The sequence below is a fragment of the Serratia sp. CoH_134_PS_4 genome, from assembly GCF_058190535.1.
Genome location: NZ_JBXWKI010000010.1, coordinates 115,344 through 173,014 on the forward strand (window position 1 = coordinate 115,344; position 57,671 = coordinate 173,014).

A 57,671-nucleotide genomic window follows, 5' to 3' on the forward strand; every position below is an offset into this window, starting at 1 on the left:
CATTACCGAGCGCCTTAAAGATCTGATGAAAACCTCTGGCGGTAAGTATATTGCGCCGCAGATGCTGGAAGGCACGTTGGCACAGGATCGTTTTATCGAACAGGTGGCTATCATCGCCGATGCGCGTAAATTTGTTTCTGCTTTGATTGTGCCCAGCTTTGAGTCTCTGGAAGAGTACGCCAAGTCCATCAACCTGAAGTATCAGGATCGTATCGAGCTGTTGCGCAATAGCCATATCCTGGACATGTTTGAAAGCCGCCTGCGTGAGATGCAAAAAGAGCTGGCGCGTTTTGAACAGGTAAAAAGGTTTACCTTGTTGCCTGCCGCTTTCTCTATGGAGTTGGGCGAATTGACGCCAACGCTGAAACTGCGCCGCAAGGTCATTTCACAGCGCTATCAGCGTGAAATCGATTCTATGTACCAGGAGTAGATCCGCTATTGTCGCCGGGCGGATTGTTCGGCGAAAAAAACAGCATAATCCTTGCCTGATATAGTTCTGTAATTCCTCGCCTGACTGAAACAATGCCTAGCTTGATTTGCCCGTGGCTAGTGCATTGTTTCTGTAAATTCCCCGATCCCCAGCCTGTAGCAGTAACCCTTCACTCGTTGCGTCATTTTGCCGTTTGCCTGCCTCATATTCTGACGTTATGTTAATGGGTTATAGTCAATCCATAAAAATTTTGGGGTATTGCCCCACAGCAGGCGTCACGTTCCGGCGCCAGATAAGAATAAGTTAGCCTGGAGGCAAACCCATGGAGATGTTGTCAGGAGCCGAGATGGTCGTCCGATCGTTGATTGATCAGGGCGTTAAGCATGTATTCGGTTATCCCGGCGGGGCGGTGCTCGATATTTACGACGCCCTGCATACGGTTGGAGGAATCGATCATATATTGGTTCGTCATGAGCAAGGTGCCGTGCATATGGCCGATGGCTATGCACGTGCGACCGGTGAAGTGGGGGTGGTGTTGGTGACGTCCGGCCCCGGGGCAACCAATGCGATCACGGGTATTGCGACTGCCTATATGGACTCTATCCCTATGGTGGTGCTTTCCGGCCAGGTTCCCAGCTCACTGATTGGTTACGATGCTTTCCAAGAATGTGACATGGTCGGGATTTCCCGTCCGGTGGTAAAGCACAGCTTCTTGGTGAAACGCACCGAAGATATTCCCGGCGTACTGAAGAAAGCTTTTTATCTGGCTTCTACGGGCCGTCCTGGTCCCGTCGTGATTGACCTGCCGAAGGACATCGTGGGCCCTGCGGTGAGAATGCCTTATGCTTACCCGGATGAAGTGAGTATGCGTTCCTATAATCCAACGGTGCAGGGGCATCGTGGGCAGATCAAACGCGCATTGCACACCATTTTGTCGGCCAAAAAACCCGTCATGTATGTCGGTGGTGGCGCGATCAACTCCGCCTGCGACGCAGAACTGTTGGAACTGGCAGAAAAACTGAGTCTGCCGGTCACCTGTACCCTGATGGGGTTGGGCGCGTTTCCTGGTACGCATCGCCAGAGCGTTGGCATGCTCGGTATGCACGGGACTTATGAAGCCAACAAAACCATGCACAATTCCGACGTGATCTTTGCCGTCGGCGTGCGTTTTGACGATCGTACTACCAATAATCTGGCCAAATACTGTCCGGACGCAACCGTACTGCACATCGACATCGACCCTACGTCAATATCCAAGACGGTTGACGCCGATATTCCCATTGTCGGCGATGCCAAACAGGTGTTGACCCAGATGTTGGAGCTGTTGGCGCAGGAAGACAAAGCGCAGGATCACGACGCGTTGCGTGATTGGTGGCAGTCAATTGAGCAGTGGCGTGCGCGCGACTGTCTGGGCTACGACAAAAACAGCGGTACCATTAAACCGCAGGCAGTGATCGAAACCCTGCACCGGCTGACGAAAGGGGACGCTTATGTGACCTCCGATGTCGGTCAGCACCAGATGTTCGCCGCACTTTACTACCCATTCGATAAGCCGCGTCGTTGGATCAACTCCGGTGGGCTTGGCACCATGGGCTTTGGTCTGCCGGCGGCACTGGGCGTAAAGCTGGCGTTGCCTGACGAAACTGTGGTGTGCGTGACCGGCGACGGCAGCATCCAGATGAACATTCAGGAACTGTCCACCGCACTGCAATACAACCTGCCGGTGATCGTAGTGAACCTGAACAACCGTTATCTGGGCATGGTGAAACAGTGGCAAGACATGATTTACTCCGGCCGCCACTCCCAATCTTATATGGATTCCCTGCCGGACTTTGTCAAGCTGGCAGAGGCGTACGGCCACGTAGGCATTGCCATTCGTACGCCGGATGAGCTGGAAAGCAAGCTGGCGCAGGCGCTGGCCGAAAAAGAACGCCTGGTATTTGTCGATGTGACCGTCGATGAAACCGAACATGTCTATCCAATGCAGATTCGTGGTGGAAGCATGGACGAAATGTGGTTAAGCAAAACGGAGAGGACCTGATCATGCGCCGTATTTTATCTGTATTGCTGGAAAACGAGTCTGGTGCGTTATCGCGTGTGGTGGGGTTGTTTTCTCAGCGTGGTTACAACATCGAAAGCCTGACGGTTGCACCGACTGACGATCCCACGCTCTCACGCATGACGATTCAAACCGTCGGTGATGAGAAAGTGCTAGAGCAGATCGAAAAGCAACTGCATAAGCTGGTCGACGTGCTGCGCGTTAGCGAACTGGTGCAGGGTGCACACGTTGAACGTGAAATCATGTTGGTGAAGTTACAAGCCAGCGGTTATGGCCGTGAAGAAGTGAAGCGCTGCGCTGATATTTTCCGCGGCCAAATCGTTGATGTCACCGCCACGCTTTACACCGTTCAGTTGGCCGGTACCAGCGATAAGCTGGATGCTTTCCTTAACGCGGTGCGTGAGGTGGCCGAGATCGTTGAGGTGGCGCGCTCCGGTGTGGTTGGCGTGTCGCGTGGCGACAAAATCATGCGTTGAAGTTCGACGTAGTAGGATTTAGGGGCGCGGCACGGGCTGCGCCCTTTGTTTTTCGGTGTTTTTTGCCTGTTTGCTGGCACCTTTCGGCAAAAGCGGTTGCTCAGCAGTGTTTTCTGCTGTTAGATCGCAGAGGCTGGATTGAATACCCGCACAGGATGCGATGGTTAATCCAAGTATATACTCAAGATAATTGGAGCTGCATCAAGGCGGCAAGGGAACGCATCCCGATGAGCTTACTGTGGTAAGTGATTCGGATAAGTGAGCGTAGTCAACGCAGGGGCAGTTTCAAGTATGACGGGTATCGCTTTCACTTCTATTTTTAGCGTCAAAAGGGGTTAACGTGAAACTGGATGAAATCGCGCGTCTCGCAGGCGTTTCGCGCACCACGGCCAGTTATGTCATCAACGGCAAGGCGAAGCAGTATCGTGTCAGCGATAAAACCGTCGAAAAAGTGATGGCCGTGGTCAGGGAGCACAACTATCACCCAAATGCCGTCGCGGCAGGATTACGCGCTGGGCGGACCCGTTCAATCGGTTTGGTGATACCGGATCTGGAAAATACCAGCTATACCCGGATTGCCAACTATCTGGAGCGCCAGGCGCGTCAACGCGGCTACCAGTTGCTGATTGCCTGTTCGGAAGATCAGCCGGATAACGAAATGCGCTGTATTGAGCACCTGCTGCAACGTCAGGTCGATGCGCTTATCGTTTCCACCGCCTTGCCACCGGAGCATCCGTTCTATCAGCGTTGGGCTAACGATCCCTTGCCGATTATCGCTTTGGACCGAGCGTTGGATCGCGAACACTTCATTAGCGTCGTCGGGGCTGACCAAGAAGATTCTTTCGCGTTGGCGCAGGAACTGCGTACCTTCCCGGCAGAGTCCGTTCTGTATTTGGGGGCGCTGCCGGAGCTTTCCGTTAGCTTCCTGCGTGAACAAGGCTTCCGCCAGGCCTGGCAGGATGACGAACGGCATGTTGATTATCTGTATGCCAACAGCTATGAACGTGAAGCTGCGGGGGTATTGTTTGCCGAATGGCTGAAAACGCATCCAATGCCACAAGCATTGTTCACCACTTCATTCTCTTTGTTGCAAGGGGTGATGGACGTCACGCTGAAACAACGTGGCCGCTTGCCGACCGATCTGGCCATCGCCACCTTTGGCGATCATGAGCTGTTGGACTTCCTTGAATGCCCTGTTTTGGCGGTTGCGCAGCGGCACCGGGATGTGGCCGAACGCGTGCTGGAGCTGGTCTTGGCCAGCCTGGATGAACCACGTAAACCTAAACCAGGTCTGACGCGAATTCGTCGTAATCTTTTCCGCCGCGGTAGCCTGAGCCGGAAATAATCTTCAGGCAGGAGTGCTGTTTCGCACTCCTGCTGAATCCCTTTATACGTACCCCGCCACTCTGAACAACTTTCTGCAATATTCGAGAAAGTAGCCATACACCACGCCCATCGCCATTGAAACCACCGCGTTGCTGGCTACTGCCGTCATGATTTGCTGTCCGTCGGCACCCACACTCCACAATATGGCCGCGTAAACCGGCGATTGGAAACTGACATAGGCCAGCAAGTCGGCAAGGTTGCGCAGTAAAAAAGGATGGCCGCGAAGGCGTTTGGCGACGCCGATAAAGGCATCACGATAGCGGCCATAAGGCCAGGCGATCAGGATATTGACGGGGATCGACAGCAAACGAGATGAAAGCGACTGCTGGAAACTCATGCCGGATACCAGAATTTCTATTGCCATACCGGCAATGAAACAGTACACCACCAGTGCAAAGGTATCGGCGGCGGCGCTACGCCAATGTGGGACAGGCGAAAGCATAATGCACTCTCCGTGATTATTGGTTAATGTTCTGTTAATTATTTAATTTTTAGTTGTTAAATCTGGTTTTTAATTCTTTATGTAGTTTACGCTTTCGTCATGCGTTGATTAAGTAGTCGAATATTTTTATTTGAGTGCCTTGTGTGGTTTTTGTGCTGAGAGAATGGAGAAGAATATGGCGCGAAGGGATTAAAAAGGGATGCATTCTAACTATTCAATAAAAAACAATGAGTTGTGTTGGTTTTGGTCACGAAGCAATTATTCTCACTAAAAATTGTGGGAATAAATGATGTAAGGAAATGAAACCATAATTGTAAACAGGTGTTTTGAGAATAATCTTACTAAATTGATTTAAATCGAAATTGGCTCGCCTCGTAATATCCGAGTGATTTATTTTCCTGCCGGACTGATCACTGGCGCATTAATTGAAGTAAAATAGCGCCCGTCTTGGAGTGAAATAACCATTGAGCGTTATTAACTCAATAGCTTATGACATATTTTACCTTTAGGGTGAGGTGACGCTGGGCCTTGCCCGCTGCGGCTCGCGCGGGGTTACAGGGTTGTGATTGCCGAGCTGAAAAATGAGACATCGATTGCAGAAGGAAGTATTGAGTTAATTAATCGCCGATTTGTCAGGTTTTTAATCACGTTCTTTCCGCTTAGAAAATTCTCCCCGTTTATCATGATGTTAATTTTTAATCATCTAATAAATCGCGTTCCTTTCGCGAGCTAGCTCCCAAAATGACCGAAGAAATATTGCCAAAGCGCTGGCGCTCTGGCTTGACAAGGTTTTCATACCCTCCGTAAACTCCATTATGTGGGAATTTGTGGGGTAAAGTGGTGAAAACGGTCGTGAAGGGGTAACTCAGGAATGTTCCGTGGAGCAACGATGGTTAACCTCGACAGCAAAGGGCGGCTTGCCGTACCGACCCGTTATCGGGATTTGCTGAACGAGCAATCGCAAGGCCAAATGGTCTGTACCATTGACCTCCACCAGCCCTGCCTGCTGCTTTATCCACTGCCCGAATGGGAAATTATTGAACAAAAGTTATCCCGTCTGTCGAGTATGAATCCCGCCGAGCGCCGCGTTCAGCGCCTGTTGTTGGGACATGCCAGTGAGTGTCAGATGGACAGTGCCGGTCGGTTGTTGTTAGCCACTACGCTACGTCAGCACGCCGGGCTTACAAAAGAAGTGATGCTGGTCGGGCAGTTCAACAAGTTTGAGCTGTGGGATGAACAGACCTGGTATCAACAAGTCAAGGATGATATTGACGCAGAACAGTCGACTCAGGAACCGTTGTCTGAGCGGCTACAGGACTTGTCGCTATAAGCATGTTGGAAAATTACAAACACACTACCGTACTGTTGGATGAGGCGGTTAACGGCCTCAATATTCGCAGTAACGGCATATATATCGACGGTACTTTTGGCCGCGGTGGTCATTCGCGTCTGATTCTGTCCCAGCTAGGGCCGGAAGGACGTTTGCTGGCAATTGACCGCGACCCACAGGCGATTGCAGCCGCCAAGTCTATTGAAGATCCTCGTTTTAGCATCGTACACGGCCCCTTCTCCGATTTGTCACACTATGTGCGGGAACGCGAATTAGTGGGGCAGATTGACGGTATTTTGCTCGACCTGGGCGTTTCTTCCCCACAGCTTGATGACGCAGAACGCGGATTTTCCTTCATGCGTGACGGTCCGCTGGATATGCGCATGGACTCATCGAGCGGCCAGTCGGCTGCTGAATGGTTGATGAAAGCAGAAGCAGACGACATTGCCTGGGTGTTGAAAACCTTCGGTGAAGAGCGTTTCGCCAAGCGCATTGCTCGCGCCATCGTAGAAAGAAACCTCGTTGAGCCAATGACACGAACCAAAGAACTGGCTGATTTGATCGCCAATGCCAGCCCGTTCCGGGATAAGCATAAGCATCCGGCAACCCGCAGTTTCCAGGCGATCCGCATCTATATCAACAGTGAACTGGAAGAGATTGAACGTGCGCTGGACGGCGCGTTGGAAGTACTGGCACCACAGGGACGCCTGTCTGTCATCAGCTTCCACTCGTTAGAAGATCGCATTGTTAAACGCTTCATGCGCCATCATAGCCGCGGTGCTCAGGTACCTGCGGGTATTCCGCTGACTGAAGAGCAGCTGCGCAGCATGGGCGGGCGCACGCTCAAGGCGCTGGGCAAGATGATGCCTGGCGATGCCGAAGTCGCAGAAAACCCACGTGCGCGCAGCTCGGTGCTGCGTATTGCCGAGAGGATGTCAGCGTGATTGGCAACGAGCGTCACGGTTTGGTCGGGGTCATTGGCGGTGATTTGCTGCGCAACGCCAAGATCCCATTGATTTTGCTGATTGCTTCGCTGGTATCTGCGGTGTTCGTGGTGACCACCGCGCACCGCACGCGTTTATTGACCGCCGAACGCGAACAGCTTGTTTTAGAGAGAGACGCTCTGGACATTGAGTGGCGCAACCTGATTCTGGAAGAGAATGCTCTTGGGGATCACAGTCGGGTAGAGCGTATCGCTACTGAAAAACTGCAGATGCAACATGTTGATCCATCGCAGGAAAATATCATCGTTAAACAATGAATGGTTTAACTGAAATCATTACACGGAGTAGAAAGGGAACGCATGAAAGCAGCACGGCCCGGTAAGTTGAAACGCCAGGAAGATCAAGCCAGCTTTGTAAGCTGGCGTTTTGCGTTGCTGTGCGGCTGTATTTTGCTGGCGTTGGTAGGGTTGATGCTGCGCGTGGCTTATTTGCAGGTGATTAACCCAGACCGCCTGGTGAAAGAAGGCGACATGCGTTCACTGCGCGTGCAGGAAGTCCCGACGTCACGCGGTATGATCAGCGATCGCTCAGGCCGTCCGTTGGCGGTGAGTGTCCCGGTAAATGCTATCTGGGCTGATCCGAAAGAACTGAATGAGCGCGGTGGCATTACGCTGGACAGCCGTTGGAAGGCGCTGTCTGATGCGCTGAATATCCCGCTGGATCAGCTTTCTACCCGCATTAATGCTAACCCCAAGGGGCGCTTTGTCTATCTGGCGCGCCAGGTAAACCCGGCGATCGGCGATTACATCCACAAACTGAAACTGCCGGGGATTTATCTGCGTCAGGAATCACGGCGCTACTATCCTTCCGGCCAGGTGACTTCGCATATTATCGGCGTAACCAACATTGACGGGCAGGGGATTGAAGGCGTTGAGAAGAGCTTCGATCGCTGGCTTACCGGGCAACCGGGCGAAAGGACCGTGCGTAAAGACCGTTATGGCCGAGTGATTGAAGACATCTCTTCAGTTGACAGCCAGGCCGCGCATAACCTGGTTCTGAGTGTTGATGAGCGCCTGCAAGCGCTGGTTTATCGTGAGCTGAACAACGCTGTGGCGTTCAACAAGGCTGAATCTGGTACCGCGGTACTGGTGGATGTGAACACCGGCGAAGTGTTGGCGATGGCCAACAGCCCCTCTTACAACCCGAACAATATGGCCGGTACGCCGAAAGAAACCATGCGTAACCGTGCTATCACCGATATTTTTGAGCCTGGATCCACCGTGAAACCCATGGTGGTCATGACGGCATTGCAGCACGGCATTGTGAAAGAAAACAGCGTGCTGAATACCGTCCCTTACCGTATCAACGGCAAGGAAATCAGGGACGTTGCGCGTTACGCGGAACTCTCCCTGACCGGGGTCTTGCAGAAGTCGAGTAACGTCGGCGTTTCACGGCTGGCGTTATCGATGCCGTCCTCAGCGTTAGTAGATACTTACTCTCGTTTTGGATTGGGAAAAGCGACCAATTTGGGGCTGGTCGGAGAAAGCAGTGGCATATACCCAAAAAAACAACGGTGGTCTGACATAGAGAGGGCCACCTTCTCTTTCGGCTATGGGCTAATGGTAACCCCGTTACAGTTAGCGCGAGTCTACGCAACGATCGGCAGTCTGGGCGTTTATCGTCCGCTGTCGATTACCAAAGTTGATCCACCGGTTGCCGGTGAGCGTGTCTTCCCTGAGCCTCTGGTGCGCACCGTCGTACACATGATGGAAAGCGTTGCCTTACCGGGCGGCGGTGGGGTGAAAGCCGCGATCAAGGGCTACCGTATCGCCATCAAAACCGGTACAGCCAAAAAGGTTGGCCCGGACGGTCAATACGTCAATAGATACATCGCTTATACCGCTGGCGTTGCGCCAGCCAGTAATCCCCGTTTCGCTCTGGTGGTGGTGATCAATGACCCGCAGGGTGGGAAATACTACGGTGGTGCGATCTCCGCACCGGTGTTTGGCGCGATCATGGGTGGCGTATTACGCACCATGAACGTTGAACCGGATGCGTTGCCCACCACAGAGAAAAGCGATTTTGTAATTAACAGAAAAGAGGGTTCAGGTGGCCGATCGTAATTTGCGCGACTTACTCGCTCCGTGGGTGCCGACGGCGCCCGGGCGCGCGCTGCGGGAAATGACATTAGACAGCCGTATTGCGGCTGCCGGGGATCTGTTTGTCGCCGTTGTCGGCCATCAGACGGATGGACGCCGCTATATTCCGCAGGCTATCGCGCAGGGTGTTGCCGCTGTGATTGCCGAAGCCGAAGGACAGGCAGAAGACGGCGCTATCACTGAAATGCATGGTGTGCCGGTGATTTATCTGAGCCAACTCAATCAACGTCTGTCCGCACTGGCCGGGCGTTTTTACCATGAACCGGCTGAGCGTCTGCGCTTGGTCGGCGTTACCGGTACCAACGGCAAGACCACCACGACTCAATTGCTGGCTCAGTGGGGCCAACTGCTGGGTGAAACCAGCGCCGTAATGGGTACCGTTGGTAATGGCTTGCTGGGCCAAGTGTGCCCAACTGAGAATACCACCGGCTCTGCGGTGGATGTTCAACACGTGCTAAACGAGCTGGTCGATCGCGGCGCCACCTTCGCCGCGATGGAAGTTTCTTCTCACGGGTTGGTGCAAAACCGCGTGGCGGCGCTGCCGTTTGCTGCTGCGGTATTCACCAACCTGAGCCGTGACCACCTGGATTACCACGGTGACATGGCCAATTACGAAGCGGCCAAGTGGTCGTTGTTCGCGAACCACGAAGTGGGCCAGGCGATTATTAATGCGGATGACGAAGTTGGTCAGCGCTGGCTGAGTAAGTTGCCGGACGCGGTCGCCGTGACCATGCAGGATAATCTGCAGCCAGGTTGCCATGGCCGTTGGTTGAAAACGACCTCCGTCAATTATCACGATAACGGTGCCACTATCCACTTCAGCTCAAGTTGGGGTGATGGTCAGATTGAAAGCCGTCTGATGGGCGCTTTCAACGTCAGTAACTTGTTGTTGGCATTGGCAACCCTGTTGTCGCTGGGTTATCCGCTGGACAAGTTAGTGGCAACCGGCCACGAGCTGCAACCGGTCTGTGGCCGTATGGAAGTGTTTAACGCACCGGGTAAACCGACAGTCGTGGTTGATTATGCCCACACTCCAGACGCGCTGGAAAAAGCGCTGGAAGCCGCACGTCTGCACTGCGCAGGGCAATTGTGGTGTGTCTTCGGCTGCGGCGGCGATCGCGACAAAGGCAAACGTCCGTTGATGGGCGGCATTGCTGAGCAATTTGCCGATCGTGTGGTCGTGACCGACGACAACCCGCGTACCGAAGAACCGCAAGCGATCATCAAAGATATTTTGACTGGACTGCTGGACGCAGGGAGCGCCTTGGTCATCCATGGCCGCGCTGAAGCGGTCACCAGCGCCATTATGCAAGCAAAAGAACACGATGTGGTGTTGGTGGCAGGCAAAGGCCACGAGGACTACCAACTGGTTGGAAATCGCCGTCTGGATTACTCCGATCGTACCACCGTCGCACGTCTTCTGGGGGTACTGGCATGATTCCTGTCTCCCTTCGGACACTGGCCGATGTATTGGACGCTGAGTTGATCGGCGCCGATTGCCAAATCGTTGAGGTGACGACAGATACCCGTCAGGTGACCGCTGGTTGCCTGTTTGTGGCATTGAAAGGTGAGCGTTTCGACGCGCATGATTTTGCTGTTGATGCGGTTGCCGCAGGTGCGGGCGCTTTGTTGGTCAGTAAGCGCTTAATGGTAGATGTTCCGCAACTGGTGGTGAAAGACACGCGTTTGGCATTGGGGCAGCTCGCAGCATGGGTACGCCAACAGGTGCCCACTCGCGTCGTGGCGTTAACCGGCTCATCGGGCAAGACCTCGGTGAAAGAAATGGCGGCGGCCATTTTGCGTGAGTGCGGTGAGGTGCTCTATACCGCCGGTAATTTCAACAATGACATTGGTGTGCCGTTGACGCTGCTGCGTTTGCAACCGCAGCATGACTTTGCCGTGATTGAGCTGGGCGCGAACCATATTGGCGAGATTGCTTACACCACGGCATTAACCTGTCCACAGACGGCTCTGGTGAATAACCTGGCAGCTGCGCACCTGGAAGGCTTCGGCTCTTTGGCCGGCGTCGCCCAGGCAAAAGGCGAAATCTTTGCCGGTTTGCCGGCTGACGGCGTGGGGATCATCAACGCCGACAATAACGACTGGCCACACTGGCAGAGCACGCTGAGCGGCAAAACCGTCTGGCGTTTCTCACCGCAGGCGGCGGAAGGTGTCGATTTCTTCGCCAGCGATGTGCAGGTGAATGGCAAGGGGACGCAGTTTACGCTGCACAGCCCATTCGGTACCGCGCCTATCGCGCTGCCGCTGCCGGGCCGTCATAACGTCGCCAATGCGTTGGCCGCAGCGGCGCTGGCCATGTCGGCAGGCGCATCGCTTGAGGCTGTGCGTCAAGGGTTAACAAATTTACAGGCAGTACCGGGGCGTTTGTTCCCGATTGCGCTTTCTGAACATCAACTGCTGCTCGATGACAGCTATAACGCCAACGTCGGTTCCATGACCGCTGCAGCGCAGGTACTGGCAGAAATGCCCGGCTACCGGGTGATGGTGGTTGGGGATATGGCAGAGTTAGGGGCGGAAGCTGAAGAATGTCACCGTCAGGTGGGCGAAGCTGCTCGGATGGCGGGAGTCGATAAAGTGCTGGGTGTGGGGCCGTTAAGCCAGGCGCTGATTGATGCCTCCGGTAACGGCGAACATTTTCAGGATAAGGCAGCAGTGATCGCGCGCGTGGCGGAATTACTGTCAGAACATGCGGTAATTACCGTGTTAATCAAGGGTTCACGTAGTGCCGCAATGGAGCAGGTAGTACGCGCGTTACAGGAGAAAGCACCATGTTAGTTTGGCTGGCCGAGCATTTGGTCAAATATTATTCCGGCTTCAACGTCTTTTCCTACCTGACGTTCCGAGCCATTGTCAGCCTGCTGACCGCGCTGTTCCTTTCCCTGTGGATGGGGCCGCGGGTGATTAAACGCCTGCAGGAAATGTCCTTTGGCCAGGTCGTGCGTAACGACGGCCCAGAGTCGCATTTCAGCAAACGTGGTACGCCGACCATGGGCGGCATCATGATTCTGACCTCCATCACTGTTTCAGTCTTGATGTGGGCTTACCCGTCCAACCCTTACGTGTGGTGCGTGCTGTTCGTACTGGTGGGGTATGGCATCGTTGGTTTTGTTGATGACTATCGCAAGGTAGTACGCAAAGACACCAAGGGGCTGATTGCACGTTGGAAATACTTCTGGCAATCGGTGATTGCGCTGGTGGTTGCTTTCGCCATGTATGCCGTAGGAAAAGACACGCCAGCCACCGAGCTGGTTGTGCCGTTCTTTAAGGACATCATGCCGCAACTCGGCCTGTTATACGTGTTGCTGGCGTACTTTGTGATTGTGGGGACCAGCAATGCGGTCAACCTGACCGATGGGCTGGATGGCTTGGCGATTATGCCAACGGTGTTCGTCGCCGCGGGCTTTGCGCTGGTGGCTTGGGCGACCGGTAACATGAACTTCGCCAACTACCTGCACATTCCGTATCTGCGCCACGCCGGTGAGCTTGTGATTGTCTGTACCGCCATTGTCGGTGCTGGCCTGGGCTTCTTGTGGTTCAACACCTACCCGGCTCAAGTCTTCATGGGCGATGTCGGTTCACTGGCATTGGGCGGCGCACTGGGCACCATTGCGGTGCTGCTGCGCCAGGAGTTCCTGTTACTGATTATGGGCGGCGTGTTCGTGGTTGAAACGCTGTCGGTCATTTTGCAGGTGGGATCGTTCAAGCTGCGCGGGCAACGTATTTTCCGTATGGCACCGATTCACCACCACTATGAATTGAAAGGCTGGCCGGAACCACGCGTGATCGTGCGCTTCTGGATTATTTCGCTGATGCTGGTGCTGATTGGCCTGGCGACGCTGAAGGTGCGGTAATCATGGCAGACTATCAGGGTAAAAAAGTTGTCATCATCGGGTTGGGCCTCACCGGCCTGTCCTGTGTTGATTTCTTTATGGCGCGCGGCGTGACGCCACGCGTTATGGATACCCGCGTATCACCGCCAGGGCTGGATAAGCTGCCCGACAGCGTAGAGCGCCATCTGGGCGATTTGCATCAGGACTGGCTGTTGGCGGCGGATTTGATCGTCGCCAGCCCGGGCATGGCGTTGGCGACCCCGGCGTTGAGCGCTGCGGTGGACGCTGGCGTTGAAGTCGTTGGCGATGTTGAGCTGTTTTGCCGCGAAGCCCAGGCACCGATCGTTGCCATCACGGGTTCCAACGGCAAAAGCACGGTTACCACCCTGGTGGGCGAGATGGCAAAAGCAGCCGGTTGGGCGGTGGGCGTCGGCGGCAATATCGGGCTGCCTGCACTGAGCCTGTTACGCCAAGAGTGCCAACTGTATGTGCTGGAGCTGTCGAGCTTCCAACTGGAAACCACGTCCAGCCTGCATGCGACTGCAGCGACCATTTTGAATGTCACCGAAGATCATATGGATCGCTACCCGTTTGGCCTGCAGCAGTACCGTGCCGCCAAGCTGCGTGTCTATGAAAATGCGGAAGTCTGCGTGGTGAACGCGGACGATGCGCTGACCATGCCTGTGCGCGGTGCTGATGAGCGCTGCGTTAGCTTTGGTGCGGATGTGGGTGATTATCACCTGAACCGTCAGCAGGGCGAGACTTGGCTACGGGTTCGCGGAGAGAAAATTTTAAACACGCGCGAGATGAAGCTGACCGGCCGTCATAACTATACCAATGCGCTGGCAGCGTTGGCATTGGCTGATGCGGTGAATATCCCACGGGCTTCCAGCCTGAAGGCGTTAACGACCTTTACCGGATTGGCGCACCGCTTCCAACTGGCATGGGAACATAACGGCGTACGCTGGATCAATGATTCTAAAGCAACCAACGTTGGCAGTACCGAAGCGGCGCTGAATGGTTTGCAGGTGGATGGGACACTTCACCTGTTGCTGGGTGGTGATGGTAAATCTGCCGATTTCTCCCCGTTGGCGCGGTACCTGCAAGGCGATAATGTCCGTCTGTACTGCTTTGGTCGTGACGGTGAGCAGTTAGCGCAACTGCGGCCGGAGGTCGCTACGCTGACCGATACCATGGAGCAGGCGATGCAGGCGATTGCCGGCCGGGTGCAATCTGGCGATATGGTGCTGTTGTCACCGGCGTGTGCCAGCCTGGACCAGTTCCGTAATTTTGAAGTGCGCGGTGACGAGTTCGCCCGCTTGGCACAGGAGCTCGGCGGATGAGACTACGCTTGCCGAACTTCGGGCTGACTGAGCTGTTTAAGAACTGGGTCGCGGGGTCGCGCGATAACGACTCGGTCAATATGGTGCTGTATGACCGTACCCTGTTATGGCTGACCTTCGGGTTAGCCATTGTCGGTTTTGTGATGGTGACGTCGGCGTCAATGCCGATCGGCCAACGTCTGGCGGACGATCCTTTCCTGTTCGCGAAGCGTGATGCCTTGTATCTCGGGTTGGCGTTTGGCTTGTCGATGGTGACGCTGCGTATTCCGATGGAAGTCTGGCAGCGCTACAGCAATGTCATGCTGTTGATGTCGATTGTGATGCTGTTGATCGTATTGGTGGTGGGTAGCTCGGTAAACGGGGCATCGCGTTGGATCGCGCTGGGACCGTTGCGTATTCAGCCGGCGGAGCTGTCCAAGCTGTCGCTGTTCTGTTATCTGGCGAGCTACCTGGTCCGTAAGGTTGAAGAGGTGCGTAGCAACTTCTGGGGCTTCTGCAAACCGATGGGCGTCATGGTCGTGTTGGCCGTGTTGCTGTTGGCACAGCCAGACCTCGGTACGGTGGTGGTGCTGTTTATCACTACGTTGGCGATGCTGTTCCTGGCCGGTGCCAAAATGTGGCAGTTCCTGGCGATTATCGGCTCCGGTGCTTTTGCGGTGGTGCTGCTGATCATTGCAGAACCTTACCGTATGCGTCGTGTGACGTCGTTCTGGAATCCCTGGGCCGATCCGTTCGGCAGCGGTTACCAGTTGACTCAGTCTCTGATGGCCTTTGGTCGCGGCGAATTCTGGGGGCAAGGGCTGGGCAATTCGGTGCAGAAACTTGAGTATTTGCCGGAAGCACACACCGACTTTATCTTCTCGATTTTAGGCGAAGAACTGGGCTATATCGGTGTGGTTTTCGCATTGTTAATGGTATTCTGCGTCGCTTTTCGTGCGATGTCGATTGGCCGCCGCGCGTTGGAGCTGGATCAGCGCTTTTCCGGCTTTTTGGCCTGTTCAATTGGCGTGTGGTTTAGCTTCCAGGCGTTAGTAAACGTTGGTGCCGCAGCCGGTATGTTGCCGACCAAAGGTCTGACGTTGCCGCTGATAAGCTACGGTGGTTCGAGCCTGTTAATTATGTCGACGGCAATCGTGCTGTTGTTGCGTATTGATTATGAAACGCGTCTGGCTAAAGCCCAGGCGTTTGTGAAGAGGTAAGGGATGAGCGGGAAACCTAAGCGTTTAATGGTGATGGCAGGCGGTACCGGCGGGCACGTGTTCCCGGGGCTGGCGGTCGCTCATCATCTGATGGCGCAAGGCTGGCAGGTGCGCTGGCTTGGAACCGCAGACCGAATGGAAGCCGATCTGGTGCCAAAGCACGGGATCGAGATTGATTTCATCCGTATTTCTGGCCTGCGCGGCAAAGGGCTGAAAGCCCAGCTGAGCGCACCACTGCGTATCTGGCATGCTGTACGCCAAGCGAAAGCGATTATGCGCAGTTACCAGCCGGACGTGGTGCTGGGCATGGGCGGTTATGTTTCTGGCCCCGGCGGTTTGGCTGCATGGATGTGCGGCATTCCGGTGGTGCTGCATGAGCAAAACGGCATTGCTGGCCTGACCAACCGCTGGTTGGCGCGCATTGCCAAAACCGTTTTGCAGGCGTTCCCTGGTGCGTTTCCGAACGCGGCGGTTGTGGGTAACCCAGTCCGTACCGATGTACTGGCATTGCCGCTACCGGCAGAGCGACTGAACGGGCGTGAAGGGCCGATTCGTGTGTTGGTGATTGGCGGAAGTCAGGGGGCTCGAGTGCTGAATCAGACAGTTCCTGAAGTCGCAGCGAGATTGGGCGATAAAATAACGCTCTGGCATCAGGTGGGCAAAGGGGCTCTGGAAACTGTGCTGCGCGACTACGAGAGGGTAGGGCAGACACAGCATAAGGTGACCGAGTTTATTGATGACATGGCCGCTGCTTACGCCTGGGCTGATGTTGTGGTGTGCCGTTCCGGTGCTCTGACCGTCAGTGAGATCGCAGCAGCAGGCCTGCCGGCGATCTTTGTGCCATTCCAGCATAAAGACCGTCAACAGTATTGGAATGCCCGTCCGCTGGAAGAAGCCGGTGCGGCGAAGATTATCGAGCAGCCGCAGTTCAACGCCGATGTGGTGGCGGAGCTGCTGGCAAGCTGGGATCGTCCGACGTTGCTGGCGATGGCCGAGAAGGCCCGCGCGGTAGCCATTCCTGACGCCACTGAACGCGTAGCGGCGGAGCTGGTGCGAGTCGCTAAATAATATGCAGGGGTTCGGTACACCGGGCCTGAATTAAAGAATGTCATGTAGGGGCCCGGTATGCCGGACCCGGATTAGAGAGAGTGATGAATACACAACAACTGGCGAAACTACGTACTATCGTGCCCGAGATGCGACGCGTCCGGCACATTCACTTTGTCGGCATCGGTGGCGCCGGCATGGGTGGTATCGCCGAAGTGTTGGCTAACGAAGGTTATCAAATCAGCGGTTCTGACCTGGCGCCAAACCCGGTAACCCAACAGTTGAGTGCGCTCGGGGCGACGATTTACTTCCATCACCGCCCGGAGAATGTGTTGGATGCCAGCGTAGTGGTGGTTTCTACCGCCATCTCTGCCGACAACCCGGAAATTGTTGCCGCGCGTGAGGCGCGTATTCCGGTGATCCGCCGCGCGGAAATGCTGGCCGAACTGATGCGTTTCCGCCACGGCATTGCCGTGGCCGGTACGCACGGCAAGACCACCACCACGGCAATGGTATCGAGCATTTATGCTGAAGCTGGCCTGGATCCGACCTTTGTCAACGGTGGGCTGGTGAAAGCGGCGGGTACCCATGCACGTCTGGGGTCCAGCCGTTATCTGATCGCGGAAGCGGATGAAAGCGACGCGTCGTTCCTGCATCTGCAGCCGATGGTGGCGATTGTCACCAATATCGAAGCCGACCATATGGAGACTTACCAAGGCGACTTCGAAAACTTGAAGCAGACGTTTATTAATTTCTTGCACAATCTGCCGTTCTACGGCCGTGCGGTGATGTGTGTTGATGACCCCGTAGTGCGTGAATTGCTGCCGCGTGTGGGTCGCCATATCACCACTTACGGTTTTAGCGAAGACGCTGATGTTCGCATCGAAAACTATCGCCAGGTTGGGCCACAGGGCCACTTTACGCTGAACCGTCAGGACAAGCCGTTGTTGACGGTGACCTTGAATGCACCGGGTCGCCACAATGCGTTGAATGCGGCAGCGGCAGTGGCGGTAGCGACAGAAGAAGGGATCGATGACGCAGATATCCTGCGTGCGCTGGCAGGTTTCCAGGGCACCGGTCGCCGCTTCGATTTCTTGGGCGAGTTCCCGCTGACGCCGGTTAACGGCAAAGAGGGTACCGCAATGCTGGTGGACGATTATGGCCACCACCCAACAGAAGTGGACGCTACGCTGAAAGCAGCGCGCGCGGGTTGGCCGGATAAACGATTGGTTATGATTTTCCAGCCGCATCGTTATACCCGTACCCGTGATTTGTACGACGACTTTGCTAACGTATTGTCGCAGGTGGATGTGCTGTTGATGCTGGACGTGTACTCCGCGGGCGAAACGGCAATCCCAGGGGCGGACAGCCGATCGCTGTGCCGCACTATCCGCAGCCGTGGCAAGTTGGATCCGATTTTGGTTTCCGATCCAGACACCGTGCCGGAAACCTTGGCGCAGTTGCTGCAAGCAGATGACCTGGTATTGGTGCAAGGTGCCGGTAACGTGGGCAAGGTGGCTCGAAAACTGGCCGAGCTTAAGCTGCAGCCGCAGAAAAAAGAGGAGGAACACCATGGCCGATAAAGTTGCCGTACTGCTGGGTGGTACCTCCGCTGAACGTGAAGTGTCATTGCAATCTGGTGCCGCCGTCCTGGCCGGATTGCGTGAAGCCGGTATTGATGCGCATGGCATTGATATTCGTGACTTCCCGGTAACCCAGCTCAAAGAGCACGGGTTTACCAAAGTATTTATCGCGCTGCATGGCCGCGGTGGTGAAGACGGGACTCTGCAGGGGATGCTGGAGTTTCTTGAACTCCCTTATACCGGCAGTGGCGTGATGGCGTCGGCGCTGACCATGGACAAATGGCGCACCAAGATGGTGTGGCAGTCGATGGGTTTACCGGTGGCAGCTTATGTGGCACTGAACCGTAAGCAGTATGTTGGTGCTGAGAAGTCTGCGCTGATTGCTCGCATCGACGCTCTGGGCCTACCGCTGATCGTCAAGCCGAGTCGTGAAGGATCGAGCGTTGGCATGAGCAAAGTCACTGAGCGTGCCACTCTTGAAGGGGCGCTGGAAGAGGCTTTCCTCCATGACGACGACGTGCTGGTCGAAAAGTGGCTGAGCGGCCCGGAATACACGGTTGCGATGTTGGGCGATCAGGTATTGCCTTCAATCCGTATTCAACCGGCTGGCGTGTTTTATGACTATCAGGCCAAGTATATTTCGGACGATACGCAGTATTTCTGTCCGAGTGGCCTGGGGGCGGAACAGGAAGCCGAAATGGCTGCCCTGGCGTTACGCGCCTACCGTGGGCTGGACTGCAGCGGCTGGGGCCGCGTGGATGTGATGCAGGATAGCGATGGCAGCTTCTATCTGCTTGAGGTGAATACCTCGCCGGGCATGACCAGTCATAGTCTGGTGCCGATGGCAGCGCGCCAATCTGGTTTAAGCTTCTCGCAGCTGGTAGCGAGAATTTTGGAATTGGCCGACTGATATGTCGCAAGCTGCCCTGAATGCGCGTGAACGCGAGGTGGATAATAACCCGCGCCGCAGCAATGGAACCCAATTAGCGGGAATGATTTTCCTGCTGATGGTGTTGGGAACGATCCTGTGGAGTGGCTGGGCGGTGATTGGCTGGATGAAAGATGCCAGCCGCCTGCCGCTGTCACGACTGGTGGTGACCGGTGAACGTCACTACACCACCAACGACGATATTCGCCAGGCAATTTTGGCGTTGGGATCGCCGGGTACGTTCATGACGCAGGATGTGGATATCATCCAGCAGCAGATTGAACGCCTGCCGTGGATCAAGCAGGCCAGCGTGCGCAAGCAATGGCCGGATGAGCTGAAAATCCACCTGGTGGAATATGTCCCGGTAGCGCGCTGGAATGATTTGCACATGGTGGATGCCGAAGGCAAGTCCTTCAGCGTGCCAGCAGAACGAATTGGCAAACAAAAATTGCCGCTGCTCTATGGTCCGGAAGGGAGCGAACAGGATGTTCTGGAAGGTTATCGGGCCATGAGCAGCATGCTAGCAGCCAGCAAATATACGCTGAAAATGGCGGCCATGAGTGCCCGCCATTCCTGGCAGCTGGCTTTGGATAATGATGTTCGGCTGGAGCTGGGACGCGACGATCGCACCGGACGCCTGCAGCGCTTTATCGAGCTTTACCCGGTATTGCAGCAGCAGGGGCAGGCTCAGAGTAAGCGAGTCAGCTATGTCGACTTACGTTATGAGTCCGGCGCATCGGTAGGTTGGGCCCCAGTGTTTATCGACCCGCAGGCAGCAGGCGATCAGCAAAACAGTAATCAGCAACAGAATCAGGCACAGGCAAAACAACAATGATCAAGTCGACGGACAGAAAACTGGTAGTTGGGCTGGAGATCGGTACTGCAAAAGTCTCCGCATTAGTAGGGGAAGTTCTGCCCGATGGCATGGTCAACATTATCGGGGTGGGCAGCTGCCCGTCTCGCGGTATGGATAAGGGTGGCGTTAACGACCTTGAGTCGGTAGTGAAGTGCGTACAGCGCGCTATCGATCAGGCCGAATTGATGGCTGATTGTCAGATTTCTTCGGTTTACCTCGCATTATCGGGTAAACACATCAGTTGCCAGAACGAAATAGGGATGGTTCCTATTTCCGAAGAGGAAGTGACACAGGAAGATGTCGAGAACGTAGTGCATACCGCTAAATCGGTACGCGTGCGTGACGAACACCGCATCCTGCACGTCATCCCTCAGGAATACGCTATCGATTATCAGGAAGGCATCAAAAACCCCGTTGGGTTGTCCGGCGTGCGTATGCAAGCCAAGGTGCATCTGATCACCTGTCATAACGACATGGCGAAGAACATTGTTAAAGCAGTAGAACGTTGCGGTCTGAAAGTAGACCAACTTATTTTCGCCGGTTTGGCTGCCAGCTATGCAGTCCTGACCGAAGATGAGCGCGAACTCGGTGTTTGTGTGGTGGATATCGGCGGCGGCACCATGGATATGGCGGTGTACACCGGCGGTGCGTTGCGCCACACCAAAGTGATCCCTTATGCCGGGAACGTGGTCACCAGCGATATCGCCTACGCCTTCGGCACGCCGCCGACAGATGCGGAAGCGATCAAAGTTCGACACGGCTGTGCGCTTGGGTCGATTGTTAGCAAGGATGAAAGTGTAGAGGTGCCAAGCGTTGGGGGGCGTCCTCCTCGTAGTCTGCAAAGACAGACACTGGCTGAAGTTATTGAGCCACGCTACACCGAACTGTTGAATCTGGTTAACGATGAAATTTTGCAATTGCAGGAGCAACTGCGTCAGCAAGGGGTGAAGCATCATTTGGCAGCAGGTATTGTGCTGACCGGTGGCGCTGCCCAAATTGATGGCCTGGCAGCTTGTGCGCAACGGGTGTTCCACACCCAGGTACGCATCGGCCAACCCTTGAACATCACGGGTCTGACGGATTATGCGCAGGAGCCTTACTACTCTACGGCGGTAGGTCTGCTGCACTATGGAAAAGAGTCTCACCTGAGTGGTGAGGCAGAAGTAGAAAAACGCGCCTCAGTGGGCAATTGGTTTAAACGCATCAATAGCTGGCTGAGAAAAGAGTTTTAATGTTTCAACAAAGAGATCATGCTGAGTAATCTTTTTATGATCTCGCAGCGACAGGCACAAAACGGAGAGAAACTATGTTTGAACCAATGGAACTAACCAATGACGCGGTGATTAAAGTCATCGGCGTCGGCGGTGGCGGTGGCAACGCCGTTGAACACATGGTGCGCGAGCGCATCGAAGGTGTTGAATTCTTTGCCGTTAATACAGACGCTCAGGCGCTTCGTAAAACGGCAGTTGGCCAAACCATCCAGATCGGTAGCGGTATTACCAAAGGTCTGGGGGCAGGCGCGAACCCTGAAGTGGGTCGCAATTCAGCGGAAGAAGACCGTGAAGCCCTGCGCGCCGCACTGGATGGCGCAGACATGGTCTTCATTGCAGCCGGCATGGGCGGCGGTACCGGTACCGGTGCAGCGCCAGTTGTTGCTGAAGTGGCTAAAGATTTGGGTATTCTGACAGTGGCCGTGGTGACTAAGCCTTTCAATTTTGAAGGCAAGAAACGCATGGCATTCGCTGAGCAGGGTATCGCAGAATTGTCCAAACACGTGGACTCATTGATCACTATCCCGAACGACAAGTTGTTGAAAGTTCTGGGTCGTGGCATTTCTCTGCTGGACGCGTTCGGCGCGGCCAACGACGTACTGAAAGGTGCGGTGCAGGGTATTGCCGAACTGATCACCCGTCCAGGCCTGATGAACGTTGACTTCGCTGACGTGCGCACCGTGATGTCCGAAATGGGCTATGCGATGATGGGTTCTGGCGTTGCCTGTGGTGAAGACCGTGCTGAAGAAGCGGCGGAAATGGCGATCTCCAGCCCACTGCTGGAAGACATCGACCTGTCCGGTGCTCGCGGCGTGCTGGTCAACATCACCGCAGGCTTTGACCTACGTCTGGATGAGTTCGAAACCGTGGGTAACACCATTCGTGCTTTCGCTTCCGACAATGCCACCGTGGTTATCGGTACCTCATTGGATCCGGAAATGAACGACGAACTGCGCGTGACCGTGGTTGCGACGGGTATCGGCATGGACAAACGTCCAGAAATCACGCTGGTGACCAACAAACAGGCTAGCCAGCCAGTGATGGATCATCGCTACCAGCAGCACGGCATGTCGCCGTTGCCGCAGGAAGTGAAACCTGCCGCCAAGGTAGTTAACGATCCGACTGCGCAGCCTAATAAAGAGCCCGACTATCTTGATATTCCTGCTTTCCTGCGTAAGCAGGCAGACTAAGAATATCCTGAGAATTTGGAATCTCCGCTCTTTGTGCTAAACTGTCCCGCCGGCCATGCTGTATGCTTGGTCGGTAGGATTGATAACATTGCGAGATAAAACGATGATCAAACAAAGGACATTAAAACGTATTGTTCAGGCGACGGGTGTCGGTTTACATACCGGCAAGAAAGTCACGCTGACAATGCGCCCCGCGGCGGCTAATACCGGGGTCATCTATCGTCGCACTGACTTGAATCCACCGGTTGATTTTCCGGCTGATGCAAAATCCGTGCGTGATACCATGCTCTGTACTTGCCTGGTGAATGAGCATGACGTGCGTATTTCTACCGTTGAGCATCTTAATGCCGCGCTGGCTGGGTTGGGCATCGACAACATCGTTATCGAAGTTGACGCCGCCGAGATCCCAATCATGGACGGTAGTGCTAGCCCGTTCGTCTTCCTGTTGCTGGATGCCGGCATCGAAGAACTGAACTCTGCGAAGAAATTCCTGCGTCTGAAAGACACCGTGCGTGTTGAAGATGGCGACAAGTGGGCTGAGCTGTCCCCGCATAACGGGTTCCGCCTGGACTTCACCATCGACTTCAACCACCCGGCGATCGACGCCAGTACGCAACGCTACCGCCTGGATTTCTCTGCCGACTCGTTCGTGCGCCAAATCAGCCGTGCGCGTACATTCGGTTTTATGCGTGACATTGAATACTTACAGTCGCGTGGTTTGGCGTTGGGCGGCAGCTTTGACTGCGCCATCGTGGTAGATGACTATCGCGTTCTGAACGAAGATGGCCTGCGTTTTGAAGACGAATTTGTTCGTCACAAAATGCTGGATGCTATCGGCGATCTGTTCATGTGCGGCCACAACATCATTGGCGCGTTTACCGCGTACAAGTCTGGCCATGCGCTGAACAACAAGCTGCTGCAAGCCGTTCTGGCAAAACAGGAAGCGTGGGAATACGTCACTTTCCAGGACGAAGCAGAAATGCCACTGGCATTCAAAGCTCCGTCTACCGTATTGGCATAAGTCGATACCGCTGATTACTTATCACGACTGGTCGCGTTGGCACTCTCTCCGGCCAACGACGCCAGTCGTTCCAATATCTTGCGCAGTTTTTCTGGGCTTCTGCTCGCCAATCCCCTTAATTCTTTAGCACTTTCCTGACTCAGATGACGCATCGGTGCGCTCGGCTGTGCATTTCCTGCATTTTTTGCGGTGCTCTGCGCAAGGTTGCTCCCTTTTGCCATCAAGGCCGGATTAATCCTGATGTCGATCGACGACAATGATGGTAGAATTTGCGCTCGTAGTGCAGATAATAAAGCCGGTTGTTCGTAGCGTAGGCGCATCATCCAGCTGGCATTTGCTGTTTCTAGCACTAAAATACCCTGTCGGAAATTCGCGACGCGGCACCAAGGATGCAGTTGAACCGGTAACAGACCTTTCACTGCACGGTTAAGCTTAAGCAGCGCCACTGCGCGTTGCTGGACGTTATGCAGCGGCCCTTTGTCTTCTGCAGACGCGTCGTCGAACAGGGAATCTAATAATTGTGGACGGCTATCGCGCATAATGGGCTCCGGCGGATAATAAACTCGTGATCGGTATTCTAAATCGTTGGCGACAATTTGGCAGACGTTATTTCTGGCCCCATCTCCTGTTAGGGATGGTTGCGGCCACGCTTGGCGTACCTTCAAATCTGTCCGGCGCACCTGATCAAGCCGCTCTGCCGAGTACCTCGTCCAGCCTGAACCGGCAAAATTCCGCCAGTAATGCCTTTAAGAGCCTGGCGTTACTGCAAGAAGCGCATCGCCGCCCGACCTTCAGTGTCGATTACTGGCACCAGCATGCGCTTCGCACTGTCATTCGTCACCTTTCTTTTGCTCTTGCGCCGCAGGCCGTCTATGCGCGCGTGCAGGAAAACGAAGCGGAAGTGGCTGAACCCCCTTTGCAGGTAGCGCAACTGGCGCTGCTTTCTACGCTTAACGCGCTGCTGACGCATGAGCCGAAGCCGCCAACCATCATTCGTGATACCCACCATGCCGTACTGCCTGCCTTTGCGCAGCATCAGACCGGGTTGTGGCTCGCACAGGTGCAGGGCATTCGCGCCGGGCCCGCTGCCCTAATCTGATTTTTGCCCGCCGGGCGACAAAAAACCTAAAAAATAACAGCAAATTGACTGCCTGTGTTGGCCGTCATGACAGAGATATCAAACATCATGTTAGTGAAATTATTGACCAAAGTTTTTGGTAGCCGTAACGATCGTACGCTGCGCCGCATGCGCAAATCGGTTGAGCTGATCAACCAGATGGAACCGGACATGGAAAAACTGTCCGATGACGAACTGAAAGCCAAAACCAACGAGTTTCGTGCGCGCCTGGAAAAGGGCGAAGTGTTGGAAAACCTGCTGCCGGAAGCTTTCGCGGTCGTGCGTGAGGCCAGTAAGCGCGTATTCGGCATGCGTCACTTCGACGTACAGCTGTTGGGCGGTATGGTACTGAATGATCGCTGTATTGCAGAGATGCGTACTGGTGAAGGTAAAACTCTGACCGCAACCCTGCCGGCTTACCTGAACGCCTTGAGTGGCCGTGGTGTGCATGTGGTCACCGTGAACGACTATCTGGCACAGCGTGACGCCGAAAACAACCGTCCATTGTTCGAATTCCTCGGTCTAAGCATCGGCATTAACCTGCCAGGTATGCCAGCACCGGCTAAGCGTGAAGCCTATGCCGCAGACATTACCTACGGTACCAACAACGAATACGGTTTTGACTACCTGCGCGACAACATGGCATTCAGCCCTGAGGAACGCGTTCAGCGTAAGCTGCACTATGCGTTGGTGGATGAGGTTGACTCCATCCTGATCGATGAAGCGCGTACTCCTTTGATCATCTCGGGTCCGGCTGAAGACAGCTCGGAGATGTACATCAAGGTTAACAAACTGATTCCTAAACTGATTCGTCAGGAAAAAGAAGACTCAGATACCTTCCAGGGTGAAGGTCACTTCTCGGTTGACGAGAAAGCGCGTCAGGTACACCTGACCGAACGCGGTCTGATCCTGATCGAAGAAATGCTGATGGACGCCGGCATTATGGATGAGGGGGAGTCACTGTACTCACCAACCAACATTATGCTGATGCACCACGTAACGGCTGCGTTACGCGCCCACGTACTGTTCACCCGTGACGTTGACTACATCGTAAAAGACGGTGAAGTCATCATCGTTGATGAACACACCGGTCGTACTATGCACGGTCGTCGCTGGTCTGATGGTCTGCATCAGGCAGTTGAAGCCAAAGAAGGCGTGGAAATCCAGAACGAGAACCAAACGCTGGCATCGATCACCTTCCAGAACTACTTCCGCTTGTACGAGAAGCTGGCCGGGATGACCGGTACTGCCGATACCGAAGCCTTCGAATTCAGCTCTATCTATAAGCTCGATACCATTGTGGTGCCGACTAACCGCCCAATGTTGCGTAAAGATATGCCTGATTTGGTCTACATGACTGAACTGGAGAAGATTGGCGCTATCATTGAAGACATTCGTGAGCGTACCGCAAACGGCCAACCAGTACTGGTTGGTACGATTTCAATCGAGAAATCTGAAGTGGTTTCGCGTGAACTCGAGAAGGCCGGTATTGCCCATAAGGTGTTGAACGCCAAGTTCCACGCCATGGAAGCGGATATTGTTGCGCAAGCCGGGCAGACGTCAGCGGTTACTATCGCCACCAACATGGCGGGTCGTGGTACCGATATCGTCTTGGGCGGCAGCTGGCAAGCAGAGATTGCCCAGTTGGAAGATCCAACTGAAGAACAAATTGCTGCAATTAAAGAGGCCTGGAAAATTCGCCATGATGCCGTGTTAGCCGCAGGTGGCTTACACATTATTGGTACCGAGCGTCATGAATCTCGCCGTATCGATAACCAGCTTCGTGGCCGTTCTGGTCGTCAGGGGGACGCCGGTTCGTCCCGTTTCTACCTGTCGATGGAAGATGCCCTGATGCGCATTTTCGCCTCTGATCGCGTTTCCAACATGATGCGCAAACTGGGTATGAAAGAAGGTGAGGCCATTGAGCACCCGTGGGTCACCAAAGCCATTGCCAATGCACAGCGCAAAGTGGAAAGCCGTAACTTCGATATCCGTAAACAGCTGCTTGAATACGATGATGTGGCCAACGATCAGCGCCGTGCTATCTACAGCCAGCGTAACGAGCTGCTGGACGTGTCTGACGTTAGCGAAACCATCAGCAGCATCCGTGAAGATGTGTTCAAAACCACCATCGACGCTTATATTCAGCCAGAGTCACTGGAAGAAGAGTGGGATGTTCAGGGGCTGACCGAACGCCTGAAGAACGACTTCGATCTGGATATGCCAATTGCAGAATGGTTGGATAAAGAGCCAGAGCTACACGAAGAAACGCTGCGTGAGCGTATTCTGGAAACAGCCAAAGAAGAGTACAAACGTAAAGAAGAAGTTGTTGGCGCCGAGATGATGCGCAACTTCGAAAAAGGCGTGATGCTGCAAACGCTGGACTCACTGTGGAAAGAGCATCTTGCGGCCATGGACTACTTGCGCCAGGGTATCCACCTGCGTGGTTATGCGCAAAAAGATCCTAAGCAGGAATACAAACGTGAGTCTTTCAACATGTTTGCGACCATGCTTGAGTCACTGAAACATGAAGTGATCAGCGTGCTGAGCAAAGTGCAGGTGCGGATGCCGGAAGAGGTTGAAGCACTGGAACAGCAACGCCGCGAAGAAGCTGAGCGCTTGGCTAAACAGCAACAGTTGAGCCATTACGAAGAAAACGCGCTTGTTACCGAAGATCCTGATGCACCAGCGAGCGCAGAACGCAAAGTTGGCCGTAACGATCCTTGCCCTTGCGGTTCCGGTAAAAAATACAAGCAGTGCCACGGCCGTCTGCAGAAGTAAATCCGGCGGTGTGTAACCAATAAAACCCAGGGGTTCAGCATGCTGAACCCCTGTTTTTTGGGCGAACTGCGGCCCTAATGAATGAATCAATCAGGAGAATGCGATGAAACACCTGAACATTGCTGTCGGCATCATTCGTAACGCCCAGCAGGAAATCTTTATTACCCGGCGAGCGGCCGATTCACATATGGCCGGTTTTTGGGAGTTTCCAGGCGGTAAGATTGAGCAGGGTGAGACGGCGGAACAGGCGCTTAAGCGTGAGCTGCTGGAGGAGACCGGCATTGAGGCCGAACGTGCAGAGCTGCTGGAAGTCCTTGAGCACCACTTTAGCGATCGTATCGTGACGTTGAATTTTTATTTGGTGGAGAGCTGGGCGGGCGAGCCGTTTGGCCGTGAAGGGCAGCCAATGCGCTGGGTGAAGCAGGCTGATTTACGGGAGGAAGACTTCCCAGAGGCCAATGTCAGTATTATTAAACTGCTGGTGGCGCAGGCTAACGCTGCGCAGTAAAGCAGCCGGCCTGGTAAATGCCAGGCCGGTAAGCACGACGATCAGCGATCGTCTGCCTCGCTCCAGTCTTCGCTTTCTGACAAATCACTGCTGCTGGGAATGCGTTTTTCTTCATCAGCCCATTCGCCCAGATCAATCAGCTGACAGCGTTTGCTGCAAAATGGGCGGAATGGGCTGACTTCACCCCATACCACCCCTTTGCCACAGGTTGGGCATTTCACTACGGTCGTCATATCAGTTCCTTACACCCTTCCAACGTATGAAAGGTTTTTATTTCATTGGGTTAACAACAGGCCAACTCAAAGGTTAATCGCTCCGGCACTGTGCCAAACTCACTGTCCAGCGGCAGAAAGCGGATCGCATAGCGCGTCTTGTGGCCAGAAATCTGTGGGTAAAGCTGGTGGGCCAGGTTGATGCGCAAGCGCAACAGATCGGCCCCTTCAGCGTTATCCTGGAAGAAGCCATTCAGACTGATTTGATTGCGAAATGACCCGGATTGGCGAATAAGATCCAGCACCATGGTCAGTGCCTGGTTCAGCGGTTCGAGCGTTTGCAGCCACTGACTGACGTCGTCATTCCGTTCCTGCTGAGGCGCATGCATCCACATGTGCAACGTTGGTAAGTCAAAACTGCAACAACCGCCAGGGATGCTCAGACGTTGGCGCACCAGGCTAATCAGCCGGTCTTCACGCAGCGATTGTCCGAGGCGCGGGGCGGACATCAGGGCAGCAGCACAGTGTTTTAACTGGTTGCGCAACTGATCCACCAGCGACATATCAACGCCCGGCACATCGGACCATGCCAGCAGTTTTTGCTGCTGACGTTCCAGCTCTTTCAGTAACTCAGTGCGTACTTCGCCACGTTCCAGTACGTCCAGCAGATCGGCAATGGTACGGAAGAACGTCAAGGCGATGGCTGTTTCACTCAATGCGCGCTGGCCGTGCAACTGTTGCAGTAAAAACTCCATACGCAACCAGGTGCGCATTTTTTCATTCAACGGGTGTTCAAAAAGAACGCTTGGGGAAACATCACTCATTCAGTTTAATCCTGTCGGGTCGCTGATGCCGCCAGCTCAAGGTAACGGCGATGCAGTGCGGCAACTAATGGCTCTATCCCCTGAGCAGCGCCGCTATTATCAATTATGTCATCAGCAGCGGCCAGACGCTGTTCACGCGTGACCTGTGCGGACAGTATGTTCTGCGCCTGCTGACGGCTGATACCGTCGCGGGCAATGGTTCTGGCCAACTGAGTTTCACTGTCAACGTCGACCACCAACACGCGGTCAGCACGCGCCTGCAGGTTATTCTCCACCAGCAGTGGTACGACCCAAAGTGCATAGGGGCTAGTGACTTGCGCCAATTGGCGTTGGGTTTCCTGATGAATCAGCGGGTGCAGCAGTTGGTTTAGCCAGCGTTTTTCATCAGGGTTACTGAAGATACGCTGACGCAGTGCAGCACGGTTAAGTGTGCCGTCAGGCTGCAACATTTCATTACCAAAACGATCGGCGATGGTTGCCAGAGCCGGGGTGCCTGGCTCAACAACTTGCCGCGCAATGACGTCAGCGTCGACCACCGTCACGCCGTGGCGTGCAAAGGCATCCGCTACGGTTGATTTACCGCTGCCGATACCTCCTGTCAACGCAACAATGTAGGCCATGGTAGGAAATGCACCTGGTATTCATAAAAAAATAATAGACGAATCATAAAGCGATCGCGCAGAAGTGCAAGTCAGCAGGTGGCGCTTGTCTGGTCGCTAGCGTTGTACGTTGATAAAAACCGCAGCCAGAAAGGAAAAATGAGCGGGAGCTCACATTGCGGTTTCGCAGGTAAATTTGTCGGATTGTAGCGTAAATAATCGAGAATTCGCAGTCTTGTCCGGGGATTATTAGCGCGTATGATAGCGTCACTGGAACTGGCATTAATCTATACCCGCCATTCTTCAAGTTACAGCGTTGCTGGCTGAAACTTCAACTTTATAGGGTATAGGTTCGAATACTCTCTGCGATCCGTCGCCATAAACCAGGAAATCATTAGTCATGCGTATTGAAGAAGATTTGAAGTTAGGCTTTAAAGATGTGCTGATCCGTCCTAAACGTTCTACGCTGAAAAGCCGTTCAGAGGTTGAGCTGGAACGTCAGTTTACCTTTAAACATTCTGGCTTGAGCTGGTCCGGTGTGCCAATTATTGCCGCCAACATGGACTCAGTCGGCACCTTCAGCATGGCAGAGGCCCTGGCTTCCTTCGACGTTCTCACTGCCGTACACAAACACTACACCGTTGAGCAATGGGCCGCGTTTGTGCAACGCGTCCCGGCCTCAGTGCTGCGCCACGTTATGGTTTCAACCGGTACCTCCGACGCCGATTTTGTGAAGATGCAGCAGATTTTGGCTCTGTCTCCGGGGCTGAAGTTTATCTGTATCGACGTCGCTAATGGTTACTCAGAGCATTTTGTCGCTTTCTTACAGAAAGCGCGTGAGGCCTGTCCAAAACATGTGATTTGTGCCGGTAACGTCGTCACTGGCGAAATGGTTGAAGAACTTATCCTGTCCGGTGCCGATATCGTTAAAGTCGGTATTGGCCCTGGCTCAGTCTGCACCACCCGAGTGAAAACGGGCGTTGGCTATCCGCAACTGTCTGCAGTGATCGAGTGCGCCGATGCGGCACATGGTCTTGGTGGCCAGATTGTCAGCGACGGTGGTTGTTCCGTGCCGGGTGATGTTGCGAAAGCCTTTGGTGGTGGCGCGGACTTTGTCATGTTAGGCGGCATGTTGGCCGGCCACGACGAGTGCGAAGGGACAGTTGTGGAAGAGAACGGTGAGAAATTCATGCTGTTCTACGGCATGAGCTCCGAGTCAGCCATGAAACGCCACGTTGGTGGCGTTGCTGAGTACCGGGCAGCAGAAGGCAAAACCGTTAAGCTGCCTTTGCGCGGTGAGGTTGAGTTTACCGTTCGTGACATCTTGGGCGGCCTGCGTTCTGCCTGTACGTATGTCGGTGCAGAACGTCTGAAAGAGCTGACCAAACGTACCACCTTCATCCGCGTAGCGGAGCAGGAAAACCGCGTTTTCGGCAGCAAGTAATCTGGCTTGCTTGCACGTAGCTAAATTGTGGGTGCAGTGTTTTGCTGCGCCCATGTTCGTCTTCAGGTTCATCCCAACACATTCCCCAACTGAAATATCGGCAGGTACATTGCGATCACCAGTGTGCCTACGATCCCACCGACCACCAGCATCAATATGGGTTCCAGGGTTTGCGCCAGGGTGTCGGCCCGCTCAAAGGTTTGCTGCTCATGCCACAGAGCAAGTTTGCCCAGCAGCGTATCTAACGATCCCGACTCTTCGCCAACCCGTACCAACTGCTGACAAAGCGAAGGGAAAAGCGTTTGTTGCTTCAACGCGCTATGGAAAGTGTGCCCTTGCGCAATCTGTTGCTGCACCTTCTCAATTGCCTGACGGTAAAACAGGTTATCTATCGACAGTGCGGCTGCGTTCAAGCCTTCAATCAGCGTTAACCCGGCTTGCTGGGTCATCGCCAGAATGCGGAATATTTGGCTTAGACAGCCGCCTTTGATCAAGGGCGCAATCAGCGGCAGGTGGAGTAGCGCTGCCTGTTCACGCCTGCGCCATCGTGGTTGCGGGTGCAGACGGTGAAAATAAGCCAGCGTCATACAGAACAGTACGAGGGCTAGCCAGGGGCCGCTCTCGATCAACAGGGCGGAAAGATTCAGCAGTCCTTGAGTAAACCACGGCAGGGGCGCATTGAATGACTGGTAGACACCGGCAAACTCCGGCAACACCATGACCAGCATTAGCATGCTCACCAGTAGCGCTACAGCACAGATAAACAAGGGATAACGCAGTGCCTTAACCACTTTCTTCTGCAGCTTTTGATGGGCTTCCTGCTGTTGGGCCAGCTGTAGGCAGCATTCATCCAGGTGGCCGGTGAGCTCCCCAATGGCGATCAATTGGCGGTAGATCAACGGGAATATGGCCGTTTGTCCGGCGATGGCTTCCGAAAACGGCTGGCCTTGCTGCACCAATTCGCTGAGCTCCCGTAGCAAACAGCGCCAGGCGGCGGAAGGGTGTTCTGCTGCCAGGAGTTGTAATCCGCTAACCAGCGGTAGCCCGGCCTGCAACAAAGTGGCAAGCTGACGAGTGAATTGGATCAGGGGGTCTCCGCGCCACTGGCTGGGGGGAATGCGTTTACCACTGTCAATTTTGTAGGGCTGTAGCCCTTGTTCGATAAGCCACAGGCTGACCCTGTTCTTTTCGGGGCTCATCAATTCCCCTTGGTGCAGTTGCCCTTGGGAGTCAATCGCCTGCCAGAGGAAAAGACGTAAGTTTTTCACGGTGCCTCTCCGGTGTCGGCAATAATGATGCCGACAATGCGATACACCTCTTCAAGCGAGGTAATACCTTGAGAAACCAACGTTAACCCGGCTTGCAACAATGTTGCTTGCCCCTGCTGTCGTGCAATATCGGCTAATTGAGCAGGGGCTGCACCTTGCAATAGACCGGTCTGCACCTCTGGTGTGATGGTCAACAATTCATAGACTCCGATACGGCCATAGTAACCGCTGAAACAGTGTTCGCAGCCATCGGCTTGCCAGGGGTGCAGAGGGTCAGCCCAAATTGCAGTGGGGAAGTGCACCGCCCCGCTTTGTTGATAACGGCAGTGACGGCAAAGTTTGCGCACCAGTCGTTGGGCAATCACCAATTTCAGGCAGGCGGCAATCAAATAACCGGGAATGCCCATATGGGTCAGGCGCGTTAGCGTTTCGCTGGTGGAATTGGTGTGCAATGTGGAAAGCACCAGATGACCGGTTTGCGCGGCTTTAACCGCGATTTCTGCCGTTTCTCGATCGCGGATTTCACCGATCATGATGATATCCGGATCTTGCCGCAGTAAGGCGCGTAAAACGCGAGAGAAATCCAGATCGGTTTTGGCGTTAATCTGCGTTTGGTTGACGCCAAACAGCGGGATCTCAATGGGGTCCTCGACACTGCATAAATTGCTCTGCGCGTCATTTAACTGGCGGAGGCCGCTATAGAGGGTAACGGTTTTACCGCTACCCGTCGGGCCGGTGACCAGGATCAGGCCCTGAGGACAGGACAGCGCTGCGGCAAACTGTGCCAGCGCAGTCTGATCCATACCCAACTGCTCCAACGGTAGCTCCTGACGCTCAGTGTGCAGGATCCGCAGTACCACTTTTTCACCGTGCAGCGTGGGTAAGGTGGCGATGCGCATTGAGTATGTCGCGTTATCCAACTGTACGCTGAGCTGACCATCTTGCGGCAGGCGTCGTTCGGCAATGTCCAGTTGCCCCATGATCTTCAGCCGGGCGGTAAGGCGTGCGGCCAGTGCAAAAGGTGGTGACGCTATGGCTTGTAGTACGCCGTCGATGCGCAGTCGGATACGCAGCGTCTGCTGGTAAGGTTCAACATGAATATCCGAAGCGCGCCGTTGAATGGCGATGCGCAAGGTCTGATTAATGAACTGTACGACGGGGGCGTCACTGTCATCATTTAATGAGGGGGTCTCTGGTTCAGGTTCCTGAAGGGCTTGTTGGAAGTGGTCGCCCTGTATTTGACGGTGATTTAGCTCCAGCTCTAACCGGGCTGCTGGCCACTGTTCCAGATGAATGCGTTTACCGGTGGCGAAACGCAGGGCCGTTAGCAATGCTGGAGGCGCTTCTTCAGCCAGGGCAACGTTCAGGCAGTACTCGTCTTCACTGAGTGCCAACGCCTGATAGCGTCGGCACAGTGCATGGATTTCATCGCTGATCGTCACACTCATGGTGTTGGCGTCGTGTTGGTTGTATCAAAACGGAAGACCTCTTGGCAGGTCTCTTGCAAGTTGGTGTTGTCACTGCTGCACTGGCGGGTCCAGCGGGTCAGACCGCGGGTATTTTGAGTTGGGGTGAGCGTCACCGTCAGCCCCTGAAGCGTTTGTGTGCCGGTCAGCGAAATAACACCTTGGCTGACCTGAACTGCGCTGACATAACGTGATGTCCCGCCTGTAGGGATGCCTTGACTGCCGGCGTTGCACGCAGTGGGTACGCTATTGGCGAGTACACATAACTCAACGGCCATTTTATATGGGGTCATGGTTTGCAGCATGTCGGTCATCGCTGCTTTTTGGATATACCGCTGATAGGCGGGAATGCCGATGGCGCTGAGGATCGCAATAATGGCGATCACCACCATCAATTCGATCAAGGTAAAACCGCGCTGTGTTTCCATCTGTTGTTGCCTCCTAATGAATGTGGAGGGCAGGGTAAACGCTAGGGATAGAGGCTTCGAGGGGCTTAGCGGCGTTTTGCGGTGTGCTTCCAGCGTAATGCGTTGTGTTTGCAGCTGGGGTTACAACATTGGGGGGGATGTCGCAATGTTGATGGGGAACACCTCCCCGCCGCAGCGGGAAGGCGGGGGCATTATTTGAAGCGCATCGACAGATCGAGGGCGGTCACGTGTTTGGTCAGGGCACCAACGGAAATGTAGTCCACGCCGGTTTCGGCGAAGGTGCGCAGGGTGTCACTGGTGACATTACCTGAAACCTCCAGTTGAGCACGGCCCTGAGTTTGCGCCACAGCGGTGCGCATCATCTCAACGCTGAAGTTATCCAGCATGACGATGTCGGCGCCGGCATCCAGCGCCTGTTGTAATTCATCCAGCGACTCCACTTCGACTTCGACGGGCACGTCGGCATGCAGCCAGAACGCTTTCTCGACCGCCTTTTTAATCGAACCGGAGGCAATGATGTGGTTTTCTTTGATCAGGAAGGCGTCGGATAGCCCCAGCCGGTGGTTGCTGCCACCGCCGCACAACACCGCATATTTCAGCGCGGTGCGCAGCCCAGGCAAAGTCTTACGGGTGTCCAGCAGGCGAGTTTGCGTGCCTTGTAACAGTGCCACATAGCGGCTGACTTCGGTCGCTACGCCAGAAAGCGTCTGTACAAAGTTCAGTGCGGTACGTTCACCCGTCAGTAGCACTCGTGCCGGGCCGGTCAGTTTGCAGAGCAGTTGATCGGGCACCAGGCTATCGCCGTCTGCCACCAGCCATTCCACCTTCACCTGGTTACCCAATTGGATGAAGACTTCGTTCAACCAGCGTTGGCCGCAAAATATGCCGGGTTCACGGGTGATGATGGTCGCTTCGGCTTGGGTGTCGGCCGGTAACAATTGCGCGGTAATATCGCGTTCGGCATCGACTTCGCCCCCCAGGTCTTCACGCAGGGCCTGGGCAACGGCATAGGGGATATCGCTTTCAATTCGTTCAAGAAGCTCGGTGCGGCGACTGTCGGCACTGTAGCGGCGTGTCGGCATAGAAAACTCCGAAATGGACGGTAAGTTCGTAGAGGGAACATGCTACTCTGTTGCCGTGACAAGTACCACAGCAGCACGTTGGTTGCGCTGCTAATCATACATTATCCGATGCCTGCACCGCACATCGCCATGCACAGCAGGATCGTCCCAGCCCTGTGTTTGACGGGGAGTTATATCTGGCATCTCTGGAACAACCCGGCAAGCCCGATGACGCTATGCTTGGAATAATGGAAAAGGAGAGGAGTCGCTAATGACGCTGTTTACGCTGTTACTGGTTCTGGCGTGGGAACGTTTGTTCAAGCTAGGGGAGCATTGGCAGTTGGATCACCGCCTGGAGGTGGTGTTTCATCGGTTACATCGATTTTCACTAGCACAGACGTTACTGATGACTCTTGCCTGGATGGTTGTGGTAGGGGGGATTCTGTGGCTGGCTCAGGGGCTGTTTTTCGGCGTAGTGACGCTGTTGCTGTGGATCATTATTGATTTGCTGTGTGTGGGCGCGGGTATTAAGCGCAAACACTACCGTGCCTATCTGAAGGCGGCACGTCAGGGAGATGTACATGCCAGTGATCAGATGGCGGAAGAACTGGCGCTAATTCACGGCTTGCCAGTGGATTGCAGCGAAGAGCTGCGCTTGCGTGAACTGCAGAACGCGTTGCTGTGGATTAACTTCCGCTATTATTTGGCGCCGCTGTTCTGGTTTGTCGTCTGCGGGCCCTACGGACCGATTGCCTTGGCGGGCTATTCTTTCCTGCGTGCCTATCAAACCTGGTTGGCGCGTCATAATACCCCGTTGGAACGTTCACAGTCGGGCATCGATCATCTGCTGCACTGGTTAGACTGGATCCCAGTACGCCTGGCCGGTGTGGCCTATGCATTGATCGGGCATGGTGAGAAAGCGCTGCCGGCATGGGTGGCATCGTTGGGGGATCGCCATTCTTCGCAGTATCAGGTGTTGACGCGATTGGCGCAGTTCTCATTAGCGCGGGAACCCCATATGGATCCAGTGCAGACCCCACGGGCAGCGGTAACGTTGGCGCGTAAGGTAACAATGATCATTGTGGTGGTGGTGGCGCTATTGACGATTTACGGCACCCTGCTCTAAGACGGTATGTGGCTTAACCACCAGAAATAAAAAACGGGCGCTTAGCGCCCGTTTTTGTTGGATTGCCGAAGCTTACAGTTTGGCGAAGCTGCGGCGTGCAGCGTCGATGGTGCGTTGGATATCTTCTTTACTATGCGCAACAGACATAAAGCCCGCTTCAAAGGCGGAAGGCGCCAGATAAACGCCTTCATCCAGCATCAGGTGGAAGAAGCGCTTGAAGCGCTCTACATCGCACTGCATCACATCCTGATAGCAGGTGACTGACGGAGCATCGGTAAAGAACAAGCCGAACATGCCACCAACGTGGTTTACCACCAACGGGATGTTTTCTTCTTTTGCCGCATGCAGCAGGCCATCCGCCAGCATATCTGTGAGTTCGGTCAGTGTCTGGTGGATACCCACCTGCGAAACTTCGGTAAGGCAGGCGTAGCCCGCGGCCATTGCAATCGGGTTACCGGACAGTGTACCTGCCTGATAAACCGGGCCGGTGGGCGCCAGTGCGGCCATCACGTCACGACGGCCGCCGAACGCGCCAACGGGCATGCCGCCACCGATGATTTTACCCAGGCAAGTAAGGTCGGGTTCTACATCGTAATAGGACTGCGCCCCTGCCAGCGCCACGCGGAAGCCGGTCATGACTTCGTCGATAATCAGCAGGGCACCGTACTTGTCACACAGTGCGCGCAGACCTGGCAGGAATTCAGGCAACGGTGGTACACAGTTCATGTTGCCTGCGACTGGCTCAACGATGATACAGGCGATCTCTGAAGGGTACTGCTCAAATGCGGTACGTACCGAATCCAGATCGTTAAAGGTGCAGGTCAGGGTGTGTTTGGCGAAGTCGGCCGGTACGCCCGGTGAGTTCGGTTGGCCCAGCGTCAGTGCGCCGGAGCCGGCTTTTACCAGCAGGCAGTCGGCGTGACCGTGGTAGCAGCCTTCAAATTTGATGATTTTATCGCGATTGGTATAGCCACGCGCCAAGCGGATTGCGCTCATGGTGGCTTCGGTGCCTGAGTTCACCATTCGCACCATGTCCATGGTGGGCACCAGTTCGGTGACCAGCTCGGCCATTTTGACTTCCATCTCGGTAGGTGCGCCAAAGCTCAGGCCACGCTGTGCCGCTTCGATCACTGCGTTGCGGATCGCCGGGTGGTTATGCCCCAGTACCATCGGGCCCCAGGAACCGACGTAGTCGATATAGGCTTTGCCGTCGACGTCAAACAGGTAAGCCCCGTCTGCACGCTCGATAAACAGTGGCACACCACCAACGCCGCTGAATGCACGCACCGGAGAGTTAACCCCGCCTGGGATTACCTGTTGTGCCTGGGCATACAGATTTTCGGACTTGTTGTGTAAGCTCATAAATCGGCTCCTGGATTCTCTTTGAATGATTTGACCGCGCTATTCTAGTGAAGTGTTCGCTGATATGAAACGATCACAGTCAGATACCTATTTAGGGGGGCGGTTGGTCAGTGGGTGCGCTAGAATATTCGACTTGCCTATTTGTATTACATTTAACTCCACTAATGAATAGCCCATTATGACTGAATTACAGCAACAATCACCGCTCGCACGGGCTCCAAGACTCAAACGGAGTGACATGGTGCGCCAGTTTATGCGTCGTGATAAAACGCCCGTGGCTGTCTTGTTCATGGCCGCGGTGGTGGGGACTCTGGCCGGTTTGCTTGGCGTGGCATTTGATAAAGCGGTGGATTGGGTGCAGCAGCAGCGCCTTTCTGCGTTGGCACAGGTCGCTGATTACTGGATTCTGGTGTGGCCGTTGGCTTTTGTTCTTTCTGCCGGGCTGGCCGTGCTGGGCTATTATTTGGTCCGCCGTTTTGCCCCTGAAGCCGGGGGATCGGGTATTCCGGAAATTGAAGGCGCATTGGAAGAACTGCGCCCAGTACGCTGGTGGCGAGTGATTCCGGTGAAGTTTATTGGCGGCATGGGTACGCTTGGGGCGGGCATGGTGCTAGGTCGTGAAGGGCCGACGGTGCAGATGGGGGGCAACGTTGGGCGTATGGTGCTGGATATTTTCCGTATGCGCGGCGCAGAGGCGCGTCATTCGCTGTTGGCTACCGGTGCGGCTGCCGGCCTCTCGGCCGCCTTCAATGCGCCGCTGGCCGGCATTCTGTTCATCATTGAAGAGATGCGCCCGCAGTTCCGCTATAACCTGATCTCAATTAAAGCGGTGTTTATCGGCGTTATTATGTCGAGCGTGGTGTTTCAGTTGTTCAATGGCGAAGGATCGGTGATTGCGGTGGGCAAGCTTTCCTCCGCACCGATTAATACCCTTTGGTTATACCTGGTGCTGGGGGCCATATTCGGCGCGGTTGGCGTGATGTTCAACGCGCTAATTTTCCGCACTCAGGACATGTTTGCTCGTCTGCACGGCGGCAAGATGCGCAAGATTTTGCTGATGGGGGGATTGCTCGGCGGCATTTGCGGCATCCTGGGGTTGATCCAACCGGAGGCCGCAGGTGGAGGCTTTGGCCTGATCCCGATCGCTGCGGCAGGTAACTACAGCGTCGGTATGCTGATGTTTATTTTCATTACCCGGGTCATCACCACGTTACTGTGCTTCGGTTCCGGTGCCCCGGGGGGGATTTTTGCACCGATGCTGGCGTTGGGCACGCTGTTTGGTACGGCTTTTGGCTTGGCCGGTGCTCATTTGTTCCCGCAGTATGGCATCGAGGCTGGCACATTCGCTATTGCCGGCATGGGAGCCTTGTTCGCTGCGACAGTGCGCGCGCCCCTGACCGGTATCGTCTTGGTGTTGGAAATGACCGATAACTATCAGCTCATACTGCCCATGATTATTACCTGCCTTGGTGCTACGCTGGTGGCTCAGTTCCTTGGGGGCAAGCCGTTGTATTCCTCAATATTGGCCCGTACGCTACAGCGTCAGGAAGCGCAGCAGGCCAGTGAAGCGGCAGATAAAACAGGTAAAGAAAATACAACAAATGCGGTGAATACTTGAACGCAACACTCAGGTATTGGATAATCATTAACATTAATCCGGCCGCCATTGTAGCGACCTGATGCAGAACAATGTTGGGAGTAAAGAGTATGAGTGATGAAACAGCACTGCCCCTGCAATTTACCGAGGCAGCAGCAAGTAAGGTTAAAGTCCTGATTGCTGACGAAGAAAACCCGAATCTGAAGTTACGGGTTTACATTACCGGTGGCGGTTGCAGCGGATTCCAGTACGGCTTCACTTTTGACGATAAGGTCAATGACGGTGATATGACCATCGAGAAACAGGGTGTTGCTCTGGTTGTTGATCCGATGAGCCTGCAATATCTGGTCGGTGGCTCGGTTGATTATACCGAAGGGCTGGAAGGCTCGCGCTTCGTGGTAACTAACCCGAACGCCAAAACTACCTGCGGCTGCGGATCCTCGTTCAGCGTGTGATCCCACCAGCCAGCGTATAAACCCGCCAACCCCATCGGTTTGCGGGTTTTTTTATGGTTACCATTCCACCGTGATCAGTTCTCGGTAAGCATCATTTTCGCCCTCTGTGGCTAACGGACTGCGGGTGACTTTAGGCTGGGCACTGGCCGTATTACCGCATGTTACCTGTGGCGTTGAACCCCCTGTATCCACGCTGCAGATTGGGGCGATGGTCAGGCTGACACCAATTTGCCCGCTCATATTGCCGGCGTAAACGAAAGAGCTGCACAGCAGCACGCTGAATAAAAAGAGAATATTCTTCATAGTTTGGGGAATAGCCATCCGTAAGCAATCACATAATGGCTTATCGGCAAAAAGTTAATAAGTTTTAACAAGGCTGGGGAATAATTAACTTGGGGTTAAAAAGTTTATTACATTGATTTCCAGCGGTTTTTAAGGCGTTGATAATAACATTTAGCTACTAATTGGTCTAATATTCCGACTTATGGCGTATCGATGTCATAAGATTCCGCCCGATACGGGCGGGATTTGGTTATCGTTCAAGGATGAAGGCAGGGAGTTTGAGGTGCCAGCGGATAGCCGCGAGCCGGATAGCCAGCGTAATGCCCATACCGAGCATCATCGCCTGTTGTAAGGGCATGCCGAAGGTCGCGTAGGCGGTCGCATGGACAATGCCACCGATAATACAGGCGGTGGCGTAAATTTCGGTTCGCAGAATCATCGGGATTTCCCGTGCCAGCACGTCACGGATAATGCCGCCGCCAACCCCGGTAATGACACCCATACAGATTGCCACCAATGGACTGGCATCGGCGGCAAAGGCTTTATTTACACCAATGCCGACAAAAACCGCCAGTCCAACGGCGTCCAACACCGGCAGGATCCATTTTGGTAAGCGGCGTGGCTGACGTACCAGCAGCAGTGTCAGCACGCAGGTGATCATTGCTACCACCAGATCGGTTGGATCTTTAACCCAAAAGACCGGGCCGTTGGCCAACGCCATATCGCGGATGGTGCCGCCACCGACCGCGGTGACGACGCCCAGGACGAGCACGCCGAACGGATCCATACGCAACTTGCCCGCCAGTAATACGCCTGAAATGGCGAAAACCGCAGTGCCGAGAATATCCAGCCAGAACACCAGCATTAATGAAGCTCCGCCAATTGATGACACAATTGCTGTGCTGCCAGCATGATGCGCGGCCCGGGACGGTTGAACCAATCCCCATTCAGCGCAATCACCGGCACCTGCAATTGTGGTGTCCAAAAGGCTTTCACGCTGGCGATCTCTTTTTGGTCGCCCGCGATAACGATCGCTTGTGGCTGGCGAGCCAGCACCTGTTCCCGGCTGATTTGCGGCCACGGCATACGGCTGTCTGCAAAGATGTTCTCCGCGCCGCACAGCGACAATACCTGACTTTGTAGCGTGGCACCGGAACTGGTGAACAGCGGTTGGGTGCCAAATTGCAGCAGGACCCGCCGTGACTGATTGTGCGGGTATTTTGCTTTCAGATCGGCAATTTGTTTACGGATAGCCTCTGCGGCCTGATGCGCTTGCTCAGGGTGCGGGCTATATTGCGCCAGTTTGTCCAGAGATTGGGCTATATCATCAATCGTGGTGGCATCTGCATAAAAGATCGGGATACCGAAGGCGGCGAGCTGATCCAGTACTCGCTGTGGATTGCCGCCGCGCCATGCCAGGATCAGATCCGGCTTCAGTGCCAGTACCCGCTCCAGGTTGATCCCTTGCCACGACGCAACTTGTTCCAGCTTCTGGGCGGCGGGCGGGTAGTCGGAATAAGCGCTTACCGCCAGCAAGGTATCCCCCATGCCAGCGGCATAGGCCAGTTCGGTTGTGTTGGGTGCCAGGCTGATCACCCGTTGGGCGGCGCCGGCAGGCAGCGCCATCCATAATGCCAGCAGCCACAGCAGGACTGAAAAGCGTTGCGTCACATCAACCGCGCTTAGCCAAGGTTTGCAGCATGGTGTTAACCATCAGTGTAGATTGCTTGGCGGCGACGGAAAGAAACTCGTCAAAGCTCATGTGCGACTCACTGTCAGCAACGTCAGAGATCGCGCGCACGACCACAAACGGCGTACCGAACAAGTGGCAAACATGGCCGACGGCAGCGGCTTCCATTTCCACAGCAGCAACGTTCGGAAACGTGGCGCGAATGCGTGCCAACGGCTCAGCGCCGTTGATGAAGGCGTCGCCGCTGCAAATCAGGCCGCGTACCGCGTTCAAATTCAGTTGTTTGATGCAGCTTTCCGCCAGCGCAATCAGCGCGTCGTTTGCCACGAAGGCTGCAGGGCAACCGGCCATTTGGCCCGGTTCGTAACCGAAGGCAGTCACGTCGGCGTCGTGATAACGTACTTCTTCGGATACCACGATATCGCCGACCTTGAGCGTGCTCGCCAGGCCACCGGCAGAACCGGTATTAATCACCACGTCCGGTTTGCAGTGTTCCAGCAGTAGAGTGGTACCCATCGCTGCAGAGACTTTGCCGATACCTGACTTGAGCAGGGCCACGTCAACGCCGCCGATCTGGCCGGTATAGATTTCACAACCCGCGCGTTGAATGGTCTGACGGTTTTCAATTTGATCGCGCAGCAGGGTGACTTCCTGCTCCATTGCGCCGATGATGCCTACTTTCATAAATAAGACTCGCTGATTGGGTGTGGGAATTGCGCCATAGTCTATCATGGCTCTCATAGAGAGATAATCCGTTGCATATGCCGCCGGGAATTGTTATCACGGAGGCAGGGTGCAACGGCGGAGAAACAGATGTCCGGGATCGACTTTAAGCAGAAAATCAGCTTCCAGCGGCCATTCAGCAAGCCAATTGAAGCCGAAGAAGAATACGACATTGTGCGGCAGTTCGAGAGCGATCGCGGGCGCATTGTCAATTCAGCCGCCATTCGTCGCCTGCAGCAAAAAACCCAGGTGTTTCCCCTCGAGCGTAATGCAGCGGTACGCAGCCGCCTGACGCATTCGATGGAGGTGCAACAAGTGGGGCGGCATATCGCTAAAGAAATACTCAATCGCTTCAAGCAGGATGGGCGGATAGACGCTCTTGGCCTGACCAAACTGCTCGACCCCTTTGAAAGTATTGTTGAAATGGCCTGCCTGATGCATGACATCGGCAACCCGCCCTTCGGTCATTTTGGCGAGTCGGCGATCAATGACTGGTTTTCGCAGCGGCTTGATCCCGCCAGTTGCGGCAGCGAACCTGCCAGTCACGATCGCTGCCAAGTCAGCGTATTACGTTTGCATGAGGGCGAGAGCGATCTTAACCGCCTGCGTAGCCGCATACGCCACGATCTTAGCCATTTCGAAGGCAATGCCCAAGCGATCCGGCTGGTGTATACCCTGTTGAAGCTAAATCTGACGTATGCGCAGGTGGGGTGTATCCTGAAATACACTCGTCCAGCCTATTGGGCCGCCGACATTCCTGCCAGTCACGACTATCTGATGAAAAAGCCGGGTTTTTATCTGGCAGAGGAAGCATTTGTCGATAGGCTGCGGCGTGAGCTAAATATGGGGGAGTTCGACCGTTTCCCATTGACTTATATTATGGAAGCCGCAGACGATATTTCTTATTGTATCGCCGACCTGGAAGACGCAGTGGAAAAAAACATTTTCACTGTCGAACAGCTTTACCAGCATTTAACTCAGGAATGGGGTGAAGTTTCGCCAGGCGATCTGTTTGATAAAACGGTGGCCAGTGCTTTTCGCAAGAGCGATCGCGGTGGCACACGGCGCAGTGCCGAAGATCAATTCTTCATGTATCTGCGCGTGTTCACCGTGGCACGTTTAGTCCCGCATGCTGCGCAGCGCTTTATTGATAACCTGGACGCGGTGTATCAAGGCAACTTTAATCAGGCCTTGCTGGAAGACTCGAGCCCAGCGTATCAACTGCTGAAAATATTCAAGAATGTTGCGTTTAAACATGTCTTTAACCACCCGGAAGTTGAGCAATTAGAGCTGCAGGGTTACCGTGTAATCAGCGGGTTACTGGATATCTATAGCCCATTACTGGCCATGCCATTGGCAGATTTTACACGTCTGGTACAGGAAGACAGCCACCGTGCTTACCCAATTGAAACGCGCCTGTTTCATAAACTTTCTACCAAACATCGGCTGGCCTATGTGGAAGCGGTTGAAGGATTGCAGCATCTGTCGTCCGAGCAATTGGCGATCCGTGAATATTATTTCCGCGCCCGTTTGCTGCAGGATTATATCAGTGGTATGACCGATCTTTATGCTTATGATGAATACCGCCGATTGATGGCTGCGGAATAATTCCTTGAGCTAATAAATGTTATTTTAAGCATTTTCGTTAGCCGTTCGGCGCATATTTCTAGTTTTGTAAAGACGGACAATATTTGTTTACTATTACCAATAATCTGTGCCGGAACTTCGGGTTATTAATATGTTCTGACTATGCACAAAGACCCTAATACTTTTGAACGACTTTATAAGAGACACACAGATGAAAAAAACCGTATTAGTCCTGAGCGCGCTGGCATTTAGCATTGGTATGGCGATGGGCCCGGTGACGGCCAGCGCTGCAGAAACCGCATCCTCCAGTACCCAGCAACTGCCGAGTTTGGCACCGATGTTGGAGAAAGTGATGCCTTCGGTGGTGAGCATTAACGTCGAAGGCAGCACCACAGTGAATACACCGAAGATGCCGCAACAGTTCCAGCAGTTCTTTGGTGAGGATTCACCGTTCTGCCAGGATGGTTCCCCGTTCCAGGGGTCGCCGATGTGCCAGGGAGCTGGTGGTGAGCAGGGGGCTCCTGGTCAAGGCACTCAGCAAAAATTCCAGGCGTTGGGTGCTGGGGTGGTGATTGACGCCACTAAAGGCTACGTGGTGACCAACAACCATGTGGTGGACAACGCCAATAAAATTCAGGTTCAACTGAGCGACGGCCGTAAGTTTGACGCCAAGGTGATTGGTAAAGATCCTCGCTCTGATATTGCGTTGATCCAGCTGAAAGACTTTAAAAACCTGACGGCGATTAAAATGGCGGACTCGGACCAACTGCGTGTGGGTGATTATACCGTCGCGATCGGTAACCCGTACGGGCTTGGTGAAACAGCCACTTCTGGTATCGTTTCTGCCCTGGGCCGCAGTGGACTGAATATTGAGAACTACGAGAACTTTATCCAGACCGATGCGGCGATTAACCGCGGTAATTCCGGTGGCGCACTGGTTAATTTGAACGGCGAGCTGATCGGCATCAACACCGCGATTCTGGCGCCAGATGGCGGCAACATTGGTATTGGTTTCGCTATACCAAGCAACATGGTGAAAAACCTGACCGCGCAAATGGTTGAGTATGGTCAGGTGAAACGCGGTGAGTTGGGCATTATGGGTACCGAGCTGAACTCTGAACTGGCGAAAGCGATGAAAGTTGACGCGCAGCGCGGGGCATTTGTCAGCCAGGTAATGCCGAAGTCTTCTGCCGCCAAGGCGGGCATCAAGGCCGGTGACGTGATTGTTACCATGAACGGCAAAGCCATCTCCAGCTTCGCGTCATTCCGCGCGGAAATCGGGACTCTGCCGGTCGGCAGCAAAATGTCGCTGGGTATCATTCGCGACGGCAAACCGATCACCGTGGACGTCACGCTGGAACAAAGCACTCAAACGCAGGTTGAATCTGGCAACATCTACACCGGCATTGAAGGTGCCGAGTTGAGCAACGGCCAAACCGGTAGCCAGAAAGGCGTGAAAGTGGATAACGTTAAAGCCGGCAGTGCCGCAGCACGTATTGGCTTGAAAAAAGGCGACTTTATCCTCGGGGTTAATCAGCAGCCAATTCAGAACCTGGGTGAACTGCGTAAGATCCTCGACAGCAAACCTTCGGTGCTGGCACTGAACATCCTGCGCGGCGATACCACGTTGTATCTGTTGATGCAGTAATTGCTCGTTCTTCCTAAAAGGCACGCGACAGCGTGCCTTTTTTATTTCCGGTGCGCGTACAGTATCAAGCCAGATGAGTGCGCGCTGCCTGGCTGACCAACCCAATCTCATCCAACAGTTCCAGCCATTCCGGCTCTAACTCGTCATTGCTGACGCCCAGGCGTAGCTGCTGTTCGAGATAGAAACACAGGTGTTTCAGACGCGGTACGCCGCTGTAACTGCAGCTGCCGTGCAGCTTGTGGATCAAATCGAGAATATTGTCGTCTGCCGCGCCGTCCAGCAGGGCTTGTACCCGTCCACTGACCTGGGGCAGGAAGTCGAGCAGCATCTGGAGTAGGTCGTGCGCCAGATCGGGCTTGTTCGCTGCCTGACGCAGTGCCAGGGGCCAATCGAGCGACTGCAGTGGGGCATCGGTTGATGCCAATGGTTCCGACTCATCACTGTGGTAGCGAGCTAACACGCGGGTGAGCATCGCTTCGTCAATCGGCTTTGCCAGATAGTCATCCATACCGGCTTGCAGCAGATGCTCGCGTTCACCGCTGACGGCATGGGCGGTGACGGCAACGATTGGCGTTGAATTGTGGTGTGGTAATTGACGGATCAGTTCGCTGGTGCGGATACCGTCGATATTTGGCATCTGAATATCCATCAGGATCAAATCCAGCACGTTGTCGCGTGCCAACACTAACGCTTCTTCTCCACTTTCACACAGCAGCGTTTTTTCCACTTGCTCAGCGAGCAGCGTACCGATCAGCTTCAGATTGGCTGGGTTGTCATCAACGGCCATTACGGTGAGAGGCAGACGTTTACGTTCCGGCAGGGCAGGCAGGCGCAGCGGGGCTTCCATACGCAGCAGTGGGAACAGGCGGTTGCTGGTGATCGGCTTGATCAGGCAGCCGGCAGCGCCTTGCTGTTTGAGTTGTTCTGCGTTGATCTGCGATTGGCAAGGCAGTGCGAGAATCACACGATTGGCGATCTGCAGTGCTGCCAGCAGTTTGCTTTCGTGTTGTGCCATATTGTCGCGGAAAGGGATCGGCACCCCCACCAGCAGGAAATCGTAATTTTTCTTCGGCAATTGGGCGAGCGTCGGCGTATGGGTGATTACCAGGTTGGTGGCGCTCAACATATTGAGCGTTGCCTGAGCCGCCATCGGATTAGCTTCGATATACCCCAGCGTCTTGCCTTGCAGGTCCGGCAAATTTGTCGACAGCGACAGCATGCCCTCGTGCAGATCGAGTGTGATGTGGAACCAGAAGGTCGATCCGCGATTCAGTTGGCTGTGGAAGCAAATATCGCCCCCCATTTCTTTCACCAGCTTCTGGGTTATCACCAACCCCAGGCCGGTCCCACCGTGGCGGCGTGAAATACTGGCATCTGCTTGTCGGAACGCCTGGAACAATTGCGACTGTTGCCGTTCGGATATGCCAATTCCGGTGTCGTGGATTTGTACTTCCAGCTCGATCTGGCGATCTTGTTGGCTTCGCAGCTCGACGCGGATATCAATGTTGCCTGTTTCGGTAAATTTAATCGCGTTGCCGAGCAGGTTGGTAATGATTTGCTGCAAACGTAACGAATCGCCGATCACTTGTTCTGGCACGTCGTTGTGTACGTCGAGCGTGAGTTCCAGCCCTTTCTCATGGGCGCTAGGCGCCAGCAATACAATCACTTCATCCAGGGTCTCACGCAGTGAGAACGGAATATGTTCCAGCACCAGCTTGCCGGCCTCCAGTTTAGAGAAGTCCAGGACGTCGTTGATGATGGTCAGTAAGTTATTGGCCGAACGTTCAATGGTTTGCAGATAGTCGGTCTGCGTGACGCTCATTTCGGTTTTCAGCATCTGGCGGGTAAAGCCGATCACGCCATTGAGCGGGGTACGGAGCTCGTGCGACATGTTCGCCAGGAATTCGGATTTAATACGTGCCGCCTCCTGGGCGCGTTTCTTCGCCAGATCCAGTTCAACGTTTTGGATCTCCATCTGCTCCAGCGTCTCGCGCAGGTCGGAGGTGGCCTGATCGATGTTCTGTTGCATCTCCTCGTGATATGCGGTGAGCGACATTGCCATTGAGTTGATGCCGTTCTTTAGCATATGCAGTTCGCCGAGCATAAAGCCTTCGACGCGGCTGTCGAGCTGTCCACGGCGGATGCGGTCAACGGTATTGACCATATTGCGGATCGGGCCGGTGACGTCGCGCATCAGGCGGTAAGCAAACAAGATGGCGATGCACATACACAACAGCAGCAACAGGGTGGAGACAAACACCTCCTTGTATTGCTGTAGCCGGACTGATTGCAGATCCAGTTCGATCGCGACATACCCCAGACGGTTGTCCTGCTGAGGATCGTTATTGGCCGTTTGATCCGGATATTGGCTCTCTGCCAAGATTGGGGTGCGTAAGATCAGTGAGTCTCCGCGACGCGTTAACATCAGATCGGTGGGGATAGGAACCCCTTTCGGCAACTGCAATTGGGCAACGTTGTGATGGTAATTCGAGGTGACGAACAGATTGTTCTGCGCGTCGAATACGGTAATGGAACGCACAATATCTGAATGCCGGCGGTGCAACAGGCTGACCAACTGCCTGACCGACTCACGGCTGCGGAACGTCATGCCGTACTCGCTGGCCACCGCCAAGGGTTCAATAATACTGGCACCGGCATCAACCAGCTGTTCTTGTAATTCATTGTAGCGATGTACTACGAAGAAGGTGCTGAGCAACAGACCAATCAACAGCGTTGGGGCCAGAATAAGGATCATCATGCGCGCCCGCAGGCTGTATTTGGTCATGGGAGTCCAATGTGGGAGAATTGCCGAACACAGCCTACTTTAAATGAACCGGCACTCAATCGACAAATATGGTGCAATTTATTTCGTCGCCAGCGCGAAAAACCGTGCAGAGAAGTGCCGTATGATCAGGTCGACGGACTACGCTTAGACTTCGGTCTGCGTGACTTTCTTCAGGAAAATAACAGCGTAAATCGGTAAAGGGGGGGGCGGGCCCTTGAATGGCTCAGGATTCAACCCAATGATCGGGTATTGGATCTGTCCCTGCGGCATGGGCAATTTTATCCTGCCGCTGGCGGGATGCGCTGCTGTGGTGGGCATAGAAGGTGTTGCCACACCGGTAGCGAATGGGCAATATAATGCACATAAGAAAAGGCTGAGTAACGCCTGCTTCTTCCTCGATAATGGGGACGAAGACATTGAGCAGCAACCTTGGGCAGCACAAGGATTTTATAAGGTGATGCTGGAACTGGCCCGTGCGGGTGCGGTCAGCATGATGTCACATATTGTAAAACTGGCGCCAGAGCGGGAGGTTTACGTTTTCTGTATCCTTACCGTGCGGGCATGCGACAGCACTGGCTGCTGAGCGCCGGTTATCGTCTTGCGCGTGTGCGGATGTTGGATAGGTTTCCGCATACGGGGCATCTTGAGTCAATGGCGCTGTTTATTAACGGTTCTGCGCCAGAGGTCGCTGCAAAGTAGGGAGAGGTTATGGTTGCGGTAAGAAGTGCACATCTGAACACGGCTGGTGAATTTGCTCTCGACGAGTGGATTGCCAGCTTGGGGCTACCTAACCCGCAGTCATGTGAGCGATTAGCCGCAACCTGGCGCTACTGTGAGCAACAAACCCAGAACCATCCTAACGCGTCACTGTTACTGTGGCGCGGGTTGGAAATGGTTGAAATCCTGTCGACCCTGAGCATGGACAACGACAGCATGCGCGCCGCGCTGCTGTTCCCGTTGGTGGATGCCGGCATTGTTCAAGAAGATACCCTGACCGAAGAGTTCGGTAAGGGCATTACCTATCTGGTACATGGCGTACGCGATATGGACGCTATCCGCCAGTTGAAAGCCACCCAAAACGACTCGATGGCCTCCGAGCAGGTCGATAACGTGCGTCGCATGTTATTGGCGATGGTGGAGGATTTCCGCTGCGTGGTGATCAAGCTGGCGGAGCGTATCGCCCACCTGCGAGAAGTGAAAGACGCGCCGGAAGACGAACGCGTGCTGGCAGCCAAAGAGTGTTCGAATATCTACGCTCCTCTGGCCAATCGGCTCGGTATCGGGCAACTGAAATGGGAACTGGAAGATTTCTGCTTCCGCTACTTGCACCCGGACGAATACAAACGCATCGCCAAGCTGCTGCATGAACGCCGTATCGATCGCGAGCAGTTTATTGATGACTTTGTTGCTTCGCTGCGCAGTGCGATGGGCGACGAAGGCGTTAAGGCGGACATTTACGGTCGACCAAAACATATTTACAGCATCTGGCGCAAGATGCAGAAAAAAGCGCTGGCGTTTGACGAGCTGTTTGATGTGCGCGCAGTGCGCGTGGTGGTCGAACGTTTACAGGACTGTTATGCGGCCTTGGGGATTGTACATACCCATTTCCGCCATTTGCCGGATGAGTTCGACGACTATGTGGCAAACCCGAAACCCAACGGCTATCAATCGATCCACACCGTGGTCCTGGGGCCACGCGGCAAGACGCTTGAGATCCAGATCCGTACCCGTCAGATGCATGAAGATGCTGAACTGGGCGTGGCCGCACACTGGAAATACAAAGAAGGCGCGGTCGCGACGGTACGTTCCGGTTATGAGGAGCGCATTGCCTGGTTGCGGAAACTGATCGCCTGGCAGGAAGAGATGGCGGACTCCGGCGAGATGCTCGACGAAGTGCGCAGCCAGGTGTTCGACGATCGGGTTTATGTGTTTACCCCGAAAGGCGATGTGGTGGATCTGCCAGCCGGTTCCACACCGCTCGACTTTGCTTACCATATTCACAGTGATGTCGGCCACCGTTGTATCGGTGCCAAAATAGGCGGCCGTATCGTGCCGTTCACCTATCAGTTACGGATGGGTGATCAGATTGAAATCATCACTCAGAAGCAACCAAACCCAAGCCGTGACTGGCTGAACCCTAACCTGGGTTACGTCACAACCAGCCGCGGACGCTCCAAGATCCACAACTGGTTCCGTAAGCAGGATCGCGACAAGAATATTTTGGCTGGTCGCCAGATGCTGGACAGTGAGCTGGAGCACCTGGGTATCAGCCTGAAAGAGGCCGAGAAGCTGCTGATCCCGCGTTACAACATGAATTCACTGGATGAAATCTTGGCGGCGATTGGCGGTGGAGATATTCGCCTGAATCAGATGGTGAACTTCCTGCAAGGCAAGTTCAACAAGCCAAGTGCTGAGGAACAGGATCGCGAAGCGCTGCGTCAGTTGGTTCAGCATAAAGCCCCGCCAGCGACGCGCAGCAAAGACAATGGCCGGGTAGTGGTAGAAGGGGTCGGCAATCTGATGCACCACATTGCCCGCTGTTGCCAGCCGATCCCGGGTGACGATATTGTCGGTTTTATCACCCAGGGGCGCGGCATATCCATTCACCGTGCGGACTGTGATCAACTGGTTGATCTGCAATCGCACGCGCCAGAACGTATTGTGGATGCGGTGTGGGGGGAAAGCTACTCCAGCGGTTACTCGCTGGTGGTGCGCGTGATGGCTAACGATCGCAGCGGTTTGTTGCGTGATATCACCACCATTTTGGCCAACGAAAAGGTTAACGTACTGGGCGTAGCCAGCCGGAGCGACACCAAAAAGCAGTTGGCAACCATCGACATGGACATCGAGATTTACAACCAGCAGGTGCTGGGCCGGGTGCTTGCAAAGCTCAATCAGCTGCCGGACGTGATAGACGCCAAACGCCTGCACGGCAGCTAAATCCCCTGCGTCTTTCGCGCCGCATCGTTGTTGGCCAAGCTCCTTGGCCTCCGTTATTGTAGGGGCGAATATGTTCGCCCCGATTGACTCGGGCACGAGCATGCAGCGCCCTTGCATGCTCGTGCCCGTCCTTTTTCCAGAGATGCCAATATGACCCAATCTTCTCCGTTGCAACGCTTGCTGAACATCATGAAAACGCTGCGCGATCCGCAGGCCGGCTGCCCATGGGACCGCAAGCAAACCTTCGCCACCATTGCCCCTTACACGCTGGAAGAAACTTACGAAGTGCTGGATGCCATTGAGCGTCAGGACTATAGCGATCTGCGTGACGAACTGGGCGACCTGCTATTCCAGGTGGTGTTTTACGCCCAAATGGGCCAGGAGCAGGGGCTGTTTGACTTCGATGAGGTATGCAATGCCATCAGCGACAAGCTGGAACGCCGGCATCCGCATATCTTTGGCGAGGCTGATGCACAGGATAGCGAAGCCGTTGCGGCGCGCTGGGAGCTGTTGAAGGCCGGTGAACGTGCCGAGAAAGAGCTGCATTCGGCGCTGGATGATATTCCGCAGGCGCTGCCTGCGTTGATGAAAGCGCATAAAATTCAAAAGCGCTGCGCCGCGGTTGGGTTCGACTGGCATACGATTGGCCCGGTGCTGGACAAAGTATACGAAGAGATCGACGAAGTGATGCATGAAGCCCAGCAGGCAGTGGTCGATGAACAGAAGCTGGAAGAAGAAATCGGCGACCTGTTATTCGCCACGGTGAATTTATCACGCCATCTTGGTCACAAGGCCGAAAACGCACTGCAGGCGGCCAATCGCAAGTTCGAGCGCCGTTTCCGTCAGGTAGAAGAGATCGTTAAACAGCGCGGGCTGGAAATGGGTGAAGCGACGCTGGAGCAAATGGAAGAGGCGTGGCAGCAGGTTAAACGTCAGGAAAACTAATCCACAACAGTGCTGTCCTATGATTATCGCAATGTTGATCGGCGACAAGGTTCATTCAAGCTGAAACGGTTAAGCTTTGTGTCATACTATGCTGAACCATGACGTACCAGCAATAAAACGCCAACAAACTGAATTCTAAGGCGTTTTATTGTTGTGAAAGGGCGTTAAAATGAATTTTTCCATGCTAACTCATTGTTTTAAAAAGGCAGCTGATCGTGGGCTGATAGATTAAACCCGGATGAACTCCTGATGGTGACAGAGATGATGGACAGTAAAACGATCGTTTGTAGGTCTGAAGAGGTTCGGGTATACTACTTTCCCGTCTTGGTTCTTCCATCGTCTTTAAACCTAAACTCTCAGGTTCAGCATGACAACTAATTATATTTTTGTGACCGGCGGGGTCGTATCCTCTCTGGGTAAAGGCATTGCCGCAGCCTCTCTGGCGGCTATTCTTGAAGCCCGTGGCCTCAACGTTACCATCATGAAACTGGACCCGTACATCAACGTGGATCCGGGCACCATGAGCCCGATTCAGCATGGGGAAGTTTTCGTCACCGAAGACGGCGCAGAAACCGATCTGGATTTGGGTCACTACGAGCGCTACATCCGTACCAAAATGTCGCGCCGCAACAACTTCACCACGGGTCGCATTTACTCCGACGTTCTGCGCAAAGAACGCCGTGGCGACTATCTGGGTGCAACCGTGCAGGTTATTCCGCATATCACCAACGCGATTAAAGAACGCATCCTCGAAGGTGGCGAAGGCCATGATGTGGTGTTGGTGGAAATCGGCGGTACCGTGGGCGATATCGAATCGCTGCCATTCCTGGAAGCCATTCGTCAGATGGCTGTGGAAGTGGGCCGTGAACACACGCTGTACATGCACCTGACGCTGGTGCCGTATATGGCTGCTGCCGGTGAAGTGAAAACCAAACCGACTCAGCATTCCGTAAAAGAGCTGCTTTCCATCGGTATTCAGCCTGATGTGCTGATTTGCCGTTCCGATCGCGCAGTTCCTGCTAATGAACGTGCAAAAATTGCACTTTTCTGTAACGTGCCGGAAAAAGCCGTTATCTCCCTGAAAGACGTTGATTCTATTTATAAAATCCCAGGCCTCTTGAAATCTCAGGGTCTTGATGATTATATTTGTAAACGATTCAGCCTCAACGCGCCGGAAGCGAACCTGGCCGAATGGGAACAGGTTATTTACGAAGAAGCCAATCCAGGCGGCGAAGTGACCATTGGTATGGTCGGCAAATATGTCGAACTGCCAGATGCCTATAAGTCGGTGATTGAAGCCCTGAAACACGGTGGCCTGAAAAATCGTCTGACTGTGAACATCAAGCTGATCGATTCGCAGGATGTTGAAACCCGCGGCGTAGAAGTGCTGAAAGGTCTGGATGCTATCCTGATCCCAGGTGGTTTCGGTTACCGTGGTGTGGAAGGCAAGGTGATGACCGCGCGTTATGCGCGTGAGAACAACATCCCTTACCTGGGCATCTGTCTGGGTATGCAAGTGGCACTGATGGAGTTCGCCCGCAATGTTGTGGGTATGGAGAACGCCAACTCAACCGAGTTTGTGCCAGACTGTAAGTATCCGGTGGTGGCGTTGATCACCGAGTGGCGTGATGAAGACGGCAACGTCGAAGTGCGTACTGAAGAAAGCGATTTGGGTGGCACGATGCGTGTCGGTGGTCAGCAATGCCACCTGACCGACAACAGCCTGGTACGCCAGATGTACGGCGAGCCAACCATTGTTGAACGCCATCGTCACCGTTATGAAGTTAACAACATGCTGTTGAAGCAAATCGAAGCCGCCGGGCTGTTGGTTGCCGGCCGTTCTGCAGACAACAAGCTGGTTGAGATTATCGAACTGCCGAATCATCCATGGTTCGTCGCTTGTCAGTTCCACCCGGAATTTACTTCGACGCCGCGTGATGGTCATCCGTTGTTCGCCGGCTTTGTGAAGGCCGCTGGTGAGTATCAGAAGCGCCAGGTGAAATAAAATATTTGGTAGGCGGCGCGCGGCATGTCTACCCAAAATAATTGGCGTTGCATCAAGGTGGCAAGAGAGTGAATCCCGAATCACTGACACAAGTGAGTGATTCGGGTGAATGAACGTAGCCAACACCGATGCAGCTTCAAGTATGAAGGGTATACCGCGCGCTGTTTGTCTGGAGTTTTAGTTTAACTTGTACTGAGGAAAACCTAATGTCCAAAATCGTTAAAGTCATCGGTCGTGAAATCATCGACTCCCGCGGTAACCCGACTGTTGAAGCCGAAGTGCATCTGGAAGGCGGTTTCGTAGGTCTGGCTGCTGCGCCGTCAGGTGCTTCTACCGGTTCCCGTGAAGCACTGGAACTGCGTGACGGTGACAAGTCTCGTTTCCTGGGTAAAGGCGTACTGAAAGCCGTTGCTGCAGTAAATGGCCCGATTGCTCAGGCAGTACTGGGTAAAGACGCCAAAGACCAGGCTAACATCGATAAAATCATGATCGACCTGGACGGCACTGAAAACAAATCCCAATTCGGTGCTAACGCCATTCTGGCAGTTTCCCTGGCTGCGGCTAAAGCGGCTGCGGCTTCCAAAGGTATGCCACTGTATGAGCACATCGCTGAGCTGAACGGCACCCCAGGCAAATTCTCTATGCCACTGCCTATGATGAACATCATCAACGGCGGCGAGCACGCGGACAACAACGTCGACATTCAGGAATTCATGATTCAGCCGGTTGGCGCGAAAACCCTGAAAGAAGCGGTACGTATCGGTTCTGAAGTGTTCCATCACCTGGCGAAAGTACTGAAAGCCAAAGGCATGAACACTGCAGTAGGCGACGAAGGCGGCTATGCGCCAAACCTGGGTTCTAATGCCGAAGCGCTGGCTGTTATCGCTGAAGCGGTAAAAGCGGCAGGCTACGAACTGGGTAAAGACGTTACCCTGGCGATGGACTGTGCAGCCTCTGAGTTCTACAAAGACGGCAAATATGTGCTGGCTGGCGAAGGCAACAAAGCCTTCACTTCCGAAGAGTTCACTCACTTCCTGGAAGACCTGACCAAGCAATATCCAATCGTGTCTATCGAAGACGGCCTGGACGAATCTGACTGGGATGGTTTCGCATACCAGACCAAAGTGCTGGGCGACAAAATCCAGCTGGTTGGTGACGATCTGTTCGTAACCAACACCAAGATCCTGAAAGAAGGCATCGAGAAAGGCATCGCTAACTCCATCCTGATCAAATTCAACCAGATCGGTTCCCTGACCGAAACTCTGGCTGCTATCAAGATGGCTAAAGACGCAGGTTACACCGCGGTGATCTCTCACCGTTCAGGTGAAACTGAAGACGCAACCATCGCTGACCTGGCGGTTGGTACTGCGGCTGGCCAGATCAAAACCGGTTCTATGAGCCGTTCTGACCGCGTTGCTAAATACAACCAACTGATCCGTATCGAAGAAGCGCTGGGTTCACGCGCGCCGTTCAATGGCCTGAAAGAAGTTAAAGGTCAGTAATTACGGTTTGGTTCGTTGCTAAATAAAAACCCGCTACGGCGGGTTTTTTTATCACTGATTATTTACATGAGTGATAGTGAGTTATTTATTGTTTATAAATTAATACACACTTATAGTTTTATAACTTGATGTATTAATTATAGTAATAAAATCCCTATTTATATATTCCATTTTTCATTGCTTTATATCCTTTCGTTACTAGACTGCCAGTAAGGCAGAAAAATAAAACCCGTATTCCTGCCTCCGTTCGTTTCCCCATAAGATTGCCGACCCGTAAGCCGGCTAGGCGAGGGCTTGATGCGAAAAAGAATAGTGATTGTTGGTGGCGGTACCGGAGGGACCATATTGGCCAATTTATTGGCTGTTAAATTACACTGGGAGATCTTGAATAATAAAGTCGAGTTATTAATGATCTCGGACTCTCCCGTCCATTATTATAAGCCCGCTTTTATGTATGTGGCCTTCAACGCTTTTTTTAAACAGGAATTAATCCGTTCTCAGCAGAGCCTGCTGTGCCCGGAAATTAAGTTTATTGTTGATAAAGCGGAGCGGTTTGATTTATCTCAGCGCGTGATTCATACCCGTAGCGACAAACAGTACCCGTATGATTTTTTGGTTTTTGCTACTGGTTGTGTGCCTTGGCCGGAGCGTATCGAGGGGCTAGCGCAGGCAGGGGATCATTTTTACCAGTATCAGGCCGCCCGGCAGTTGGCACAAAAACTGTCGAGCATTGAAAAAGGGCGGATTTTTATCACAGTTTCTTTCCCCGAAACGCCCAATGTGCCGCACCAATGCGGTATTGCACCGATAGAAACCACCCTGATGCTTGATGATTACCTACGTCGGCGAGGAGTACGCAAGGCGGTTGAGATTGTTTATACCTATCCCAGCGTCTCACAGTTGCTGCGTAACTGCCTGTTTCTGCAGCGCCCAACGGCAGAGGCTTTGCCCGGTATCTTCGCGGCGCGCGATATCCGCCATCAGCGCGGGTTTACTCTTAGTCACGTAGATGCACAGCAGAAAATCGCTTATTCCGCAGAGGGTGAGCAGCAGCCGTTCGATATTTTGATGGCTACCCCACCCATCCGCGCAGTAGAAGCGGTGCGCAATACTGGCCTGAGTGAAGGTAACAATGGAGAGGGCTGGTTGCCGACCGATCACCAAACGCTGCAGGTCTATGGTCAGCAGGGGGTTTATGTCATCGGCGATACGGTAGATCTGCCGGTTAGCAAGGCCGGAGGTTCCTGCCACAATCAGGCTCCCGTCATTGCCGACAATATCGTGGCGGAACTGAGACTGGGCCAGACAGTCAGCCACTACGACGGCAAAGTGCAGGCCATTGCCCAAATGGGGCTGCAGGCCGGGATGCCGCTAGTTTACGACTATCGGCACGATGTGCTGCCGACGCCCTCAACCAAAGTGGGCGGCATGCTGCGCAATGGCTTTAATCGCGGGCTCTACTGGGCGACGGTACGCGGACTGATATAACGGAGGGCCTATGAACGCATCTGAACATGAACCCTTGGCAGCATTGCTGGACAAGTTGCAACCGTTGCTGGACGGTGGGCGGCTCGATAACGCGGTCGACCTGCTGTCGCTGCTGTCTGATCTAGTGGATATCGCCGATAATGCGCTGGTGGAGAAATTGGCCGGCGTCTTTGAAGGCTTGGTCGCTGCGGGATGGGAGGGCGGAATGGCGCTTAAGATGGCGCATACCGAGTTGCAGTTGGATCCGTCACCCGTCAATTTTCGAGCGCTGTACGCTTTGTTGCGACAGCCAGATACTTTGCTGGGCCTGCTG

The 57,671-nt window shown here is 54.1% G+C and carries 50 protein-coding genes and 1 pseudogene (2 of these 51 cut by a window edge); 36 read left to right on the forward strand and 15 right to left on the reverse strand.

The genetic code is table 11. The annotated features are described in order from the left end of the window. The 4 genes from AC2FCQ_RS16610 to cra form a co-directional block, all read left to right on the forward strand. Positions 1 to 430: the 3' end of an AMP-dependent synthetase/ligase gene (locus AC2FCQ_RS16610; RefSeq protein ID WP_490308629.1), read on the forward strand. The gene continues 1,373 nt to the left of window position 1, outside the view; the window shows 430 of its 1,803 coding nt (coding positions 1,374–1,803); its start codon lies beyond the left edge, outside the window; the stop codon is at positions 428 to 430. Positions 431 to 752: 322 nt separating this feature from the next. Continuing rightward, complete coding sequence (gene ilvI / locus AC2FCQ_RS16615; RefSeq protein WP_209635057.1) at positions 753 to 2,471, forward strand: acetolactate synthase 3 large subunit; 1,719 nt, start codon at positions 753 to 755, stop codon at positions 2,469 to 2,471. Positions 2,472 to 2,473: 2 nt separating this feature from the next. Next, on the forward strand, positions 2,474 to 2,965 hold the full coding sequence (gene ilvN, locus AC2FCQ_RS16620; RefSeq protein WP_004950121.1) for an acetolactate synthase small subunit: 492 nt from the start codon (positions 2,474 to 2,476) through the stop codon (positions 2,963 to 2,965). Between the two features lie 340 nt (positions 2,966 to 3,305). Continuing rightward, on the forward strand, positions 3,306 to 4,310 hold the full coding sequence (cra, locus tag AC2FCQ_RS16625) for a catabolite repressor/activator (RefSeq protein ID WP_020825201.1): 1,005 nt from the start codon (positions 3,306 to 3,308) through the stop codon (positions 4,308 to 4,310). 42 nt (positions 4,311 to 4,352) lie between these two features. Here the strand turns inward: cra and AC2FCQ_RS16630 are convergent, their stop codons facing one another. After that, complete coding sequence (locus AC2FCQ_RS16630) at positions 4,353 to 4,793, reverse strand: L-alanine exporter AlaE (protein WP_209635060.1); 441 nt, start codon at positions 4,791 to 4,793, stop codon at positions 4,353 to 4,355. Between the two features lie 871 nt (positions 4,794 to 5,664). Here AC2FCQ_RS16630 and mraZ point away from each other — a divergent pair. The 16 genes from mraZ (at position 5,665) to lpxC (ending at position 23,515) form a co-directional block, all read left to right on the forward strand. Then, the gene (mraZ, locus tag AC2FCQ_RS16635) at positions 5,665 to 6,123 is read left to right on the forward strand and encodes a division/cell wall cluster transcriptional repressor MraZ (protein ID WP_037420797.1); all 459 of its coding nucleotides are present in this window, start codon (positions 5,665 to 5,667) and stop codon (positions 6,121 to 6,123) included. Between the two features lie 2 nt (positions 6,124 to 6,125). After that, a complete protein-coding gene (rsmH, locus tag AC2FCQ_RS16640; protein ID WP_209635062.1) occupies positions 6,126 to 7,067 on the forward strand; it encodes a 16S rRNA (cytosine(1402)-N(4))-methyltransferase RsmH in 942 nt (313 codons plus the stop codon). After that, positions 7,064 to 7,384 (forward strand): cell division protein FtsL, encoded by a 321-nt coding sequence (ftsL, locus tag AC2FCQ_RS16645; RefSeq protein ID WP_012005204.1) that lies wholly within the window; start codon positions 7,064 to 7,066, stop codon positions 7,382 to 7,384. The genes rsmH and ftsL overlap by 4 nt, the downstream gene beginning before the upstream one ends. A 42-nt stretch (positions 7,385 to 7,426) precedes the next feature. Then, positions 7,427 to 9,190 (forward strand): peptidoglycan glycosyltransferase FtsI, encoded by a 1,764-nt coding sequence (locus AC2FCQ_RS16650; protein WP_209635064.1) that lies wholly within the window; start codon positions 7,427 to 7,429, stop codon positions 9,188 to 9,190. Further along, the gene (gene murE, locus AC2FCQ_RS16655) at positions 9,177 to 10,664 is read left to right on the forward strand and encodes a UDP-N-acetylmuramoyl-L-alanyl-D-glutamate--2,6-diaminopimelate ligase (RefSeq protein ID WP_490308626.1); all 1,488 of its coding nucleotides are present in this window, start codon (positions 9,177 to 9,179) and stop codon (positions 10,662 to 10,664) included. Before AC2FCQ_RS16650 ends, murE begins: the two co-directional genes overlap by 14 nt. Next, positions 10,661 to 12,022, forward strand: a complete 1,362-nt coding sequence (gene murF, locus AC2FCQ_RS16660; protein WP_490308625.1) for a UDP-N-acetylmuramoyl-tripeptide--D-alanyl-D-alanine ligase — start codon at positions 10,661 to 10,663, stop codon at positions 12,020 to 12,022. Before murE ends, murF begins: the two co-directional genes overlap by 4 nt. Beyond that, the gene (mraY, locus tag AC2FCQ_RS16665) at positions 12,016 to 13,098 is read left to right on the forward strand and encodes a phospho-N-acetylmuramoyl-pentapeptide-transferase (RefSeq protein WP_012005208.1); all 1,083 of its coding nucleotides are present in this window, start codon (positions 12,016 to 12,018) and stop codon (positions 13,096 to 13,098) included. Before murF ends, mraY begins: the two co-directional genes overlap by 7 nt. A gap of 2 nt (positions 13,099 to 13,100) precedes the next feature. Beyond that, positions 13,101 to 14,420 carry a UDP-N-acetylmuramoyl-L-alanine--D-glutamate ligase gene (gene murD, locus AC2FCQ_RS16670; protein WP_209635070.1) on the forward strand — a complete coding sequence of 440 codons (1,320 nt, stop codon included), beginning with the start codon at positions 13,101 to 13,103 and terminating at the stop codon, positions 14,418 to 14,420. Beyond that, a complete protein-coding gene (gene ftsW / locus AC2FCQ_RS16675) occupies positions 14,417 to 15,619 on the forward strand; it encodes a cell division protein FtsW (protein ID WP_209635072.1) in 1,203 nt (400 codons plus the stop codon). Before murD ends, ftsW begins: the two co-directional genes overlap by 4 nt. Before the next feature lie 3 nt (positions 15,620 to 15,622). Beyond that, positions 15,623 to 16,687 carry an undecaprenyldiphospho-muramoylpentapeptide beta-N-acetylglucosaminyltransferase gene (gene murG / locus AC2FCQ_RS16680; RefSeq protein WP_209635074.1) on the forward strand — a complete coding sequence of 355 codons (1,065 nt, stop codon included), beginning with the start codon at positions 15,623 to 15,625 and terminating at the stop codon, positions 16,685 to 16,687. An 83-nt stretch (positions 16,688 to 16,770) separates the two neighbouring features. Then, entirely contained in the window at positions 16,771 to 18,249 is a 1,479-nt protein-coding gene (gene murC, locus AC2FCQ_RS16685) for a UDP-N-acetylmuramate--L-alanine ligase (RefSeq protein ID WP_209635076.1), read from the forward strand. Further along, on the forward strand, positions 18,239 to 19,159 hold the full coding sequence (locus AC2FCQ_RS16690; RefSeq protein WP_490308624.1) for a D-alanine--D-alanine ligase: 921 nt from the start codon (positions 18,239 to 18,241) through the stop codon (positions 19,157 to 19,159). Before murC ends, AC2FCQ_RS16690 begins: the two co-directional genes overlap by 11 nt. A 1-nt stretch (position 19,160) precedes the next feature. Beyond that, positions 19,161 to 20,012 (forward strand): cell division protein FtsQ, encoded by an 852-nt coding sequence (gene ftsQ, locus AC2FCQ_RS16695; protein ID WP_209635081.1) that lies wholly within the window; start codon positions 19,161 to 19,163, stop codon positions 20,010 to 20,012. Then, positions 20,009 to 21,265 (forward strand): cell division protein FtsA, encoded by a 1,257-nt coding sequence (gene ftsA / locus AC2FCQ_RS16700; RefSeq protein ID WP_004950148.1) that lies wholly within the window; start codon positions 20,009 to 20,011, stop codon positions 21,263 to 21,265. Before ftsQ ends, ftsA begins: the two co-directional genes overlap by 4 nt. 74 nt (positions 21,266 to 21,339) lie before the next feature. Further along, the gene (ftsZ, locus tag AC2FCQ_RS16705; RefSeq protein ID WP_004950150.1) at positions 21,340 to 22,494 is read left to right on the forward strand and encodes a cell division protein FtsZ; all 1,155 of its coding nucleotides are present in this window, start codon (positions 21,340 to 21,342) and stop codon (positions 22,492 to 22,494) included. Between the two features lie 103 nt (positions 22,495 to 22,597). Further along, positions 22,598 to 23,515, forward strand: coding sequence for a UDP-3-O-acyl-N-acetylglucosamine deacetylase (lpxC, locus tag AC2FCQ_RS16710; protein WP_037426060.1), 918 nt, complete (start codon positions 22,598 to 22,600; stop codon positions 23,513 to 23,515). A gap of 14 nt (positions 23,516 to 23,529) precedes the next feature. On the opposite strand, the gene AC2FCQ_RS16715 is transcribed toward lpxC, so the two are convergent. Beyond that, on the reverse strand, positions 23,530 to 24,054 hold the full coding sequence (locus tag AC2FCQ_RS16715; RefSeq protein ID WP_209635083.1) for a DUF721 domain-containing protein: 525 nt from the start codon (positions 24,052 to 24,054) through the stop codon (positions 23,530 to 23,532). A gap of 26 nt (positions 24,055 to 24,080) precedes the next feature. Between AC2FCQ_RS16715 and secM the strand changes: the two genes are divergently transcribed. From secM to mutT, 3 genes are all read left to right on the forward strand, one after another. Beyond that, the gene (secM, locus tag AC2FCQ_RS16720) at positions 24,081 to 24,614 is read left to right on the forward strand and encodes a secA translation cis-regulator SecM (protein ID WP_209635085.1); all 534 of its coding nucleotides are present in this window, start codon (positions 24,081 to 24,083) and stop codon (positions 24,612 to 24,614) included. A gap of 87 nt (positions 24,615 to 24,701) precedes the next feature. Beyond that, entirely contained in the window at positions 24,702 to 27,413 is a 2,712-nt protein-coding gene (gene secA / locus AC2FCQ_RS16725) for a preprotein translocase subunit SecA (protein ID WP_490308623.1), read from the forward strand. A 103-nt stretch (positions 27,414 to 27,516) separates the two neighbouring features. Further along, the gene (mutT, locus tag AC2FCQ_RS16730; RefSeq protein WP_490308621.1) at positions 27,517 to 27,921 is read left to right on the forward strand and encodes an 8-oxo-dGTP diphosphatase MutT; all 405 of its coding nucleotides are present in this window, start codon (positions 27,517 to 27,519) and stop codon (positions 27,919 to 27,921) included. Between the two features lie 41 nt (positions 27,922 to 27,962). Here the strand turns inward: mutT and yacG are convergent, their stop codons facing one another. The 3 genes from yacG to coaE are packed head-to-tail and all read right to left on the reverse strand — an operon-like array spanning position 27,963 to position 29,577. Continuing rightward, complete coding sequence (gene yacG, locus AC2FCQ_RS16735) at positions 27,963 to 28,154, reverse strand: DNA gyrase inhibitor YacG (protein ID WP_037426075.1); 192 nt, start codon at positions 28,152 to 28,154, stop codon at positions 27,963 to 27,965. Between the two features lie 50 nt (positions 28,155 to 28,204). Next, on the reverse strand, positions 28,205 to 28,957 hold the full coding sequence (zapD, locus tag AC2FCQ_RS16740) for a cell division protein ZapD (protein WP_209635091.1): 753 nt from the start codon (positions 28,955 to 28,957) through the stop codon (positions 28,205 to 28,207). Positions 28,958 to 28,962: 5 nt separating this feature from the next. Beyond that, positions 28,963 to 29,577 (reverse strand): dephospho-CoA kinase, encoded by a 615-nt coding sequence (gene coaE / locus AC2FCQ_RS16745; protein ID WP_209635093.1) that lies wholly within the window; start codon positions 29,575 to 29,577, stop codon positions 28,963 to 28,965. Between the two features lie 379 nt (positions 29,578 to 29,956). Here coaE and AC2FCQ_RS16750 point away from each other — a divergent pair, with 379 nt between their 5' ends. Then, positions 29,957 to 31,000, forward strand: coding sequence for a GMP reductase (locus AC2FCQ_RS16750; protein ID WP_209635095.1), 1,044 nt, complete (start codon positions 29,957 to 29,959; stop codon positions 30,998 to 31,000). A gap of 68 nt (positions 31,001 to 31,068) precedes the next feature. Here the strand turns inward: AC2FCQ_RS16750 and hofC are convergent, their stop codons facing one another. The 4 genes from hofC to nadC form a co-directional block, all read right to left on the reverse strand. After that, positions 31,069 to 32,268 (reverse strand): protein transport protein HofC, encoded by a 1,200-nt coding sequence (gene hofC, locus AC2FCQ_RS16755; protein ID WP_404760412.1) that lies wholly within the window; start codon positions 32,266 to 32,268, stop codon positions 31,069 to 31,071. Then, positions 32,265 to 33,716, reverse strand: coding sequence for a type II secretion system protein GspE (gspE, locus tag AC2FCQ_RS16760; RefSeq protein ID WP_490308620.1), 1,452 nt, complete (start codon positions 33,714 to 33,716; stop codon positions 32,265 to 32,267). The genes hofC and gspE overlap by 4 nt, the downstream gene beginning before the upstream one ends. Beyond that, positions 33,713 to 34,162: a prepilin peptidase-dependent pilin gene (gene ppdD, locus AC2FCQ_RS16765; RefSeq protein ID WP_490308619.1), complete on the reverse strand. Its 450-nt coding sequence runs from the start codon at positions 34,160 to 34,162 to the stop codon at positions 33,713 to 33,715. The genes gspE and ppdD overlap by 4 nt, the downstream gene beginning before the upstream one ends. Before the next feature lie 191 nt (positions 34,163 to 34,353). Further along, on the reverse strand, positions 34,354 to 35,244 hold the full coding sequence (gene nadC, locus AC2FCQ_RS16770) for a carboxylating nicotinate-nucleotide diphosphorylase (protein ID WP_265555780.1): 891 nt from the start codon (positions 35,242 to 35,244) through the stop codon (positions 34,354 to 34,356). A gap of 250 nt (positions 35,245 to 35,494) precedes the next feature. On the opposite strand from nadC, the gene ampE reads away from it, so the two are divergent. Further along, positions 35,495 to 36,349 (forward strand): beta-lactamase regulator AmpE, encoded by an 855-nt coding sequence (ampE, locus tag AC2FCQ_RS16775; RefSeq protein ID WP_209635105.1) that lies wholly within the window; start codon positions 35,495 to 35,497, stop codon positions 36,347 to 36,349. 72 nt (positions 36,350 to 36,421) lie between these two features. Here the strand turns inward: ampE and hemL are convergent, their stop codons facing one another. Beyond that, positions 36,422 to 37,711 carry a glutamate-1-semialdehyde 2,1-aminomutase gene (gene hemL, locus AC2FCQ_RS16780; protein WP_209635108.1) on the reverse strand — a complete coding sequence of 430 codons (1,290 nt, stop codon included), beginning with the start codon at positions 37,709 to 37,711 and terminating at the stop codon, positions 36,422 to 36,424. Positions 37,712 to 37,889: 178 nt separating this feature from the next. On the opposite strand from hemL, the gene clcA reads away from it, so the two are divergent. Then, positions 37,890 to 39,329 carry a H(+)/Cl(-) exchange transporter ClcA gene (clcA, locus tag AC2FCQ_RS16785; protein WP_209635110.1) on the forward strand — a complete coding sequence of 480 codons (1,440 nt, stop codon included), beginning with the start codon at positions 37,890 to 37,892 and terminating at the stop codon, positions 39,327 to 39,329. A gap of 89 nt (positions 39,330 to 39,418) precedes the next feature. Next, positions 39,419 to 39,763, forward strand: coding sequence for an iron-sulfur cluster insertion protein ErpA (gene erpA, locus AC2FCQ_RS16790; RefSeq protein WP_004950184.1), 345 nt, complete (start codon positions 39,419 to 39,421; stop codon positions 39,761 to 39,763). Positions 39,764 to 39,820: 57 nt separating this feature from the next. On the opposite strand, the gene AC2FCQ_RS16795 is transcribed toward erpA, so the two are convergent. The 4 genes from AC2FCQ_RS16795 to mtnN all read right to left on the reverse strand — a co-directional run bounded on the left by AC2FCQ_RS16795 (position 39,821) and on the right by mtnN (position 42,419). Next, positions 39,821 to 40,066 carry a hypothetical protein gene (locus AC2FCQ_RS16795; protein WP_265555778.1) on the reverse strand — a complete coding sequence of 82 codons (246 nt, stop codon included), beginning with the start codon at positions 40,064 to 40,066 and terminating at the stop codon, positions 39,821 to 39,823. A gap of 229 nt (positions 40,067 to 40,295) precedes the next feature. Then, positions 40,296 to 40,910 carry a TRIC cation channel family protein gene (locus tag AC2FCQ_RS16800; RefSeq protein WP_012005233.1) on the reverse strand — a complete coding sequence of 205 codons (615 nt, stop codon included), beginning with the start codon at positions 40,908 to 40,910 and terminating at the stop codon, positions 40,296 to 40,298. Further along, positions 40,910 to 41,671: a vitamin B12 ABC transporter substrate-binding protein BtuF gene (gene btuF, locus AC2FCQ_RS16805; RefSeq protein ID WP_490308652.1), complete on the reverse strand. Its 762-nt coding sequence runs from the start codon at positions 41,669 to 41,671 to the stop codon at positions 40,910 to 40,912. The genes AC2FCQ_RS16800 and btuF overlap by 1 nt, the downstream gene beginning before the upstream one ends. A 46-nt stretch (positions 41,672 to 41,717) precedes the next feature. Then, positions 41,718 to 42,419 (reverse strand): 5'-methylthioadenosine/S-adenosylhomocysteine nucleosidase, encoded by a 702-nt coding sequence (mtnN, locus tag AC2FCQ_RS16810; RefSeq protein WP_209635137.1) that lies wholly within the window; start codon positions 42,417 to 42,419, stop codon positions 41,718 to 41,720. A gap of 129 nt (positions 42,420 to 42,548) precedes the next feature. On the opposite strand from mtnN, the gene dgt reads away from it, so the two are divergent. Further along, positions 42,549 to 44,066 carry a dGTPase gene (gene dgt / locus AC2FCQ_RS16815; RefSeq protein ID WP_265555776.1) on the forward strand — a complete coding sequence of 506 codons (1,518 nt, stop codon included), beginning with the start codon at positions 42,549 to 42,551 and terminating at the stop codon, positions 44,064 to 44,066. Between the two features lie 190 nt (positions 44,067 to 44,256). Further along, positions 44,257 to 45,693 carry a serine endoprotease DegP gene (degP, locus tag AC2FCQ_RS16820; RefSeq protein WP_209635140.1) on the forward strand — a complete coding sequence of 479 codons (1,437 nt, stop codon included), beginning with the start codon at positions 44,257 to 44,259 and terminating at the stop codon, positions 45,691 to 45,693. A gap of 64 nt (positions 45,694 to 45,757) precedes the next feature. Here degP and barA read toward each other — a convergent pair whose 3' ends face one another. Continuing rightward, a complete protein-coding gene (gene barA / locus AC2FCQ_RS16825) occupies positions 45,758 to 48,478 on the reverse strand; it encodes a two-component sensor histidine kinase BarA (RefSeq protein ID WP_209635142.1) in 2,721 nt (906 codons plus the stop codon). Positions 48,479 to 48,574: 96 nt separating this feature from the next. On the opposite strand from barA, the pseudogene AC2FCQ_RS16830 reads away from it, so the two are divergent. The 7 genes and pseudogenes from AC2FCQ_RS16830 to AC2FCQ_RS16860 form a co-directional block, all read left to right on the forward strand. After that, positions 48,575 to 49,177, forward strand: a pseudogene (locus tag AC2FCQ_RS16830) (class I SAM-dependent RNA methyltransferase family protein); the annotation flags it as partial. Between the two features lie 9 nt (positions 49,178 to 49,186). Beyond that, a complete protein-coding gene (gene relA / locus AC2FCQ_RS16835) occupies positions 49,187 to 51,418 on the forward strand; it encodes a GTP diphosphokinase (RefSeq protein ID WP_037425654.1) in 2,232 nt (743 codons plus the stop codon). A 150-nt stretch (positions 51,419 to 51,568) separates the two neighbouring features. Then, positions 51,569 to 52,363: a nucleoside triphosphate pyrophosphohydrolase gene (gene mazG / locus AC2FCQ_RS16840; protein WP_209635146.1), complete on the forward strand. Its 795-nt coding sequence runs from the start codon at positions 51,569 to 51,571 to the stop codon at positions 52,361 to 52,363. Positions 52,364 to 52,730: 367 nt separating this feature from the next. After that, entirely contained in the window at positions 52,731 to 54,368 is a 1,638-nt protein-coding gene (gene pyrG / locus AC2FCQ_RS16845; RefSeq protein WP_209635148.1) for a glutamine hydrolyzing CTP synthase, read from the forward strand. A gap of 206 nt (positions 54,369 to 54,574) precedes the next feature. After that, a complete protein-coding gene (eno, locus tag AC2FCQ_RS16850) occupies positions 54,575 to 55,870 on the forward strand; it encodes a phosphopyruvate hydratase (RefSeq protein WP_209635150.1) in 1,296 nt (431 codons plus the stop codon). 297 nt (positions 55,871 to 56,167) lie between these two features. Beyond that, a complete protein-coding gene (locus AC2FCQ_RS16855) occupies positions 56,168 to 57,358 on the forward strand; it encodes an NAD(P)/FAD-dependent oxidoreductase (protein ID WP_490308617.1) in 1,191 nt (396 codons plus the stop codon). A gap of 10 nt (positions 57,359 to 57,368) precedes the next feature. Then, positions 57,369 to 57,671 carry the 5' portion of a hypothetical protein gene (locus AC2FCQ_RS16860; protein ID WP_209635153.1) on the forward strand. It continues 69 nt past the right edge of the window, so the window shows 303 of its 372 coding nt (coding positions 1–303); it begins with the start codon at positions 57,369 to 57,371; its stop codon lies beyond the right edge, outside the window.

Bases quoted from the DNA above. Each gene is read 5' to 3' on its own strand.
- barA (WP_209635142.1), bottom strand. From the start codon at position 48,478: ATGACCAAATACAGCCTGCGGGCGCGCATGATGATCCTTATTCTGGCC.
- AC2FCQ_RS16690 (WP_490308624.1), top strand. From the start codon at position 18,239: ATGGCCGATAAAGTTGCCGTACTGCTGGGTGGTACCTCCGCTGAACGT.
- pyrG (WP_209635148.1), top strand. From the start codon at position 52,731: ATGACAACTAATTATATTTTTGTGACCGGCGGGGTCGTATCCTCTCTG.
- ilvI (WP_209635057.1), top strand. From the start codon at position 753: ATGGAGATGTTGTCAGGAGCCGAGATGGTCGTCCGATCGTTGATTGAT.
- rsmH (WP_209635062.1), top strand. From the start codon at position 6,126: ATGTTGGAAAATTACAAACACACTACCGTACTGTTGGATGAGGCGGTT.
- btuF (WP_490308652.1), bottom strand. From the start codon at position 41,671: ATGGCGCTGCCTGCCGGCGCCGCCCAACGGGTGATCAGCCTGGCACCC.
- murF (WP_490308625.1), top strand. From the start codon at position 10,661: ATGATTCCTGTCTCCCTTCGGACACTGGCCGATGTATTGGACGCTGAG.
- mazG (WP_209635146.1), top strand. From the start codon at position 51,569: ATGACCCAATCTTCTCCGTTGCAACGCTTGCTGAACATCATGAAAACG.
- clcA (WP_209635110.1), top strand. From the start codon at position 37,890: ATGACTGAATTACAGCAACAATCACCGCTCGCACGGGCTCCAAGACTC.
- murC (WP_209635076.1), top strand. From the start codon at position 16,771: ATGAATACACAACAACTGGCGAAACTACGTACTATCGTGCCCGAGATG.
- zapD (WP_209635091.1), bottom strand. From the start codon at position 28,957: ATGAGTGATGTTTCCCCAAGCGTTCTTTTTGAACACCCGTTGAATGAA.
- gspE (WP_490308620.1), bottom strand. From the start codon at position 33,716: ATGAGTGTGACGATCAGCGATGAAATCCATGCACTGTGCCGACGCTAT.
- AC2FCQ_RS16855 (WP_490308617.1), top strand. From the start codon at position 56,168: ATGCGAAAAAGAATAGTGATTGTTGGTGGCGGTACCGGAGGGACCATA.
- relA (WP_037425654.1), top strand. From the start codon at position 49,187: ATGGTTGCGGTAAGAAGTGCACATCTGAACACGGCTGGTGAATTTGCT.
- nadC (WP_265555780.1), bottom strand. From the start codon at position 35,244: ATGCCGACACGCCGCTACAGTGCCGACAGTCGCCGCACCGAGCTTCTT.
- ftsQ (WP_209635081.1), top strand. From the start codon at position 19,161: ATGTCGCAAGCTGCCCTGAATGCGCGTGAACGCGAGGTGGATAATAAC.
- mraZ (WP_037420797.1), top strand. From the start codon at position 5,665: ATGTTCCGTGGAGCAACGATGGTTAACCTCGACAGCAAAGGGCGGCTT.
- ftsA (WP_004950148.1), top strand. From the start codon at position 20,009: ATGATCAAGTCGACGGACAGAAAACTGGTAGTTGGGCTGGAGATCGGT.
- erpA (WP_004950184.1), top strand. From the start codon at position 39,419: ATGAGTGATGAAACAGCACTGCCCCTGCAATTTACCGAGGCAGCAGCA.
- ampE (WP_209635105.1), top strand. From the start codon at position 35,495: ATGACGCTGTTTACGCTGTTACTGGTTCTGGCGTGGGAACGTTTGTTC.
- mtnN (WP_209635137.1), bottom strand. From the start codon at position 42,419: ATGAAAGTAGGCATCATCGGCGCAATGGAGCAGGAAGTCACCCTGCTG.
- AC2FCQ_RS16750 (WP_209635095.1), top strand. From the start codon at position 29,957: ATGCGTATTGAAGAAGATTTGAAGTTAGGCTTTAAAGATGTGCTGATC.
- AC2FCQ_RS16795 (WP_265555778.1), bottom strand. From the start codon at position 40,066: ATGAAGAATATTCTCTTTTTATTCAGCGTGCTGCTGTGCAGCTCTTTC.
- ilvN (WP_004950121.1), top strand. From the start codon at position 2,474: ATGCGCCGTATTTTATCTGTATTGCTGGAAAACGAGTCTGGTGCGTTA.
- mutT (WP_490308621.1), top strand. From the start codon at position 27,517: ATGAAACACCTGAACATTGCTGTCGGCATCATTCGTAACGCCCAGCAG.
- dgt (WP_265555776.1), top strand. From the start codon at position 42,549: ATGTCCGGGATCGACTTTAAGCAGAAAATCAGCTTCCAGCGGCCATTC.
- AC2FCQ_RS16650 (WP_209635064.1), top strand. From the start codon at position 7,427: ATGAAAGCAGCACGGCCCGGTAAGTTGAAACGCCAGGAAGATCAAGCC.
- mraY (WP_012005208.1), top strand. From the start codon at position 12,016: ATGTTAGTTTGGCTGGCCGAGCATTTGGTCAAATATTATTCCGGCTTC.
- ftsW (WP_209635072.1), top strand. From the start codon at position 14,417: ATGAGACTACGCTTGCCGAACTTCGGGCTGACTGAGCTGTTTAAGAAC.
- secA (WP_490308623.1), top strand. From the start codon at position 24,702: ATGTTAGTGAAATTATTGACCAAAGTTTTTGGTAGCCGTAACGATCGT.
- murG (WP_209635074.1), top strand. From the start codon at position 15,623: ATGAGCGGGAAACCTAAGCGTTTAATGGTGATGGCAGGCGGTACCGGC.
- hemL (WP_209635108.1), bottom strand. From the start codon at position 37,711: ATGAGCTTACACAACAAGTCCGAAAATCTGTATGCCCAGGCACAACAG.
- lpxC (WP_037426060.1), top strand. From the start codon at position 22,598: ATGATCAAACAAAGGACATTAAAACGTATTGTTCAGGCGACGGGTGTC.
- yacG (WP_037426075.1), bottom strand. From the start codon at position 28,154: ATGACGACCGTAGTGAAATGCCCAACCTGTGGCAAAGGGGTGGTATGG.
- degP (WP_209635140.1), top strand. From the start codon at position 44,257: ATGAAAAAAACCGTATTAGTCCTGAGCGCGCTGGCATTTAGCATTGGT.
- AC2FCQ_RS16800 (WP_012005233.1), bottom strand. From the start codon at position 40,910: ATGCTGGTGTTCTGGCTGGATATTCTCGGCACTGCGGTTTTCGCCATT.
- ftsZ (WP_004950150.1), top strand. From the start codon at position 21,340: ATGTTTGAACCAATGGAACTAACCAATGACGCGGTGATTAAAGTCATC.
- coaE (WP_209635093.1), bottom strand. From the start codon at position 29,577: ATGGCCTACATTGTTGCGTTGACAGGAGGTATCGGCAGCGGTAAATCA.
- murD (WP_209635070.1), top strand. From the start codon at position 13,101: ATGGCAGACTATCAGGGTAAAAAAGTTGTCATCATCGGGTTGGGCCTC.
- eno (WP_209635150.1), top strand. From the start codon at position 54,575: ATGTCCAAAATCGTTAAAGTCATCGGTCGTGAAATCATCGACTCCCGC.
- AC2FCQ_RS16630 (WP_209635060.1), bottom strand. From the start codon at position 4,793: ATGCTTTCGCCTGTCCCACATTGGCGTAGCGCCGCCGCCGATACCTTT.
- ppdD (WP_490308619.1), bottom strand. From the start codon at position 34,162: ATGGAAACACAGCGCGGTTTTACCTTGATCGAATTGATGGTGGTGATC.
- AC2FCQ_RS16715 (WP_209635083.1), bottom strand. From the start codon at position 24,054: ATGCGCGATAGCCGTCCACAATTATTAGATTCCCTGTTCGACGACGCG.